Annotated in this window: 38 protein-coding genes and 1 pseudogene; 11 read left to right on the top strand and 28 right to left on the bottom strand. The window is 46.6% G+C overall.

Annotated features, from left to right (window positions below):
• The first annotated feature begins 113 nt into the window (after nt 1-113).
• The 6 genes from QMD03_03800 (at nt 114) to ybeY (ending at nt 4,875) form a co-directional block, all read left to right on the top strand.
• Nucleotides 114-302, top strand: coding sequence for a hypothetical protein (locus QMD03_03800; protein MDI6776355.1), 189 nt, complete (start codon nt 114-116; stop codon nt 300-302).
• Nucleotides 287-517, top strand: a complete 231-nt coding sequence (locus QMD03_03795) for a type II toxin-antitoxin system RelE/ParE family toxin (GenBank protein MDI6776354.1) — start codon at nt 287-289, stop codon at nt 515-517. The genes QMD03_03800 and QMD03_03795 overlap by 16 nt, the downstream gene beginning before the upstream one ends.
• A gap of 276 nt (nt 518-793) precedes the next feature.
• Nucleotides 794-928 carry a hypothetical protein gene (locus QMD03_03790; GenBank protein ID MDI6776353.1) on the top strand — a complete coding sequence of 45 codons (135 nt, stop codon included), beginning with the start codon at nt 794-796 and terminating at the stop codon, nt 926-928.
• Nucleotides 929-990: 62 nt separating this feature from the next.
• Complete coding sequence (locus QMD03_03785; GenBank protein ID MDI6776352.1) at nt 991-2,004, top strand: PhoH family protein; 1,014 nt, start codon at nt 991-993, stop codon at nt 2,002-2,004.
• Nucleotides 2,004-4,469 (top strand): HDIG domain-containing protein, encoded by a 2,466-nt coding sequence (locus QMD03_03780; protein MDI6776351.1) that lies wholly within the window; start codon nt 2,004-2,006, stop codon nt 4,467-4,469. The genes QMD03_03785 and QMD03_03780 overlap by 1 nt, the downstream gene beginning before the upstream one ends.
• Nucleotides 4,396-4,875, top strand: coding sequence for an rRNA maturation RNase YbeY (gene ybeY, locus QMD03_03775; GenBank protein ID MDI6776350.1), 480 nt, complete (start codon nt 4,396-4,398; stop codon nt 4,873-4,875). Before QMD03_03780 ends, ybeY begins: the two co-directional genes overlap by 74 nt.
• Nucleotides 4,876-4,905: 30 nt before the next feature.
• Here ybeY and QMD03_03770 read toward each other — a convergent pair whose 3' ends face one another.
• From QMD03_03770 to QMD03_03740, 7 genes are all read right to left on the bottom strand, one after another.
• Complete coding sequence (locus QMD03_03770; protein ID MDI6776349.1) at nt 4,906-5,973, bottom strand: mechanosensitive ion channel family protein; 1,068 nt, start codon at nt 5,971-5,973, stop codon at nt 4,906-4,908.
• Between the two features lie 26 nt (nt 5,974-5,999).
• The gene (locus tag QMD03_03765) at nt 6,000-7,904 is read right to left on the bottom strand and encodes a LysM peptidoglycan-binding domain-containing protein (protein MDI6776348.1); all 1,905 of its coding nucleotides are present in this window, start codon (nt 7,902-7,904) and stop codon (nt 6,000-6,002) included.
• Nucleotides 7,905-7,969: 65 nt separating this feature from the next.
• Nucleotides 7,970-9,056 (bottom strand): peptide chain release factor 2 gene (prfB, locus tag QMD03_03760; protein MDI6776347.1). Its coding sequence is split into 2 segments (ribosomal slippage): nt 7,970-8,989 and nt 8,991-9,056, totalling 1,086 coding nucleotides; the frame shifts between segments, so codons are not numbered across the junction.
• Entirely contained in the window at nt 9,049-10,611 is a 1,563-nt protein-coding gene (gene lnt / locus QMD03_03755) for an apolipoprotein N-acyltransferase (protein ID MDI6776346.1), read from the bottom strand. The genes prfB and lnt overlap by 8 nt, the downstream gene beginning before the upstream one ends.
• Entirely contained in the window at nt 10,608-11,321 is a 714-nt protein-coding gene (locus tag QMD03_03750) for a hemolysin family protein (GenBank protein MDI6776345.1), read from the bottom strand. Before QMD03_03750 ends, lnt begins: the two co-directional genes overlap by 4 nt.
• A 178-nt stretch (nt 11,322-11,499) precedes the next feature.
• The gene (locus QMD03_03745) at nt 11,500-12,618 is read right to left on the bottom strand and encodes a radical SAM protein (protein ID MDI6776344.1); all 1,119 of its coding nucleotides are present in this window, start codon (nt 12,616-12,618) and stop codon (nt 11,500-11,502) included.
• 62 nt (nt 12,619-12,680) lie between these two features.
• Nucleotides 12,681-13,499 carry a Sir2 family NAD-dependent protein deacetylase gene (locus tag QMD03_03740; protein ID MDI6776343.1) on the bottom strand — a complete coding sequence of 273 codons (819 nt, stop codon included), beginning with the start codon at nt 13,497-13,499 and terminating at the stop codon, nt 12,681-12,683.
• A 706-nt stretch (nt 13,500-14,205) separates the two neighbouring features.
• Between QMD03_03740 and QMD03_03735 the strand changes: the two genes are divergently transcribed.
• Nucleotides 14,206-14,409: a hypothetical protein gene (locus QMD03_03735; protein ID MDI6776342.1), complete on the top strand. Its 204-nt coding sequence runs from the start codon at nt 14,206-14,208 to the stop codon at nt 14,407-14,409.
• 169 nt (nt 14,410-14,578) lie between these two features.
• On the opposite strand, the gene QMD03_03730 is transcribed toward QMD03_03735, so the two are convergent.
• From QMD03_03730 to glmM, 19 genes and pseudogenes are all read right to left on the bottom strand, one after another.
• Nucleotides 14,579-15,805: a pyridoxal phosphate-dependent aminotransferase gene (locus QMD03_03730; protein ID MDI6776341.1), complete on the bottom strand. Its 1,227-nt coding sequence runs from the start codon at nt 15,803-15,805 to the stop codon at nt 14,579-14,581.
• Between the two features lie 88 nt (nt 15,806-15,893).
• Nucleotides 15,894-17,153 carry a 2-hydroxyacyl-CoA dehydratase family protein gene (locus QMD03_03725; protein ID MDI6776340.1) on the bottom strand — a complete coding sequence of 420 codons (1,260 nt, stop codon included), beginning with the start codon at nt 17,151-17,153 and terminating at the stop codon, nt 15,894-15,896.
• Complete coding sequence (locus QMD03_03720) at nt 17,153-18,295, bottom strand: 2-hydroxyacyl-CoA dehydratase family protein (GenBank protein MDI6776339.1); 1,143 nt, start codon at nt 18,293-18,295, stop codon at nt 17,153-17,155. The genes QMD03_03725 and QMD03_03720 overlap by 1 nt, the downstream gene beginning before the upstream one ends.
• A gap of 57 nt (nt 18,296-18,352) precedes the next feature.
• Complete coding sequence (locus QMD03_03715) at nt 18,353-19,108, bottom strand: 3-oxoacyl-ACP reductase family protein (GenBank protein MDI6776338.1); 756 nt, start codon at nt 19,106-19,108, stop codon at nt 18,353-18,355.
• A 69-nt stretch (nt 19,109-19,177) separates the two neighbouring features.
• Entirely contained in the window at nt 19,178-21,298 is a 2,121-nt protein-coding gene (locus QMD03_03710; GenBank protein ID MDI6776337.1) for a thiamine pyrophosphate-dependent enzyme, read from the bottom strand.
• Entirely contained in the window at nt 21,295-21,564 is a 270-nt protein-coding gene (locus QMD03_03705; protein MDI6776336.1) for a 4Fe-4S dicluster domain-containing protein, read from the bottom strand. Before QMD03_03705 ends, QMD03_03710 begins: the two co-directional genes overlap by 4 nt.
• Nucleotides 21,552-22,103 carry a 2-oxoacid:acceptor oxidoreductase family protein gene (locus tag QMD03_03700; protein MDI6776335.1) on the bottom strand — a complete coding sequence of 184 codons (552 nt, stop codon included), beginning with the start codon at nt 22,101-22,103 and terminating at the stop codon, nt 21,552-21,554. Before QMD03_03700 ends, QMD03_03705 begins: the two co-directional genes overlap by 13 nt.
• Before the next feature lie 85 nt (nt 22,104-22,188).
• Nucleotides 22,189-23,331: an acyl-CoA dehydrogenase family protein gene (locus QMD03_03695; protein ID MDI6776334.1), complete on the bottom strand. Its 1,143-nt coding sequence runs from the start codon at nt 23,329-23,331 to the stop codon at nt 22,189-22,191.
• Nucleotides 23,271-24,557: a radical SAM family heme chaperone HemW gene (gene hemW, locus QMD03_03690; protein ID MDI6776333.1), complete on the bottom strand. Its 1,287-nt coding sequence runs from the start codon at nt 24,555-24,557 to the stop codon at nt 23,271-23,273. Before hemW ends, QMD03_03695 begins: the two co-directional genes overlap by 61 nt.
• A gap of 30 nt (nt 24,558-24,587) precedes the next feature.
• Nucleotides 24,588-24,713: pseudogene (locus QMD03_03685) on the bottom strand (transposase).
• A gap of 70 nt (nt 24,714-24,783) precedes the next feature.
• Nucleotides 24,784-25,095, bottom strand: coding sequence for a LapA family protein (locus QMD03_03680; protein MDI6776332.1), 312 nt, complete (start codon nt 25,093-25,095; stop codon nt 24,784-24,786).
• Between the two features lies 1 nt (nt 25,096).
• Nucleotides 25,097-25,582, bottom strand: coding sequence for an HIT domain-containing protein (locus QMD03_03675; protein ID MDI6776331.1), 486 nt, complete (start codon nt 25,580-25,582; stop codon nt 25,097-25,099).
• A gap of 159 nt (nt 25,583-25,741) precedes the next feature.
• Nucleotides 25,742-27,106: an MmgE/PrpD family protein gene (locus tag QMD03_03670; protein MDI6776330.1), complete on the bottom strand. Its 1,365-nt coding sequence runs from the start codon at nt 27,104-27,106 to the stop codon at nt 25,742-25,744.
• A 19-nt stretch (nt 27,107-27,125) separates the two neighbouring features.
• Nucleotides 27,126-28,874 carry a methylmalonyl-CoA mutase family protein gene (locus tag QMD03_03665; GenBank protein MDI6776329.1) on the bottom strand — a complete coding sequence of 583 codons (1,749 nt, stop codon included), beginning with the start codon at nt 28,872-28,874 and terminating at the stop codon, nt 27,126-27,128.
• Nucleotides 28,875-29,167: 293 nt separating this feature from the next.
• Complete coding sequence (locus QMD03_03660; GenBank protein ID MDI6776328.1) at nt 29,168-29,440, bottom strand: acylphosphatase; 273 nt, start codon at nt 29,438-29,440, stop codon at nt 29,168-29,170.
• Nucleotides 29,437-31,461, bottom strand: coding sequence for an NAD-dependent DNA ligase LigA (gene ligA / locus QMD03_03655; GenBank protein ID MDI6776327.1), 2,025 nt, complete (start codon nt 31,459-31,461; stop codon nt 29,437-29,439). The genes QMD03_03660 and ligA overlap by 4 nt, the downstream gene beginning before the upstream one ends.
• Complete coding sequence (locus QMD03_03650; GenBank protein MDI6776326.1) at nt 31,461-31,730, bottom strand: hypothetical protein; 270 nt, start codon at nt 31,728-31,730, stop codon at nt 31,461-31,463. The genes ligA and QMD03_03650 overlap by 1 nt, the downstream gene beginning before the upstream one ends.
• A 72-nt stretch (nt 31,731-31,802) precedes the next feature.
• Nucleotides 31,803-33,368, bottom strand: a complete 1,566-nt coding sequence (locus QMD03_03645; protein ID MDI6776325.1) for a DASS family sodium-coupled anion symporter — start codon at nt 33,366-33,368, stop codon at nt 31,803-31,805.
• A 91-nt stretch (nt 33,369-33,459) separates the two neighbouring features.
• Complete coding sequence (glmM, locus tag QMD03_03640) at nt 33,460-34,809, bottom strand: phosphoglucosamine mutase (protein ID MDI6776324.1); 1,350 nt, start codon at nt 34,807-34,809, stop codon at nt 33,460-33,462.
• A gap of 356 nt (nt 34,810-35,165) precedes the next feature.
• Between glmM and QMD03_03635 the strand changes: the two genes are divergently transcribed.
• Genes QMD03_03635 through QMD03_03620 form a run of 4 tightly spaced genes read left to right on the top strand, consistent with a single transcriptional unit; the run spans nt 35,166 to nt 42,473 of the window.
• Nucleotides 35,166-38,558, top strand: a complete 3,393-nt coding sequence (locus tag QMD03_03635; GenBank protein ID MDI6776323.1) for a helicase-related protein — start codon at nt 35,166-35,168, stop codon at nt 38,556-38,558.
• A 53-nt stretch (nt 38,559-38,611) separates the two neighbouring features.
• The gene (locus tag QMD03_03630) at nt 38,612-38,893 is read left to right on the top strand and encodes a type II toxin-antitoxin system RelE/ParE family toxin (GenBank protein MDI6776322.1); all 282 of its coding nucleotides are present in this window, start codon (nt 38,612-38,614) and stop codon (nt 38,891-38,893) included.
• Nucleotides 38,894-38,896: 3 nt separating this feature from the next.
• Entirely contained in the window at nt 38,897-39,226 is a 330-nt protein-coding gene (locus tag QMD03_03625) for a helix-turn-helix domain-containing protein (GenBank protein MDI6776321.1), read from the top strand.
• A 13-nt stretch (nt 39,227-39,239) separates the two neighbouring features.
• Entirely contained in the window at nt 39,240-42,473 is a 3,234-nt protein-coding gene (locus tag QMD03_03620; GenBank protein ID MDI6776320.1) for an Eco57I restriction-modification methylase domain-containing protein, read from the top strand.
• Nucleotides 42,474-42,789: 316 nt separating this feature from the next.
• On the opposite strand, the gene QMD03_03615 is transcribed toward QMD03_03620, so the two are convergent.
• Together QMD03_03615 and QMD03_03610 are read right to left on the bottom strand one after the other, a co-directional pair.
• Nucleotides 42,790-43,005: a hypothetical protein gene (locus QMD03_03615; protein ID MDI6776319.1), complete on the bottom strand. Its 216-nt coding sequence runs from the start codon at nt 43,003-43,005 to the stop codon at nt 42,790-42,792.
• 29 nt (nt 43,006-43,034) lie between these two features.
• A complete protein-coding gene (locus tag QMD03_03610) occupies nt 43,035-44,216 on the bottom strand; it encodes a hypothetical protein (protein ID MDI6776318.1) in 1,182 nt (393 codons plus the stop codon).
• Nucleotides 44,217-44,780: the final 564 nt, after the last annotated feature.

The following is a 44,780-nucleotide window of genomic DNA, read 5'->3' as shown; positions in this document are numbered from 1 at the left end:
ATGTCGGAAACTCTCTACCTAAGGTTGCGTGCGCCTGTGCTCTACTCGACCGAAATTCACGGTCAAAAAAAGGTGTAATTTCTTCATATTCATAAACCGAAGAGGGAATAACAATGCAGACAGTAAAACAGGAGGTCAATAACCTTCTTACCCGCTTACCGGATGATTGCTCTCTGGAGGATGTCCAGTATCACCTTTATGTCCTTCAAAAGATTGAACGTGGGCTGAAGGATGCGGAAGAGGAAAGAGTTTACACACAAGAAGAGGTTGAAAAGCGGATGGCAAAATGGCTCGGAAAGTAATCTGGTCTTATGAAGCCACTGATGACCTTGATGCCCTTGCCGAGTATATAGCAAGGGACTCCTCTTTTTACGCCGCAGCATTTACCCAGCAGATTTTGGACACAAGCCGTTCCCTCAATGAGTTTTCAGAAAGAGGACGCATTGTTCCAGAGCTTGGCAATCCTAATATTCGAGAACTCCTAATAAGAGATTATCGCCTCATTTACACAGTATAGAACAATCTCGTGTTGTAATGCTGGCTCTTGTTCATGGAGCCAGAGATTTAAAGACGTTATGGGAGAAAGAAAATAGAGCTTGACCGTGAACTGCGCCTAACGGGTACGTAAGCGCTATCGAAAAATCAACACCACAGTGGCGACATTGCCCTTTGTCACAAGATTTGAAAAAGCATCAAATCTTGCGCCAACCCTGACAGGGCGGGCAACGTCGTTTACGCTTGAACGTTAGCCAAAACCAGCCCTGAGGAGAGCAAAGGAAGATGGAGGTCGAAGATGGACGGACAACTGATCAAGGAGCTGCTTGCGTTTGAAGCCGATCACACATGGATCAATGAAAATGGCGAGCACATGGTGAAGGCTATTAGAATCATTTTCATGGGTGGTTTCTTCCTTGCAATTCTTGGTTAATCAGTGCTCACATCTGTCGGAGTAGTATTAAAAGGCCATTCATATAAAGGCTCGAGATATACTTGAAACAAATACCTGAACATATTACAGTTGAAAAGATTAGTTTTACGGACAACAGTATTCTCAAAAACCTGTTTGGTGAACATGACAGAAACATAAAGCTCATCGAAAGATTAGAACGGGTCAAGGTAGGTATACGGGGGAATGACATCTCTATCTCCGGCGATGTTCTCGCCGTTGCGCTGGTGAAAAACCTTCTTGTCCAGCTCTATGCCATCATGAAAAAAGGATATCCCGTCTACCCCGCCGACATTGATTACGCCCACAGGATACTCTCCGAAAACAGCAGGGCAGACCTGGAGAAGATATTTCTGGATACGGTCTTTATCTCATCAAAAAAACAGATTATCACACCGAAGAGCATTGCCCAGAAGCTCTATATTGATTCCATCAGGAAGTATGATATGGTTTTTGGCATCGGCCCGGCGGGGACAGGAAAGACTTATCTGGCCATGGCCATGGCTGTATCTACTCTCCTCGAAAAAAAGGTGAACAGGATTGTCCTGACAAGGCCCGCCGTTGAGGCCGGTGAAAAACTTGGTTTTCTGCCAGGTGACCTTTCCGAAAAGGTTAACCCCTATCTCAGGCCGCTGTATGATGCCCTTTTTGATATGATTGATTTTGACAGGTCATCCGCCCTCATCCAGAAGGGAGTCATCGAGGTTGCCCCCCTTGCCTTTATGCGGGGACGGACTTTGAATGATTCTTTCGTTATCCTTGATGAGGCCCAAAATACAACTTCAGAACAGATGAAGATGTTTCTGACGAGGCTTGGATTTGGTTCAAAGGCCGTCATCACGGGTGATGTTACCCAGATTGATCTCCCGTCTGATAGAATATCCGGCCTCATTGAAGTGGAAAAAATTCTGAAGAAAATAGAGGGAATCAGGTTTGTCTATTTCTCGGAGATTGATGTGGTAAGACATCACCTTGTCCAGGATGTGATAAGGGCTTATAATCATCTGGAGCGGGGAAAGGGAAAAAATATAAATCGGGAATCATATCGGGAATCATAATGAATTTTATTGTTATCATCACAAACAACATTTTAAATATCTTTAAAAGAACAGCGAATCGAATTAACATTGTTCCTGAATTTGCCAGAAACACTGTTTTTCAAAGGTGGGGCATCGGTATTTGTTTGAGCTTTATTTTATCCTTGCTACTCACACCCCATATTCACTTTATTCACCCCCATTATAAAGTCGGCTCAATTGTCTCTAAAGACATAAAGGCCGATCGTGATTTTCTCGTTGAAGACCGGGTCTCTACAGACCAGAAAAGGATGGAAACTCTCAAAGGTACCATGTCGCTCTATGACTACGACAGCGATACCGCTTCCCAGTTGACGGCAAACCTGAATAATGCTTTTTCACTGATAGGAAAAGCATACCATGGCAAGGATAAATTAATTGACGTCACATCTCAGGTCGGTGGACAGGAACTCTCAAGACAGACAAGGAAAGATTTTGAGAAGGCATTGGGAATAACGCTTACGGACGACGAATTTAATATTCTCCGAAAATACATGTTTTCCCCCGAGGTTGCAAGTAAAACCTCTAAACTGATTACCGCCGTTTATGACACTGGATTGATCACCGATGCAACCTTTCCAAGATATGATATAGACAGGGGGATCATCATCAGGGACGTGAGAACGCAAAATGAAATAAGTGTTTTGCTGGAAGAAGTACCGTTTCTCCACATAAGGAAGGAAAAGGGCGGAGAAGGTCTTTTAGAGACATGGGAGGGAAGAGGACCTGCAAAAATCTGGCATCTAGAGGACGTTGAGACTATCTTACGGAAAAGGGCAAAGACCATTCTCGGCCGTGATCAGGAGGAGATTAAGAAGGTTGCCGTTTCCCTGGCTAAAAGACTGATCCAGCCAAACCTTACTTTTAATAGAGACGCTACCGAAAAAAGAAAACAGATCACCATGGCAGGTGTAAAACCTGTTTACTTTCAGGTACAAAAGAATGAAATGATTGTGCGCGAGGGAGAGAAGATCAGCCGTACCGACCTGGACAAGCTCGAGGCATTTTATAAGATAGAAGGAGAAAGGAGACTTTCGAGTCTCTCTATTTTTTTGGGTATCTTCCTTACGATCATCTTTCTGACCATCATTTTCTTCCATTTAGCCAGAAACTGGCTAAAAAAAATAAAAGTAGATATATTATTTTTAAGCGCTACCGCTCTTCTTCAGGTTCTCCTGGTAAGAGCTGGAATTTTCATTTCAGAAGCCATTAACCGGGCGTTTCCCTTTTTACCTACAGAGGCATGTTTCTTTGTCATTCCTTTTGCCGTCGGCGCCATGCTGGTTGGTATTTTTATGAACAGGAACATTGCTTTTATTTTTTCGGTCTTTTTGTCTTTTCTTATTACCTTCCTCTTTGATGGTAAGATGACTATGTTCCTCTTCTCCTTCTTTGGAAGCGTTGCGGTATCTTATCATGTTGTAGCTTACAGGCAACGCTCGGCTTTTTTCCGGACAGGTCTTTTTTTAGGCGCCATAAATGGTATGACTATTGTCTTCCTCTCTCTCCTTTCCGGTAGTATTGCCTCCATGGATACGATAATCAAGCTCTTCATGGGTATCCCAGGAGGAATCGTTGCCGGAATTATCGTCGCTGGCATCACCCCCCTTTTTGAAGCCCTTTTTCCCTACACGACAGATATCAAGCTCCTGGAACTTGCCAATCTTAATCGTCCTGTATTCCAGCGGATGATTATGGAGGCTCCGGGTACCTATCACCACAGTATTATTGTAGCATCCATGGTGGAGGCAGCAGCCGATGCCATCGGAGCTAACTCCCTTATGGCTAAGGTCAGCGCTTTCTATCACGACATTGGAAAAATGAAAAAACCTCAGTATTTTATTGAAAATCAGCAGAGCGGGGAGAATAAACATGACAAACTGTCACCCAAAATGAGCAGTCTCGTGATTATTTCCCATGTCAAAGACGGCTGCGAACTGGCAAATAAGATCAAGCTGGGACCGGAAATTATAAACATTATTAAACAACATCATGGAACCAGTCTCGTCAATTACTTTTACGATAAGGCCAAAAAGGACAGGGACCCCTCTATCAGGTCGCTGTCAGAAAGCGATTTTCAATACCCGGGGCCGAAGCCTCAAACCAAGGAAGCGGGACTTGTTTTGCTGGGTGATGTTGTGGAAGCCTCGTCACGAACTCTGTCAAATCCTGCTCCTTCGCGAATCAATCATCTCGTCAGGGAAAGAATAGAAAGAATCTTTATGGATGGTCAGCTTGATGAGTGTGAATTGACCCTGCGTGACTTAAACAAAATCGCCGAAACCTTCGCGAGAATCCTCAACGGTATTTTCCATCACCGTATCGATTATCCTGACTCGATCATCCGTGACAATGGCAGCAGGAAATTAAACAATGGCAATATTGATCGAAAATCGGCAGAGAAGAATAAAGATAGACCTCCGGCGGGTGCGGCGGGTACTAAATAAAATCCTGAAAACGCTCAATTGTGAAGATAAAGAGATCAGTTTACTGTTTGTCGATGACGAGGGCATCAGGGATATAAACAGGCGTTTTCTGAACAGGGACTGCCCCACCAATGTGATCTCGTTCTCCATGTCGGAGGGTGAATTTGGTGACATTAATCCCCATATCCTTGGTGACATTGTTATTTCAGTAGAGACAGCCCTTAGAGATGCCCGGGAAGCTGCTGCCGAATTGGATGATGAACTGGATTTTCTCATGATTCATGGTATACTTCATCTTTTAGGGTACAATCATGAAGATACCGGGGAAGACGAGGCAAAGTGCGTGGAAAACAAAGAAAGAGAACTACTTTTTATATTGAAAGACAGTAAACTGGGGAAAAAGTTAGGCTCCCTCCCCCGCCGGTGATGCGGGGCCTGTACCAAAGTGCCCCCCTCCTCATTCAGTTGATTCTTCCTTATTCAAATACAGAGTCTGTGTGGGATAGGCAAAGACGATCCCTTCCTCTTCAAAACGGCGAAAGATTTCCATGTTGATGGCCTGATGGAGATCCATGTAAACATTGTAATCCGGGTTCTTAACCCAGTAGACGATCTCGAAATTTAATGATGAGTTTCCGAACTCCTTGAAATGAGCCCGATCGAATCGTGTCTGCTCCTGGGCTTCGATAATCTCCCGGATTATACCAAGGATGATTTTGAGTTTGTCATAAGATGTCTGGTAGATGACCCCGATAGAGAAAATTACACGACGTTCATACATCCGTTTGTAGTTTCTGATGCGACTCTTGAGAAGATCGGCATTGGAAAAGATGAGCTGCTCACCGGAAAGACTACGGATGCGTGTGGTTTTAAGACCTATCTGTTCGATGCTTCCCATATATTCATCTACAATGATAAAATCCCCGATTGCAAACGGTTTATCCAACATAATTGACAGGGAGGCGAAGAGGTCTCCGAGGATATTCTGGGCAGCCAGTGCCAGAGCAATACCACCGATGCCGAGACCAGCAATCAGGGTGGTAATGTCCACTCCGAGATTATCGAGGATAAGGAGAAGGACAACCGTCCAGAGGAACAGTCTACCCATGAAACCAAATGCCGCGATTGTCGCTACACTAGCGGCACCCTGTTCCAATGCTAACTTTTGACTTTTATAGCGATTGAGAAAAAAAGAGAGGTAATGATTTCCCCAAATTGCCGCCTGGAGAAAGAAAGCAATGAGGGTCGCATTTCTAAGAAGAGAACTTGCCCTTTCCGGCAGTGACAGGGTGAGTGAACCTGCATAAAGAGACAGAAAAAGGAAAAAGAAGAATTTCGTACTCTTAAGGAGGTCTATGGCAAGGTTGTCAAAAAAAGTCTCTGTCTTTTCAGCAAAAGGGGCCAGGTGCTTTATGATAACTTTTTGCAAGACCTTCAGGGTCGCAAAAATAACAATGGTAACGATAAGGGCGAAAAGCCATGCATTCAGCGTGTTGCCATAGTATGTCATCTTTAGAAAGGGCATCTTATTTTACCTTCTATTGGTACGAGTTACTTCACGATGATGATCTGGCCAGGGGTAATGGTATCTTTACGGGCAAGGTTATTAAGGTCAAGAAGTTCATCAAGGGCGACATTATTTTCCCTGGCGATTTTAATCAGGCAATCCCCCTTTTTGACGGTATATGTTCTCTCAACGGTCTTTACAGAGGCAGTCCTTCTGTTTCGTTTTTTCCTCGTTGCTTTTTTCCCCTCGTCACTGTTGTTACCCTCTCCTTTTTGATACGCGACCATTATGATCTGACCAGATTTGAGCATATTCCCTTTGAGCCGGTTTATCTTTTTTATTTTGGAGACGGTGGTATCAAAGCGCTTAGCCAGGGATAAAAGTGTATCACCCTTTTTCACCCTATATCTCGTGAGCTCCTCAGTGACCTCAGGTTGTTGGTCTGCCTTTATCCTAGCATAGCGATAGCTACGAATGGGTATGTTTAAGTATTGACCTACCCTAATTCCTCGACATGATAGGTGATTATAGGCTCTGATTGCCCTGACAGAGGTTTTGTATCTTCGGGCAATAGAAGAAATCGTCTCTTTTCGTTTTACACGATGTTTGATCAGAACTGGTCGGATAGAAGCAGAGACAGGAGCGGGTTTCTCCCAGCGGGGAATTTCATCACCAACCAGAGCGAATTCTTCCGCTACCTCCAGGGGGACTTTCAGCTCATATTCCCGGTCGGGGGTAATTTTATGCCTCAGTTCAGCATTGAGGGTGTTTAATAACTCTTCTGAGATGTTAAGGTGAAGGGCGATATCCTGCAATCGCATCGGTTTATATGTCTTTACCCATTCGTATGGGGGAGGAACAGGCAATTCTTCGTCTTTTATCAGATCAATACCGTACTTCTGGGGATCTTTGATGATATGCAGAGTGGCGAGAAAACGGGGAACATACCGCGCCGTTTCATTTGGGAGCTGGTGGTAGAGATCCCAGAATCGGTCGAGATAATTCAGGTGTTGACTTGATATGACTCTAAGTACCCTACCCTCCCCGCAATTGTATGCCGCCAGAACGGTCAGCCAGTCACCAAACATGTTATGGAGTTCCTTAAGATAGGCGATAGCTGCTCTTGTTGAGCTTTCCACATCCATCCGTTCATCCACCCATTCGTCTCTGTTCAAGCCATATTTATAACCCGTTGACGAGATGAACTGCCACAGACCAAGGGCCCTTGCACGCGAGAAGGCAGAAATCTTGAAACCGCTCTCCACAAGAGGGAGCCAGGATAGTTCTTCGGGTAATCCCGCTTTTTTCAACTCTCTCAGAATAATTGGACGGTAGAGTCCTGAACGTTTATAGGATTGGATAAAAAAATCCCTTTCTATGGTCTGAAAATTTCGTATCTCTTTTTCCACATCTGCATTCATGACAAGAGGTATCTCTCCACGTTTTCCGTTGGTGAGTGTTTGTCTGGAGGTATAAATGACTAAAATCTGCTTTGCTATCAACAGGCGTAAATCATCTTTCTGCCGGGCTATCTCAGGATGCCCGTCAGTGTCCAGGAGGAGAGCATAGGCCTGATCCAGCAGATTAAGGGCACTTTCAAGATCACCTTTTGCCCAGTAATTCTGGGAGCCATTCAGTAATTCAAGAGCTTCTTCCATGATCGCTTCTTCGGTTTCCTCTTGCTGTTTATTGGCGTCTTCGGAAGAGGTAATATTTATTTGTTTCGGGCGTCTGTTAGCTTCGATTGCCTCCGTCTGTTTATGAATCTCCTCTCGTTCTTTTACGACTGCTTTTGTTTCAGATGTACATGGGGACTCCTCAACGGCAGGTTTTTTTCCTGCAGTACCCGCGAGAGATGACCGATCTTCAGCCTCACTTTGTGTATAGCTATAGAGAAAAACGCACATGGAAACCACGAAAAAGATAAAATAGATCCTTAGTTTCGGCATGGTTCTGATCTCTCCTTTCTGTGTTTTGAGGCTATTTTTTATCTTCCCCTATGATGAAAAATTATTTATTGCAGCAGATAGGCTTCGATAAAGTCATCTATATCGCCGTCCAATACCCTGCCTACATTCCCCACTTCTAAATTTGTCCTGTGATCCTTCACCTTTCTGTAGGGATGAAGAACATAAGAACGGATCTGGCTTCCCCAGGCGATCTCTTTTTTCGACTTGTTCAATTCGTGTAACTTTTCGCTTTGTTCCCGGAGCTTCAGCTCATAGAGCCGAGACCTTAAGAACTTCATTGCCATGGCCTTATTCTTATGCTGGGACCGTTCATTCTGGCATTGCACTACTATCCCTGTGGGTAAATGGGTAATTCTGACGGCAGAGTCGGTCTTGTTCACATGCTGACCTCCCGCCCCCGTAGAACGATAGGTATCAATGCGCAGGTCATTCTCATCTATCTCGATGACGATTTTATCATCCACTTCCGGATAGACAAAAACAGAGGCGAAGGAGGTATGTCTCCTGGCACCGGCATCAAAAGGAGATACCCGTACAAGACGATGGATACCGATTTCTGCCCTGGCATACCCGTATGCGTATGTTCCCTCCAGGGTCAAGGAGACACTCTTTACGCCGGCTTCCTCTCCTGGTTGATAATCAATGATAGTGGTAGAGAATCCCTTTTTCTCAGCCCATCTTAAGTACATGCGTAAAAGCATCGCCGCCCAGTCCTGGGCCTCTGTACCGCCGGCACCAGCATGAATCGTCATGATGGCATTCATGTGGTCCTGTTCGCTGCCCAGCATCATCCTGAGTTCTTCATCACTCACGAATAACCTCAGTTTATCCAGATCACGGCCAATATCATTTAGTGTCTCTTCGTCATTTTCTTCACGGGCCATCTCGAAAAGCATCTCCAGGTCATTCAGGGCGCTTTTCTGTCTCTTCCAGTTAGCGACGATCGTCGTCAACCTGTTTTTTTCCTTCAGTATTTCACTGGCTTTTTCAGGATCAGTCCAGAAGTCTTCCTTTAACGAACACTTTTCCATTTCTTTGATTTGCAATTCCTTGCCTGTAATGTCAAAGGCAGTTTCCGAGACGTTCGATTCTCTTCTTTAAATCTGCAATGGCCTCAGTTAATTCAAGCATATTGTCTTCTCCTCTTCAATGAAGTTAAAAAAATTACTGACAGAAATATCAGGCAAGTGTAAACAAAAACATCCCCGTATATCGTATAGAATGTCTGTTTGTCAATAAATTTAACCATTCCCCGCAGGGCTGATCTTTTAAACAATCCTGTTTGAGAGATAAACTCTCCTGTGGGATCAATAATGGCGCTGATTCCCGTATTTGCGGCTCTGACGACATAGAGGCGGTTTTCCACTGCCCTGAATGCCGTCATGGATAGATGTTGAAAGGGGGCTGATGTCCTGCCAAACCAGGCATCATTGGTTATATTCACAAGCAGGTCTGCTCCCCTTTTTTTATATGTCCGGCTTGCCTCAGGGAATATCCCTTCGTAACAGATCAGGACGCCCACTTTACGACTGTCCATTGACAAGGGGTAAAATCCCTTTCCTGCACCAAAGTCTCCTACACCCACCACCAATTTACCGATAAAGGGAAACAGTTTCTTTAAGGGTACATACTCGCCGAAGGGTACCAGATGAACCTTATCATATCGTCCGAGGATCTTTCCTTCAGGGGAAAGGAGAAAAGCACTGTTGAAAGAGGATAGTTTACCCTCCTCCCTCTGATAGCTGGGACTTCCGAACAGCAGCCAGTCAGCGGGTACCTTTGCAACATCCGTCACTTTTCTATGTAAATCGTCCATATCCTGAAAATAAAAGGGCACGGCGGTCTCCGGCCAGACGATTAATCCTGATCCTGATGGTGACATCTGAAGGGACAGTAATTTGTAGACGTTCAAAGTCTCATCCTGGTACCGGGGATTCCACTTGATACTCTGATCAATATTTCCCTGAATAAGGGCAACTTCCATTGCTTCTGCTTCCCGTAGATCCTTCCTGATTTCTTCGATGCGCAAGACGCCATAAAAATAGCAGATCAAGACCAGGGCACATCCTGCCGTAACTTCCACGAGCAGGCGCTTTCCCGACCCCTGACTGCCGATCGCTGACCGCCGATATGATAACAAGTCATAAAAAACAACATTAATCAAAACGATGAGAAAGGTAATCCCATAGATGCCGGTTATGTCAGCCACCTGGATCATGGGACCACATAAGTATTGCGAGTAAGCCAGGTTCTCCCAGGGAAAACCGGTAAGCAGATGAGACTTGCCATATTCGAGGCAGGTCCATAAAAGAGGCGCCACCAGGATCGGGGGAATACCCCTCTCTTTAAAATAAATGACGCCAGCGGCAAAGAGGGCTATATAGAGACTTAGGTAGGCTGCCAAGAGCACCATGGCGGAGATGCCCACATAATAGGGCAGGTAACCATAGTGCACCACAACAAACGTGACCCAGTAGATGATGCCGATATAGGACACAAGACCGGCAATAAAACCGATAGCCAGTCCCTCTGAGGGGTGCTTCCCTTTCAGGGCATATAAAAGGGGAACAAGGGCGACCCAGGCAAATATCCCCATCCCAAACTTGGGGAAAGAGAGGAAAAGGAGAATCCCGGAGGCAGCAGCTAAAACGAATGCATTTTTATTGATTCCCCGTTCACCGCTCACTGCTCACTCTTCCGATCTTGACCTTGTTCACTGTTCACTCTTCCGATCTTGACCTTTTTAATACTCCGTTCATCGGCCGATTCTATAATCATTTCAAAATTATCTATATAAATCATTTCTCCTGCCACCGGGATTTTTTTGATCATGGAAAGGATCAATCCCCCGAGGGTCTCAAACTTTCCCTCCAAAAACTCGACATCAAAATAATCTTCAATTTTTTCGATCTCCATTCTGCCGTCAACAAGGGTATAACCATCGGCAAGCTCCACAAAGCCCCCTTCTTCTAGATCATGCTCATCGTGAATCTCCCCGACAATTTCCTCTATTAAATCTTCGAGGGTGACAAGTCCCGACGTCCCCCCGTACTCGTCAATCACAATCGCCATGTGGTACTTTTTTTGTTTTAACTCATGGAGGAGAAGATGAATGTTCTTTGTTTCCGGGATATAATAGGGATTTCTGAGGCAGGAGATGATATCGCCCTCTGTTACCGGTTTTGACCAGAATTTAAGGAGGTCCTTCACGTTTAGGATGCCGACAATATTGTCCACATTGCCACTGTAGACGGGCATCCTCGTATGACCATACTTAATGATCAGATCAAGAATCTCTTCAATCGTTGCGTTGCTCCTGATGGCAACGATTTCTGTCCTCGGGATCATGACCTCTCTGACGATGGTATCCCTGAATTCAAGGATACTCTGGATCATCTCGCCTGAGTGGGGATCTATCAGCCCATTTTCCTCCCCCGCGTCAATAATAGACTGGATATCTCTTTCCAGACGGGACTGATCTTTGGCAGAAAATATTCTCCCGATTATTGATGTAATCCTTTTCTTTAAAATATCCTTTTCCCTTATTTAATCTATCTCAAATATGTTTAAAAGTTTAAAGGCTTCCCAGATGAATATAATCCTCAGTTTGTAAAAATTTCTCTTCACTGATCCTTAACCCCTTTTCTATGAGTTCAAGAAGAGCCCCTTTTTCTTCAGGAAGTTTATATCCATCGTAATCCTGTTTTAATAGGTGGGTGAGCTGTCCGGTGGCATTCAAATAGGCGGGATTCCTGAAGTGGTCGAAGCAAATCCTGCTGGTTACATCCAGTCCGGCGATCAGTATTTTCATTTCTTCCAAGCACTCATGAGGCGATAGAAGCTCCAGTTTATTATTCATGTATGCGTCAAACAGGGGTGTACCGGGTAAAGGGGTGAATGGCCTCGACCGTATAAAATCAGGGTTGATTGCGTTCAGTATCCTGGCCGTACTTTCGGCATGTTGCCTGGACATGGCCTTCCCCCCCAAACCGGGCATGATATATTCTGAAAGCTCAATGCCAGCTTCCATGACCTTCCTTCCGGCAACGATATGTTCCTCCGCTGTTACCCCTTTTTTCACCTTCGCTAACAACTCATCATCCCCTGTCTCCAGTCCTATATGTAATCTCGCAAGACCTGCATGAGACAGGTCTTTTAGATCTTTCCCTTTCTTTTTAAATATGGTCTTGGCCCTCGCATAGGAGGTTACCCGTTCCAGAGTAGGAAATCTTTCCCTTAAATATTTGATAATTTCAACCAATCGGGGGGTAGGAATGATAGGGGAATCAGCATCCTGTAAAAAGGCCGTTCTTGCCCCCGAAAGCAGCCAATTGAAGACATTGATAAAACTATGGCTGTTGCCGAGTTGGGGCATCCTTCTGAGGAGAGTGGTTCCCACCGGGGCGCTTATATCGCCAGCATAGCCCAGCTCCCAGGATACATTTTTTATTTCGTCGCAGATAAGCCCTGCCGTATCAATATCGGTCTTAACATCGTCCACAGATCGCATCTGGAATTTTTCGTGATCATACGGTCTGCCGTAGCAGAAGGCACATTGGTTCCACGGGCAGTTTCTGGTAACCCTTATCAGAAGGGAATAACTACCACCTTCACTGGGAGGACGTATGGGCCCTATCTCAAATGAAAGTCCGGCGAGTTTCCCATTTTCCCTATTTAAAGTATCCATATCCATACTATCTCTCTTTCAAAAATTCCCCTTCTCTATTTTCAGGAATTGCATGCCCTCCAGTAAGTTCAGGCGCCCCCCTCTTTTACCATGATTTCTTTTAGTGAAAGAACGATCAGGGGAAGGATTTCCCCCGTATTTCCTTCCAGAAAGAGATCAGATTGGTCGGTGAGGGCACTTCCCCTGGGATTAATCTCAATCAGTAAAGCCCCCGCTGATTTGGCCATTGAAGGGAGAGAGGCTGCCGGGTAAACTACGCCGGATGTACCCAAAATCAGCATGAGATCACAAGCCCTGGCCTCAACCATTGCTTCATTTAGGTCCTGAACTGGCTCTCCAAATGCCACAGCATCCATACGTGTATTCCCACCACAGGAGCAACGTGGAAAATGAGATGCCATCTCCTCGAAAGAAAATCGCTCCATCTTTGCGATATATTCCTCGAAGACCTCAAAAAACGCATTTCGTTCCAGTACCTTCTTTTTACCACATTCGAGACAGCGAAGCCGATAGACATTCCCATGCATTTCGAATACCCGGGAATTGCCCGCCTCCCGATGAAGGTTGTCAACATTCTGGGTGATGACAGCTCTCAGATAACCCATCCTTTCAAGGTCAACCAACGCCTGATGACCTGGATTCGGTCTGGCCGTCTTGATGCCATTTAAAAAGCCCATTAAAATCTGTGGCGCATCCTTGGGGTGTCTGGCCATTACCGCCACTATCCCCCCGGAACTCCCCTCCGGGTATCTGTCCCACAGACCGCCCGGGTCCCGATAGGTTGATATCCCGCTCTCGGCAGAGATACCAGCCCCCGTTAATGCCACGACCCGTCGACATCCAGAGACTAGTCGGGCTGATCTGTCTATCATTTCTTGGCTGATCATGATACCTCCTTCAAGAGAATCTAAATCCTTATTTTAAGGATAGCAAGTTCTTGTCAAATTGTCAAAAAAACACACGGCCAACTATCTCTTCTGGGTTGTCATACCGCGAACTTCATTTAAGTAAACCGCTTTCATGGGTTCCATGCCTTTTTTCATGTAACGATAGATATTCTCCTGGAGAAAAACATAATTATGATTAACAATAACAGCCTGATCCGAGATGGTTTGCCCTTAATCTAAAAAAAAGTTGCTAAAAAAGAAGATTTTTCCTATAATATTAAAAGAGATTTTATCTCAAAAGGAGGTTTAATTAGTTTCCTCTAAAAAATGCGGTTGTTAGGCCGCTGCCGTAGGCACAGAGAAGAAAAGCAGAGGAACAAGACTCTATCTTTGGCGGCATAGACGGGAACCCCACCCGGATTCCCTTTTTATCTTTCGTCTTCTTCAGTTTTCAAAGAGCAAAATCACAACAACGTTTGAAAAGTCCTATTTTTCAGGACGGACTAATTAGAGAAAAGAAGGAGGTAGTGAGATGATGAAGATGACTTGTGACAAGTGTGGCTTTACAGATGTATTTTACACATTCAGATACCTGAGTAAGGCTGGTTGACCAGCTACCGGATGTGCTGACTTCCGGCAGTGTCCCAGGTGTGGGACCACTGGTATATTTTCGAGGGCTGAGGCCTTAGAAGGGGAAGAAGAGGAAATGAAGGAACTCTCTATGAAACTGGCAAGCATCGGGAAAGATGCAGATGAGGCATTGCTGAGAGATGCTAAGGATATTATAGTCGAACTCAGAAGAGCCAATCAGCGGTGGAACATTCTGAAATTGGATGAGTTTCTCAATCAGCGACAAAAGGAACTAAATATAGGCTATGGACGTAGGCTGCCATCCAGTGTGGGTAGTTAATGATGGGGTGAGAAGGTAAAGTATGGGCAATACGAATGAACAAAAGGAACATCCCCCGGTTAAAGGTTGGAAAGGCTGAAAAGTTACCAAAGTACGAAGAATATACCTCGGAAAAGCAATAGAGAAGGAGATCCAGGAAGAACAAACCGTACATTCCCACCCGCCTCTATTAAAGATACTCTTTCAATGTCTGCCCGAATCCCTCCATCGCATTGATGATGGTAGCGTCATCCACACAGTAGGCGATGCGAAAATGTCCTGGTCCCCCGAATCCGCTACCAGGAACGGTAAGGATTTTTCTCTTCTGGAGGGCCCTGACAAATTCAATATCATCTTCGATAGGCGTGCGGGCAAAGAGATAGAATGCTCCCTCGGGTCTGGTAAACTGGTAACCGAGTGAGGAAAGGCCATCACAGAGCATATCTCTCTTTCTTTTGTATTCCTCCACATTGACCCGCTCACCCTGCATTCTGGCCACTATTCTCTGCATAAGGGCGGGTGCATTGACAAAACCAAGTATCCTGTTGCATAGGATCATCCCGTTGATGACCTCTTTGACATCTGCGATTTCCGGATTGACCGCGATGAAGCCGATCCTTTCTCCGGCAAGAGATAGACTCTTGGAATAGGAAGAGGTTATGACGCCGTTTTTACAGGCCGAAAGTATACTCGGCACCTTTACACCGTCATAGACTATATCAGAATAAGGCTCGTCGGAGACGAGGTAAATATTCCTTTCATACACTCTGCATTTTTCCTCAAGGAGGGCGGCCAGCCCCCTTATTGTTGCTTTGTCATACACTTTCCCCGTTGGATTATTGGGAGAATTGATTAAGACAATCTTTGTTTTTTCCGTGAAGGCGTCGCCTATTGCTCCGAGATCAAGGGAAAAATCTTCCCTCGTTTTTACGATCTTTGTGATACCGCCGCTATTGTCCACATAAAACCTGTACTCTACAAAGAACGGTGCGGGAATGATTACCTCCTCGCCTGGATCGAGAAGGGCCTTTAAGATCACGTTTAGCGCTCCCCCTGCCCCGCAGGTCATGATAATGTGTTCAGCGGATAAGGATACACCATGCTCTCTGCTGAGATAGGAAGCGACAGCATCCCTCGTTTCCGGGTATCCGGCATTGGGCATATACCCGTGCATGCCGGGGATATCTTCCCCGGCCACATGCCGGAGTAATTCCTTAAACCGAGTAGGGGGGTCGAGATTAGGATTCCCGAGACTGAAATCAAACACATTCTCCGCCCCATACTGCTTTTTGAGACTGACACCCTCCTCAAACATCTTCCTGATCCATGAAGAGTCGGTAATAAATCCTTGGATTTTCTTAGAAATGGCCACAACGAATTCCTTCTTTTTTTCATACCTTGACATGGTTTCTTTCATTTTTTACCTGAAGTTTTGTAGTCACTACTCAGGAGCCAGAATGAAAGGGAACCTATATCTACACCCACCACAGTGTAAGCCATTCTCTTTACCTTCTTCTTGAATCTATCATTTCGTATAACGCCTGAAGCCTTGTCTCTATCTGATTATCTGAAATCATAGCGGGATCAATCATGTCTCCTTCAACAATTACTCCAGGAATCCCGTACTTTTTATCCAACACATCTATTACATCCGGTTGGGCAAGGTTCATTATCCTGCATGTTTTGGAGGAAAACATGATCAATCCGTCAAGGGAGTAGTCCTCAATCAACTTGCCTATCAAGTCTATTGTTCCCTTAGGGGAGAAGGTATAAATCAGGTGACTTTCCATCCCATAATATAAATCTGCCCAGGTCTCAACCGGATGTTCAGGGTCAATCAGTTCCGGATGAGGGAAAAACTCCCAGGGATATCTTCCACAGAGGACAACGGCGCCATGAGGGATAAATTTGCGCATAAATTTGCCTAAAAACGCCCAGGGAAGCCACCCATCCCAATATAGCCGGTATTTCTCTCCATCCGGGGCTATTGCAGGGATACCCTGTTCTCTCCGCTCTTGTAATTCGTTAAGGAGTCTTTCGTAATAGGCGATACCTGCCGGATTTCCCATCAAATAGAAAACAGGTGCAATACTTACACCATAGTCCCAGAGTGTCCAACGAGAGGGTTTGTCCTTAAAAAATTCCCAACACTGATTTCTGAGGGTGGCTACCTTTTTGAGTATACTTAAGATCTCACTCATTCGATCATAATCGAAGGGCTTTTCGCATACATCTTCAAAAGTCGGTATAACAACCTCTTTAAATTGCCTGTAAACAAATTCTCTTATCCTGGGCATGTCTTCTACATTGAAAACAGCAGGAAGATCAATAGGCAAAACGCGAACTCCAAATCTTCGATGAAGCCCCTCAGCATAATGGGACATCTCCGGGCAGAGGCGACCCGCTATCATCAAATCTGGCATGGGAAGTATTGCCTGTGGATTTATGGGTATCCCTCTGGCTACCGCTTCGCCCATCCCCATGTGAAGGCGATGATATGAACACGTCTCAGGAAGGTCCCCCGCCATCTCTGCCACCCTTAACACCTCTTCTCCTGCCCCTATACCGCCGCAGTATGCGGCATAACCGGCCATAAAGTGGCATTTCATACCCATTGCATAGGCAAATATGAATGTGGGGCCCGATGCCCATGCCACCATCTCTCCTCTTTCCTTGGCTGTTCTCAGGTCAGCCCAGTGTTTATCTACCAACAGCCTGATCTCATTCGTTGTTTTAAGCCTGTTTACTTTATATTGCACATCCATTATACACCCCCTATCATCTCTGCAAATGACTGCAACCTGGTTTTTATCCCTTCCAGAGTCATAATCTCGTGTTCCATCTGTATCATTGTTTCATGTACCCCCTCTTTCTCCATCTTGCTTCTAAAGTCAGGATAATAACAGGCGTGAGGAGGACAGTATTTTACGAGGATACTGATGATACCCCTGGCATTGTTATCCTTCATCTTCTTTATGACCTCATCTCCCCAATGGATATCCCAGACTCCCTTGGTTGGACAGAGAGGGCTTTTGGTAAGATAACGATCCACAAGGGCCTCCATGGGATCACCATTCAGATTGACTTTATTTGCAAAGTATCTTGAACCGATGTAGAGGTCATCGTCAGGGATAATCATTCCCAGATCTTCTATCAGGTCAAGGATGTCAAATTGAAGGGTCTGGCAGAGACAGCCAACGAGGATAACCTTAATCTTTTCTTTTTTTGCTTCCATCGCCTTTTCTTCCATTCCTTTAATAAGCTCTGTCAGCAATTCATTGTGGTCTTCTTTGGGCATCAACATGCTCGACCATACTATCTGCATGACCTCTTTTGCCTTCAAGATCTCCGGTTTTTCCCGCCGCATTTCATAGACCCTTTCCATAAGGCTGCGGTTCTTATTATATATTTCAATACTCTTCTTGAGATTATCATCGCTTATCTTTTTGCCGGTGAAGTCTTCTAATGATGTCTTGAAAGATTCCAATTCTTTTAGTGCAAAATCCCTTGTGGCCTTGCCGGGATAGATGGCAGGAAGGTATAAAACCTTTTGGTAGGCAGGCTTAAAATGTCTCTCCATAATAAAGGGAAACTCTCCCGCCTGCAGGCATTGTCTTATATGGAAGACCAGCCCATCCATAAAATCCAGTTTTCCTCTCACTGCATCATCAACGAAGCTTCTTGTAATACCACAGTCATACGGTGGCACATGAGCATGTCCCCATGTTACCGGTTCGTTGCCTCTCCATATTACTACCGGTATCAGACCGGCGGCGTGGACTATCTCTTCCGGAATGTGCATGGGGAAACAACCAATAATCTTCTTATTCTTACGCTCCTTGAGCCCAGCGACATACCCATAGGGATCTGATGTGGTCTCTGCAATCTTACTCAATATCCTTTCCATACTGCACCCCTTTCTTCTACCTAAGACCCAATACTCTCTCGGCTTTGCCGTGGGTGTTTAATATGTGGTCCACCCGCCACTTACAGAAAGCGTCTGGCCGGTCATATAACTCCCCTCATCGGTAACGAAAAATAACACAGCACCGGCTATGTCCGAAGGCTTTCCACTTCTTCCGAGAGGAACGTTTTTTTCAAAATCATCGAAATATTCCTTGGGATAAATTTTGAGGAGAAACTCGTTCATGATCAGTCCTGGGGCGATACAGTTTACCGTAATATTATGTTCGCCTACCTCTCTACATAAAGCCCTCGTAAATCCGACAATACCTGCCTTCGCCGCCGTGTAATGGGCCTCGCCATCCTTAGAACCGACTAAAAATATGGAAGACGAAAGATTGACAATTCTTCCATACTTCTGTTTAATCATTGTGGGAAGGACTGCTTTACAGCACAGAAAGGTAGACTTAAGATTAACGTTTATAACAAAATCCCACACCTCCTCATCCATATCAACTACCTGCTGAAGTTTGTTTCCACCGGCATTGTTCACCAGGATGTCTATCCTTCCGAACTTATCCAGTGTTTCCTTAACCATATTGGTTATGTCTTCCCTCTTTGTTACATCACACACAATACCCAGGGCCTCTCGCCCCGTTTCAGACTTAATATCTTCTGCTATCTGAAATGGCCTCTTGGGATGGGCATCACTAACCACAACATTTGCCCCCTCCCTGGCCAAAGCCCAGGATACACCCTGACCGATACCTGCCCCTGCAGCGCCAGTGACAATAGCAACCTTTCCTTCAAGTCTCATCTCTTGCCTCCTTAAGATTGTTTTTTGTTTAACTTTATTACCCTTACGCGCAACTCGTAACCCGTAGCCTTAGATTGTTTTTTTGCTGTTAACTTTATTGCCTTCGACCAACTCCTGCCATCTCTTATCAATATACCTCTGTATCTCTTCCATCTGGGCATCGGTTATATGGGAAAACCTCCCCTGTAACTTGAGATACTCCTCTACAGATCTCTTTTTTTTCGGCACTTTGGTAATGGTCCTCTTTCCCCCCTCCCACTCATACAGTATCCAGGATCCTGTCTCTACGGCAAGTCTTCCTATTTCAATCGCCAGGGCGGGATCCATTTCCCAGCCAGTAGGGCATGGGCAAAGGATATGGATGAAGGCCGGACCATTAGCCTCTTTAGCCTTGAGGACCTTTTTCCTGAGATCAGGCAGATAACTGGGCGAAGCAGTAGCCACATAAACGGCACCGTTGGCCTCAATAATCCTGGCAAGGTCCTTCTTTTTCATCTCCTTGCCCCAGGGGGTGGTCTTGGTTTTGGCCAGATAAGAGGTGCTACCACTTCGTTGCACCCCTGTAGTCATATAGGCTTCATTATCATAGCAAACATAGACTATTCTGTGTCCCCTTTCCACGGCACCGGATAAAGCCCCGAAGCCAATATCACCGAGGCCACCATCTCCGCCAATGGCCAGAATGGTATAATCCTTACCCTGTCTCCTTCTTGCCGCCTCTACCCCGGAGGCAATAGAGGCCAGATTGGTAAAGCAGTAATGGCCTCCGGCAACCTTGAATGACGACAGAGGCCATACTCCCATAGCAGCCATAATACAGCCGGTGGCAACGGGGACTACACAGTTCTTTCCCACAGTCTCTATCACGTGTCTCACCGCCAGCATAGAGGCACACCCCTGACAGACATTGGTCCCCGGGACAACCAAAGGATCTTCCCTAACGTCTTCCCTGGTAAATTTTTCCCCTCTTCTTAATCTCTGATAATTATCATCTCCAGCCATCTTCAAACTGGCTTCAGGTATGCCACTAACATTATACCATTCCTCAAATTGATCCTCACGAGATATAGCTTCTTCGATCATCTTTCTGATATCAAGACGGCGGACATCTTCATGGCCTAAAACGAAATTGGATATCTTGGGCTTCTCTCCATAGAGGACATTCCTGATCTCCATGAAAAAGATTCCATGGCTACCTGGTGACCTAAATCTGTCCAGGACTAGAATCTTCTTCTTATCTGCTAAAGTACTCCTCAGTTCCTCTTCCGGGAAGGGCCTGAAAACCCTTATCCTTACCAAGCCTACCTTTTCACCCTCCCTTCGATATTCATCAACCACGTCCTTCACCACCCCGGCCGCTGTTCCATAAGTGACCACAACAAGATCGGCATCTTCCGCCATATACTCTTCGATCAAGCCATACTTTCTGCCAAATACCTTTTCAAATTCTTCACAAATATCCTTAATTACCTCTTTCGCTCTTAACATGGCCTCATGCTGCTGTCTCTTCATATTAGAATAGTCAAGTAAAGATCCATGCCCCTGTTGAATGGGATAGTCTGGATCCAAAAAGGCATGTTTTGGGGTATATGGGGGCAGGAACCTGTCAACAGATTCCTGATCTGGAACCATCACTGGTTCATAGGTATGGGTTAACCGAAAACCCTCATAGGATACGAGGCTGGGTAACAGTACCTCCTCATGCTCGCTCACTTTATAAGCCATGATTATTGAATCCAGGATTTCCTGGGCATCTTCGCAGTGGAACTGAAGCCAGCTTGAATCTCTCTCAGAAAGGACATCAGAGGTGTCCGGGCCGAAGGTCTGGGGAGAACCTATTCCCCTTGTGGTAACGGCCATCACAAAGGGCAGGGCCATCCCGGAGGCCATCCACATCACCTCATGCATGTAGGCGATACCCTGACCACAGCTCGCGGTAAAGGAACGAACTCCCGCTGATGAAGCTCCCGCGACGATACTACAGGCAGAATGTTCCCCTTCGGCGTTAATAAATTCTGCATCCATTGTACCCTCGTTTATCAATTCAGCCACCGCCGCTATCGTAGGCGTATTTGGTGTAATGGGATAAGCCGAGACAACTTCTACCCGGGCAAGCTTTGCCCCCCAGGCGGCAGCCTCGGAACCAGAAAGAAACATTCGTGTGTGTGTTTTGATCATTCCCCCGTTCATGGCATCTCCTCCCTTACCATTTCTACTGCATCTAAAGGACATTCATGGGCACAAACACCACACCCCTTGCAATAATCGTAATCTATGACAATCTTTTCTTCTTTTCCCTTCCGATATACTACCCCTTCGATACAGTAATCGCTACAGACAATACATCGGTTACACTTATCGTGATCAATCACAGGCTTGAAAGTCCTCCAGCTTCCGGTCTTCATGAATAGGGTATTACCAAGGTTATGTATTACACCTCCTCTTAATTCTGGCATTTTCTCTTCACCTCCTCATAAGTCTCTCTGAGAGCTGCAATATTACTTTCTGTGTGTTCCTCTCCTACCAGCTTTCTTCCCAATAGATCTGGTAAGACCTTCTCGATTGACGCCAAGGAAACGATGCCCGTGAGAGCGGAGAAGGCTCCAAGCAGGGAGGTGTTTACCACGGGTCTGCCCAGATGTTTCAAGGCGATGGAGGTAGCATCAACACAGATCGTTTTATGCTTCAGTTCCAGATTCTTTGGTGAGTTGAGGATTATTGTGCTGTTATCCTTAAGGCCGGCCTCAATATTCTCGGTATAAACTATTGTAGGATCGAGGACAATAAGATAATCAGGACTAACAATCGGCGCCCTGATCCTGATCTTTTTGTCATCTATCCTTACCCATCCCCACACCGGGGCGCCTCTTCTTTCCCCGACGGGAGATTGAGCCTGCTGGCCATATTTCCCCTCCACTACTGCAGCATAGGCAAGTACCCGAGACCCCACAACTGCACCTTGTCCACCTCTACCGTAAAGCGTTACCTCAATCATAAATTATACCTTATGCCTCCTTTCTTGTCTAAGTTCGTCTACCAGGAGAGCAATCTCCTTTCCGGCAATTTGAGCAGATACGAATTTATACCAGCAGTGACCTTGCTACCACAATCCTCTGGATCTGGTTGGTTCCTTCAAATATCTGAAAACACTTGGCATCTCTCATCATTCTTTCCACAGGATACTCCTGGGTATATCCATACCCACCGAGGATCTGAACTGCGTCCGTGGTTACCTTCATCGCCACATCGCTGGCAAAATATTTAGCCATGGAGGCAAGCATGATACTCTCTCTATTGCGATTTAAGGCAACAGTAGCAGCCCTGTAAACCAGATACCTGGCTGCCTCAATCTGAGTCGCCATATCTGACAGCATAAACTGTATTCCCTGAAATTCACAAATCGGCTTGCCAAACTGGACCCTTTGTTTTGCGTAGCTTATGGCATAATCGAGGGCACCTTGAGCCAATCCCACACCCATGGCAGCCACTATCGGGCGGCTCTCATCCAGAGTATACATTACGTCCTTAAATCCATCACCTTCCCTGCCGAGGAGGTTCTCCCTGGGGATACGGCAGTCCTCAAAGACCACCTCGCAGGAGGCAATGCCCTTTATACCCATCATCTTCTCCTTCTTAGAGATAATCCGACCAGGGGTTCCTTTCTCAACGACAAAGGTGCTAATCCCTTTTGCTCCTTTGCTTACATCGGTCTTGGCATAAACCGTGGTCACATCAGCTTGGTCACCCATTGAATGAAACCGTTTTGTTCCACTCAAGATGTAATGATCACCCCTGAGTACAGCGGTGGTTCTTATCGCGGAAACATCAGACCCTGCATCCGGCTCCGTAATGGCTATGGCATAGAGCCATTCACCACTTGCCAGCCTGGGTAGATATCTGGTCTTCTGTTCATGAGTACCAGCCAGTCTGAATGCAGCAGAAGCAAGGGATAAGGGGGGGCCTGTGAGAACAGCCATGGTTCCACTAACCCTGCTGATCTCTTCTGTAGCCAGACAGCAAGTTACGAGGTCCCCTTCCGATCCACCATACTCTTCCGGGAAAAATATCGCCTGAACACCGATTTCACTAAGGGTCCTGTATACGTCGCCTGGAAACTCATCCTTATCGTCAATTTCAGCCGCCCTCGGCGCTACCTTCTCTGCTAAAAAGCCCCGCAGAGAATTTCTGAATATTTCCTGTTCTTCTGTAAGTTGAAAAGGCATACATCTCCTCCCCTTCTATCGTTGATTGAGAGCTTTGAAAAAGGAGTATTTGTCAGGGAAGCTGCCACTATTTGGGACAGACTGTCAGCCACGGCAAGGCCGGTACGGGTGAGAGACAGATAACCGTTTTTAATGACGATTAATCCCGCCTCACCGAGTGCGGCCAGTATTTTGCCGTTTTCAGATAAGAGGTCGCATTGATACTGGACGGAAAAATTTCTCAGGTGGATCCCCTTTTTCGTGCGGAGGCCAAGGTAGAGGGCTTCCATTTGCAACTGCCCGCCTGTCAGGGTTTCCGCTCCCTCAACGGGTGGTTTCCCTTTTTCTATGTCTCTGATATACTGATCAACAGACCGGTGATTCCACCAGCGTCTATTGTCTATAAAGGAATGTTGTTTGTCTATAAAGGAGTGGGCGGCGGGACCAAGACCGAGGTAAGGTGTATGGTTCCAGTATTTCTGGTTGTGTCTTGATGCCACACTAAGATCTTTTGCAAAGTTCGATACCTCGTAATGGACATATCCCGCATCCTCGAGGGTTTCGGATGTTTCTATAAACAGGTCATGCTGTACCTCTTCATCGGGAAGGGTAAATTCTCCCCTCTGGTGCCTTATCCCGAGAGGTGTATGGGCTTCCACGGTTAACTGATAGCAGGAAAGGTGCGCCGCATCAAATGATACAGTTAGAGACAGGTCGTCAAGCCAGGATTGCCTGTCCTGCCCGGGGACACCGTAAATCAGGTCGAGTCCCATGTTGTTAAATCCGGCTCTTTGAGCAGATTCAATGGCCAGTACAGCCTGACTTCTGGTATGTCTGCGTTCGAGAAAGGACAGGACCTTCTCGTCAAACGACTGGACGCCTATATGGAGACGATTTACCCCTAATTGACGGAGAGATTCAAGAGACTTGAGATCAACATCTGCCGGATTGACCTCCACAGTAATCTCCGCATCGGAAGGAAGGAAAAAGGTTTTATCAACCTGTGACAGGATGCCTGCAAAATCTCTTATCGTAAGGACAGAAGGGGTACCCCCACCGAGGTAAAGGGTGTCAAACCGGCTGAATACCTGGCGGTAGATTTCCACTTCTCTGAAGAGCGCCTTCAGGAAATCGGGAATCTGGTGAAGAGAAGTTTCAGAATAAAAATCACAGTAATTGCATTTCCCCCGGCAGAAGGGAATATGGATGTAAAGACCGGCTGTCCTGGAGTTGTTCAGTTTCCCCATTGATCCCAAATTTCGCAGACATGCCTGGTTAATGGCAACCAGAAGATAAGCGCAGACGGCAATCCATATCTGGATTTTGACGGCATTGGTAGATGTGCCATAGAACGTTTTGATTCTCAAGCGTTGTTTGATCCATTTGAAGAAAAGTTCTATCCAAGGTAACTTGATAAAGGATTCAAGGGGTTCTTGAATCCTCGAACCCCTTGAAATAAAGCGCTATTAACATTTACCCTTGATCCGTAGGGACGGTCTCTTCGAGAGAGGGCGGCAATTCGCTTGCCTTAATCTCTCTCCTTAAGTCTCTGAGTGTTCTATTCAATTTGGCCATTGTCCTGTTTAGCCTGTATCTCTCCATGATCCCCATAAATCCCGTAAAGACGACACCAACAAGAAACACAATAAAAACCAACAGGTAAGTCGACAGGGTAACATTTATGAGATCGTAATATTTTAACTGGACAGGCACCGTATTTTCCAATGAAAACGTGATGATAAACAGTACAACTAATACGACGATAATGGTATATATAACCTTCATTTCAATCCTCCCGATGATATTTTTTAAAATATGGCATAAGGAGTTCCCATGTCCGGGAAACATCCTCAGGGATCACGCGTACTTCACCCAGAACACTCATAAAGTTGCTATCACCACGCCACCTTGGAACAATGTGTATATGAAAATGATCATCTACCCCGGCGCCTGCCACTGTTCCCAGATTCATGCCTATGTTAAAACCCTCCGGTTTCAAGGCCTCCTTTAAGACCCTCACGGAAATATCCACAAGGTCAAACATCTCCTGTTTCTCCGCTGGCAAAAGGTCTTCTACCTGGCTTACGTGCCGGAAGGGAATAATCAACAAGTGTCCACTGGTATAGGGATAGAGATTCATCATCACAAAAGAGGTTTCTCCGTCGAAAAGAACAAGTTCATCCACCCTGATGGAATTCTTGCAAAAAATGCAACCCTCCGGCTTTTCACCTCTTATGTATGCCATTCTCCAGGGCGCAAATATCGTTTTCATTGAACCTGCCTTTGTAATAAGAGGGATCGGCAGTCACGTCAGTTGTCGGTTACCAATTGTCAGCGATCAACTCTTCTTTCTCTACTCCAGACCTCTGACTTATGACTTATGACTTATGACTTACGACTTATGACTTACGACTTACGACTTATGTCCACTTTAAGTCAGCAATTTTGTCAGTTCATTAACATCCCGTAGTTCGTCAAAATGTAATACCAACTCGACAATCTCGTTTATTTTTTTTGCAGGAAGAACTATCTGGGCGCAGTCCCTGAACTTGTTACACTGCTCCTCCCAGGTAATCGGATTCCTGGGAGAACCCGGGACATCGGCGAAGGAAACCTTTCGGGAGAACTCTCTGCCATCCTTTAGTCTGACAACCACCTCCTGGGGAGAGATGATATCTTCACTCCAGTCTTCAGGATGGACAAATTTTGTCCGGGAAATAAGGTCTTGGATCTCAGATCGGTTGATGCTCTCATCCGTGAATTGTCCCACACCAATCTTACCGTCAGTGAGTGCCGCAGCCAGGCAAAACTCCATACTGAACTTACCCTCCAATCCCTGATGCGGACGATGATGGATCAATATATTGGGTAAAGCACGGCTGGCGCGACATTCTATTTCAGTAACCTCAGACGGGGAGAGATCATGTTCCTTTTTCAGGTTTAACATGGCATATATCATGGGATGGGTACCACCACAGGAAGGGTAAGGTTTTATAGTAAGGCCCGGAGAGACAATCTCAAACGGATTACCTAAAGACCCAGGCACCCCATCCAGAGGCTGTTCCTTACCACCGGCAAAGACCTTGGAGAACCCTAAAGGGGCTTCAATTATATTCTCGTCCGAGGTAAAACCAGCCTCTGCTAACTCCGCTGCCACGATACCATTCCTATTTGCACTCCCTGCATGGAGGGATTTGGTCATGCTGCCAAAGTTCTGTCTCAATCCACTGGCAAGGGAAGCGCCGATTCCCAGTGCAAATTTTATCTTTTTAACGTCCAGGTTCAATATCTTTACACTGGCTGTCGCTGCTCCGATGCTGCCCAGAGTTCCTGTATTGTGCCATCCCACGAGATAATGGGTGTTGCCGAACGCGGCACTTAGTTTCCCCCCTACTTCTACCCCTAAAATATAAGCCAGTAGACATTCCCTACCCGGGCGATGGCACTTTTCTGCCATGGCCAGTGCTGCGGGAAAGATTGCTACCGTGGGATGGGCAAGCCAGGTAAGGGAATAATCGTCATAATCCAAAACATGGGCCATGGTGCCATTGATAAGGACGGTCTGAGAAGCTGGGACCATAATCTTGCCCGTCCATACCGTAGCTTCAGGGCTACCTTCAGATCTCCTGCCATATTCAATCATGATCCTGCTTGCCTCCTCCCTTGATCCCAACAAAGACACGCCGAGGCAATCAAGGATGCATCCTTTGGCAGCACTTATAGCCTCTTGGGGAAGCTGGTTATAACTTGTTTTTGCCACAAAATCGGCTATTCCTTCTGTAATCTTCTGTTCCATTTTAACACCTCCCCCTTTACTATAAGGAAACTTCAGTATATTCTCCAAATACCCCCCTTAAAACATCGCATATCTCCCCGAGGGTAGCATAGGCTTCAACTGCTTCCATGATGGGGCAAATAAGATTTACCTTCTCATCATGAGCTGCCTCCTCCAACCGCTTCAGGGTAGCTTTTACCTTTTCGTTGTCTCTCTCTCGCTTCACCATGGTCAGAGCTGCTATCTGCTTCTCCTCTGCTTCAGTTCTCCTCTCAGGATCGTAGGGATGGGGGACAAGCCTGTTAGTGGTAACTTCCAGTTCGTTCTCCCCGAGAAATGCATTTACCCCTACCACTATCTTCTGCCTGGTTTCTATCTCCTTCTGGTGCTGATGGGCACTCCTGGCAAGTTCCTTCTGTACGAAACCTTTCTCAATAGCAGCCACGGCACCGCCCATAGCCTCTATCTTATTAAGGATATCCCACGCCTCCTCCTCAAGCTGATTCGTCATCGCTTCTATATAATAAGACCCTGCCAGAGGATCAAGTGCCTCGGTCAGCTTCCCTTCATACTGGATAATCCTTGCAGCATCAAGGGATAGTTGCATTGCCTCGAGACTCCATCCTAACCCCAATGCCTCATCATAAGGAGGTTCACAACTGGGAGGATATCCAGCAAGGGCAGCAGCAATACCGGCAAAGGTGGCGCGCACCAAGTTGTTAAGGGGACGCTGTTTGGTCATGCTACTATACCCGGACATACCAACCCCGGGCATCCGCATGCGGTAGGATCTGATATCCTTTGCTTTGAACTTATCTCTTACTATCCTGGCCCACATCCTCCGCCCTGCCCTCCAGAGAGCCACTTCTCTAAGCAACTCCATGCTTCCACCAAAACCGAGAAAGGTAAATCTGGGAAGAAAGTCATCTACGTTCAGCCCGGCATCAATTCCCAGTTGCACATAAGCAATGGCATTGGCAAAGTAGAAAGCCAGTCGTTGTGGATGAGTAGCGCCAGCCTCCTGAATGTGACCGCTGCAAATGCTGATTACATTCATTGAAGGCATATGCCTGGTACAGAAAGTAATGGTATCCCTTACCATCCTCATTGAGGGAGCGGGTGGAAAGATATAGGTACCGCGAGCCGCAAACTCCTTCAAAATGTCATTCTGTGGTGTCCCCTTAAGCTTATCAAGGGGGATACCCCTCTTCTTAGCCAGAACAGCGTACATGGCGATAATTATGTTAGCCGGGGCATTAATAGTCCAGTCAGAGGCTATCCTGTCCAGGTCTCTGTCATCGGTAAATGCCTCGTAAAGGACTTCAAAATCTCTCAATGTATCTATGGCTACCCCCGTCCTGCCCACCTCACCTCGAGCCATAGGGTGGTCAGAATCATAACCACATTGAGTGGGAAGGTCGAAAGCAATATTAGGTCCTCCTTCTCGCCCCAAGCCTTGCATCTTACAATAATAGTCTCTGGTATCTTCTGCCGTGCCATAACCAGAGTAACGTCCCGCTCTGGTTAGACCTCCGCCACTTTCCAGGAAACCACCGCCGATAACAGGACCGGCACCGGGTATCTGGGTGGGATAAGTCCCCGCAGTAAACGGGTACTCCCCGGGAAATCCAACCTTTTCCAGGAAATCAAAATCTTTAACATCCTCTGGACTATAGAACTTGTTGGGATTTTCCCCAATGCCAAACCGTTTCATAGAGGCTTTTATTGTTTTCTCTTCCCACTCCTTCTTCCGTTTTTCTATTTCTCGCAGCGCCTCCTCCTTAAACATAACAGCCATCTCCTCATTATTGTAAGCATTCAGTTGCCAGCCTTCAGTTTTCAGCGAAAACAGGGGGATACGAGGGGAAGTTCACAACTTTCAGGACGAGTTTTCATGCTTGTCTTGACTTGTTTTACTGATTACTAATCGCTGACGGCTGAACGCTTGCCTTATAGATTATATCGCCAAGTTATAAAAAAACAAGTATTATCTGGCAGCCAGTAATTAAGCGGGCGATAGAATGATCGAAAAAATGTTTTGCCCTGCGAAGAGCCGCGTTTTTTATAGGTCTCGAAATATTTTCAATAGCGAATGCTGAACTGCCGGAATTCTCCTGAAAAGGGCTCCTCAATGACCTTAACATCCATAACACGGGCGAAGGGAGGACCTTTTTTGCACCACTCTAACATGGCATCCACATCTCCATCATTCCCTTCGAATACCGCCTCAACCCTGCCATCCGGAAGGTTTCTCACCCATCCCGCCAAGTTAAAAGACAGGGCGGCCTTCTGGGTGTTTGCCCGGAAGAAAACCCCCTGAACCCTCCCAGAGATAAAAACATGTATCCTCTTCATTTATCTCGCCTTCCGCCGGTAAGTCTTAAGAACTCCTCCTCATCAATGACGGCAATCCCTGATGATTGTGCCTTTTGAAGTTTTGAACCGGGCGCATTACCGGCAACAACGCAATCTGTATCTTTTGTTATCGCCCCCGACACCCGGCCACCCAATGATTCCACAATTTCCCTGGCTTCACTTCTGGTGAAATTGCTAAGCGTACCTGTAAAAACGAACGATTTGCCGGCGAGAGGGGCCGAGGGACGTGGCGCCGTCCCGACAGGTTTGACACCGGCTTCCCTTAGTTTCTCCATTACCCTGAGGTTGGACGGATGACGGAAGAATTTGGCAATACTGCCCGCAACCTCGGGACCAATTTCCCTGATTGCCATCAACTCTTCCTCTGTTGCCCCGATGAGGGCCTCGAGGGTGGCGAATTCCTTTGTCAGGATCCTGGCGATATGCTCGCCCACGTGACGAATGCCGAGGGCGAAGATGAACTTCTCGAGAGGGGGGGTTTTAGAACGCCCTATGGCATTAAGGAGATTGGTTGCCGATTTGTCTGCCATCCTCTCGAGGGTCAGCAATTTTTCCCTGTTCAGGAAGTAGATGTCGGCCGGGTCTTTTATGATTTTCGTCTCCACCAGTTGGGCGACGATTTTATCCCCCAGTCCTTCAATATCCATGCCGCCCCGCGCGGCAAAGTGCTTGATGCGTTCTTTAATCTGGGCGGGACATGCAAGACCGATGCACCGGCTGGCAACCTCCCCTTCGAGCCGAACAACCTCTGATCCACATTCAGGACAGAGGGAGGGCATGGTGAAGAGTTTCTCCGTACCGTATCTCTTTAATTCTATCACCTTTACAACCTCCGGGATTACGTCTCCCGCCCGCTGAACGATAACAGTATCGCCGATCCTGACATCCTTTTTCCTGATCTCGTCCTCATTGTGAAGTGTTGCACGGCTGATCGTGACACCACCCACCCTGACCGGTTTCATGACCGCGACAGGGGTCAGGACACCTGTCCGTCCAACCTGGACGATGATGTCTTCGATCACGGTTGTTTCCTGTGTCGCCTGAAATTTACAGGCAATGGCCCACCGGGGGCTCCTGGAGACAGCGCCGAGGCGTTCCTGGAGATCGAGGGCGTCAACCTTGATGACGATGCCGTCAATTTCGTAAGGAAGTTCATGTCTAATTTCGTTTATCTGATGATAGTATTGAATACATTCATGGATATCGTTGGCCTGCCTGATATGAGGATTGATCTTGAATCCCCACAGGGAAAGTGTCTGTAGGACCTTCTGGTGGCTTTTGCAGGTCTTTCCCGTAACCATGCCAATCCCGTAGCAAAATATATCAAGTGGCCTTCTGGCGGTGATCCTTGAGTCGAGCTGCCGCAGGGATCCGGCTGCAGCATTCCGGGGATTGGCAAAAGGAGGCTCGCCTTCCTGGACCCTCCTGCGATTTAATTTCTTGAATGCCTCAATCTCCATGTAAACCTCCCCCCTGATTTCAATCTTTTCCGGTACGGGTGTATCTTTGGTGACAAGCATTTTAAGGGGAATTGCAGGAATGGTCCTGAGGTTTACAGTAATGTCTTCCCCCACAGACCCGTCTCCCCTGGTTGCGCCAACCGCCAGTAACCCTTTTTCGTAGATGAGGTTTACCGCCACGCCATCAAGTTTTGGTTCCACCACAAACCGGATTTTCTCGTTTGCGTTCAGGAATCTCTTTATTCGCTCATGGAAATCAATAATCTCCTGTTCCGAGAAGGCATTGGAAAGGCTGAGCATCGGTGTGAGGTGCGCTACGGTGCTGAATTTTTCAAGGGGCGCCGCTCCGACACGCTGGGTGGGAGAAGAGGTAACATCAATTTCCGGAAATTGGTTTTCCAGCTCAAGGAGTTCCCTCATGAGATTATCATACTCAGCATCGGATATCTCCGGATCATCGAGCTGATAGTAACGCCGGTTATGATAATTGATCAGGGATCTGAGTTCCTCAATCCTCTTAATGGCCGGTTCTCTATCCATTATTTGATCAATCTTAAATGCGGTTTTCCTTTTGTAGATTTGGGGGGTGTAGTTTCCTTTCCCCGTATTTTGATAATCTGTTCATTGAAAATATGGTTCTTAACCCTTACGGAATTGATGATAAAGAAAATGATGACCGATTTCTCCCATTCCCTTGAGGTATCGAAATGTTCCATTTTATCCTTATATTTCCCCCACAAACTGACTAAGGATGCCTCATCCAGGTGGAGAATTTTTTCCGCAATCTCGTTCAAAGTGATTTCAAGCATTTCAAACTCCTGTTCCCCTTAATTTAATCGGTGCCATACCCCCCTGTGAGCGGAGGGCTTCACCAATCACTCCTAAGCAAGACCGACAAGTGGCAGGAGTATCCTGAGACCAACCCATAAAACTATACCACCTGCAATGTCGAAAAAGATGCCTGCCCGTATCATTTTCGTAATGGGGACCATGCCGGAACCATAGACAATGGCATTAGGCGGTGTGGATACAGGCATCATGAAGCCCCAGCTTGCCCCTAAAGTTGCCCCAATGGCAGGCGGTATAGGGTTGACTCCCGCAGCCATGGAAAGGGCTATCATGACTGGCACCACCATGTTGGCTGAAGCCGTGTTCGATGATGTTTCACTCACCAGGATGGCAATGAAAATGGAAGCGAACGTGATACCCCAGACGGATTTTGCACCACTGAGCTTAAGTAATCCCGTACCGATGACCTCTGCCAGTTTCGTGTCAAACATAAGGCTACCGAGTGTGATGCCTCCGCCGAACAACAGTAGCGTACCCCAGTCTATTTTGGTTGCCTGTTTCCATGATATGGTAAATTTCCTCTCTTTCCAGTTTACCGGAAGGAGGAAAAGGAGCCCCGCACCTATAAGGGCGGCTACGCCTTCCGGCATCATTTTGCTGTATGCTTTATATATCGGGTGGCCTGTCGAATATATAACTGCGAGGATGCCAGGTATAACCCATAATGCAACCGTTATCAAAAATGCAATTAACGCGTTTCTCTCTCCTGGTTTCCACTTTCCCAATTCCGCTCTTTCTCGTTGTAAATATTCAGCGCTGCCCTCTATATTTGCTAACTCAGGTTTATGCAGGCAGTACATCAGGAAATAGAGGACTATAAATAAAAATACGAGTAAGGGGATGCAGAAGAGCATCCATTGGAAAAAGGGTATCTTTACCTTGCAGTAGTTTTCGATCATGGCAATACCGATCAGGTTCGGCGGTGACCCGACAGGTGTGCCGATACCTCCTGTGGATGAGGCAAATGCAGCCATTAACATCATACCGGTGCCATAGCGCAGACGCGTAAGGTCAACTACTTTTCCGGTTTGTTGTTCAACGATGTCTCCCATGGCGTAAATAATACCGAGACCGATGGGGAACATCATCGCTGTCGTCGCAGTGTTGCTGATCCACATGGACAGAAATGCACAGATAAGTCCGTATGCGAAGAGGATACGCCCTGTGCTGTTACCTACCCATTTTAGAGACATGATTCCGAACCCAAAGCGTTTATCCAGTCCATGTATGGACATGGCCTCTGCCAGGATAAAACTCCCCAGAAACAGGTAGATGATGGGGTCTGCAAATGGAGCGAATGCCACTTTTGCACTTGCTACATCAAAAACCACGCAGAGCACAGCTCCAAGCAAGGCAGTTATCGGAATGGGAACAGGTTCTGTGATCCACCATACAACGATCCACGCAAGAATGGTTGCCAGTACATGTGCCTTTGGAGTTAATGCAGGCATTGGAATAAGGTATATGATTAAGCCTATTAATGGACCAAGAAACAACCCTATTGTATTACGCCATAGCTCAAAACGTTCTTCTGCAGGCGAGAGTGTCTCTTTTACCTCCGCAAAGCTTTTATAACTTCTGCGTTCACGCTCTACCATAATTATTACACCTCTACTTCCGCCAGCCAGAAGGAAGTTCTTATTAAATAAATATTAAATAAAAATGATTGCCCCTGTCGAGTCTATCGTTTTAGTTCAGCCTCTCTTTGACCACCCCTACAATTTGCCGGCAGTATCTCTCGGTTTCCTCATGATTCGGTCCCTCCACCATCACACGGCACATGTTCTGGGTCCCCGAGTACCGTACCAGGACCCTTCCTTTATCCCCCAATTTTTTTTCGACCTCTTTAATCACCTGGGCGATTGCCGGTACCGAGGATATTTCAGGTCTTATTTTCACCTCCACATTGATTAGAACCTGGGGAAATACCTTCATGATCTTTGCGAGTTCGGATAAGGGTTTTTCTCCCTTTTTTATCGCCGCCGCCAATTGTAAGGCCGTGATAATCCCGTCTCCCGTCGTGTGATGCTGCAAAAAGATCAGATGACCTGAATCCTCACCGCCAATGACTGCCCCCTTAGTTAGCATTGCTTCGAGGACGTACCTGTCTCCTACCCCGGTTATCACCGATTCTATACCCAATTCCTGCAAGGCAATGCTGAGTCCGATGTTGCTCATTACGGTTCTCACCACCAGATTATTGGTCAGTTTGCCTTCCTTTTTCAGTACGCTGGCACAGATAGCGAGAATCTGATCCCCTGTCAACACCGTCCCTCTTTCATCAACAGCAACAAGGCGGTCACCGTCTCCATCGAAGGCGAACCCAATATCAGCTTTTCTCTTTAAGACCTCTTCCGCCAGCACAAAAGGGTGCTGGGATCCACAATTGACGTTGATATTTTTGCCATCAGGCTGATCGAAGAGCGTGGTCACTTCGGCTCCTAATTCAGAGAAGGTCGCCGGCGCCACTTTGTAGGCAGCGCCATGGGCGCAGTCAAGGACAACTCTGGTACCCTCCAGCGTGAGTTCCCCGGGGAAGGCATGTTTCAAAAAGATAATGTACCGGCCCCCTGCATCGTCCATGCGGTAAGCCTTCCCCAGTTCCCGGGGTGAGGGATGGAGCGTGTGCATATTGTTTGCAAAAATCATCTCTTCTATGGCGAGTTCCTTCTCATCGGGAAGCTTGAATCCCTCACCGGAAAAGATCTTAATGCCATTGTCCTGAAGAGGATTGTGGGAGGCGGAAATGACAATGCCGGCATCAGCCTTGTTGCTGCTGGTTAAAAAGGCGATGCCCGGTGTGGGGAGGACTCCGACCATGATGGCATTCACTCCCATGGAACAGATCCCGGCAACAAGGGCATTTTCAAACATGTAACCGGAGATGCGGGTATCCTTCCCGACAATGATCCTGGGGGTATGACCCTTCCGTTTGAAGAGGTGTGCGGTAGCCCGACCAATATTCAAGGCCATCTCCGCCGTCATCGGATATTCATTGGCAATACCCCTTATACCATCGGTACCAAACAACTTTCCCATTAATTTTCTCCTATAACTGGAATTTCTTCGCCAAATTTCCCTTTAATTTTTGAAACGGTTCCCGCCCGACAGGTAAGAAATCTTACCAAAAAAACCATCTTTTACAAGGACTTTATTAACCCTTGCTCTTCTTTTTGCCCTACCACAAAATGATCCCCCCATGTCCCTTGTGATCCCTTCCTGTCCGTAAAAGCTCTTACATCCAAGATATGCCCAATAAGATCAGCCTTTTTAGTGTCCTGGATATTTTGCATTGATAAAAGACGTACTATCTGATAAGTTTTCTGTGTTATTTTCTTATAATTGACCTCGCAACCTAATTTCAGGCAGGATCATAATCTTACAAGGATGATTACATGCCACGCATCTTTGACAATATTGATCAACAACTGCTGACTGCTTTACAAGAAACCCTGAACCTTGCCGATCGCGCCGATTTCTGTGTCGGCTATTTCAATCTACGTGGTTGGAAACAGTTAGATTCCTATATCGAGCAGTGGTCAGGGGGAGAAGGACAGTGCTGCCGCCTGCTTGTGGGGATGCAGCGATTGCCGGAGGAAGAACTCCGGACAGCCATGAGCCTCCTCAAACGTGACGCAACCGATATAGATAATCAAACCGCTCAACTCCTGAAGAAAAAATTAGCTGATGAATTTCGAAACCAGTTAACAATCGGTATCCCGACGAATGATGATGAAGTCGGATTACGCCGTCTCGCTACTCAGATAAAAGCAAAGAAGGTCATCGTCAAACTCTTCCTCCGCCACCCTCTTCATGCAAAACTCTACCTTCTTTTCCGCCCCGATCCCATCAACCCAACGATAGGCTATTTAGGCAGCAGCAATTTGACGTTCGCAGGTCTGTCACAGCAGGGTGAACTTAACGTGGATGTTCTTGATCACGACGCCTGTCAGAAGTTGTCAAAATGGTTTGAAGACAGGTGGAATGACCGCTGGTGCCTGGACATATCGGATGAACTGGTTAGAATTATAGAGGAAAGCTGGGCACGGGAAGAATTGCTCCCTCCTTATCACATCTATGTAAAAATGGCCTATCACCTCTCACAGGAGGCCCGTTCAGGGCTGTCTGAATTTCGCATCCCCCGGGATTTTGGCAACAAGCTCTTCGAGTTTCAAACGGCGGCGGTCAAGATTGCGGCACACCACCTCAACAAACGGGGCGGCGTGCTTATCGGTGACGTAGTCGGACTGGGCAAGACCTTGATGGCTACAGCTCTGGCCCGCATCTTCGAGGACGATCACGGCCTGGAAACCCTCATCATCTGCCCGAAAAATCTTGTCGCCATGTGGGAAGACTATCGTGACCAGTACAGATTGAGAGCAAGAGTGCTTTCCATTTCGCGCGCGATTAATGAACTCCCCGATTTACGTCGTTACCGCCTTGTCCTTATTGATGAGAGTCATAACCTCCGCAACCGTGAAGGGAAACGTTACCGGGCAATTCATGAATACATCCAGGAAAATGAGAGCAAATGTATTCTTCTGTCCGCCACACCGTACAACAAGACCTATCTCGATCTTGCCAACCAGTTGCGTCTCTTTGTTGAGGAAGACAGGGACATAGGTATCCGCCCGGAAAGATTGCTGCGCGAACTCGGTGAGATTGAATTTACCAGACATTTTCAATGCCCCCACCGCTCTCTCGCCGCCTTTGAAAAGAGTGAATATCCTGACGATTGGCGAGAGCTTATGCGACTGTATCTGGTCAGGCGGACGCGAAGTTTTATCCAGGAGAATTACGCCGATACGGATGTTTCCACGGGACGGCAATATCTAACTTTTGAAGACGGTACACGGTCGTATTTCCCTGAACGTCGGCCAAAAACAATCAAGTTTGAAATAAACGACGCGGACCCCAACGATCAATACGCACGGCTTTATTCACCGGATGTAGTAGAGACCATCAATGGCCTTAGTCTGCCCCGTTATGGTTTAGGCAATTATTTAACTGCATCACCCCACAGTCCTCCGACGCAAGCCGAAGCCAGGGTCATACAAGATCTCTCTCGTGCCGGTAAAAGGCTCATGGGCTTTTGTAGAACTAACCTTTTCAAGCGTCTTGAAAGCGGCGGGCAGGCTTTTCTTCAATCCATCGAAAGGCATATTTTGCGTAATTACATCTACCTCCTCGCCATTGAACAGGGACATCCCCTTCCCATCGGCACACAGGACGCAGGGTTGCTGGATGCCCGTATATTTGACGAGGATGCGGACGCAACAGACGTTATCACTGATATGTTCGACGATGAAAATACAGATGATGAGAAGAAACCCTCTGTGACAGATGCCCTGCGGACAGAAGAGGACTTTAAGCTACGCGCATCTGAGGTTTACACGGAGTATTCGGAACAATTCAAAACGCGTTTCAGGTGGCTGCGGCCTGATCTGTTTGTAAAATCGCTCGGCAAAGACCTGCACAACGATGCCCAGTCACTATTGAAAGTCCTGCAGAAATGCGGGGAATGGAATGCTTACAAGGATGCAAAGCTGGCCACGCTCGAAAAGCTGCTGACAGAAAAGCATCCGTCAGAAAAGGTCATCGTCTTTACGCAGTTTGCCGATACCGTCCGCTACCTGGAATCGCGACTCCGTGCACGTGGCATTCAAAAACTCGCAGGCGTTACGGGCGATTCACCGAACCCCACAGCACTTGCTTGGCAGTTCAGTCCTGAAAGCAATAACAAGCGCGAGCGGATCAGTGCTGAAGATGAACTGCGTGTGCTGATCGCGACCGATGTCCTCAGCGAAGGGCAAAATTTGCAGGATTGCGCCGTCGTGGTCAATTACGATCTCCCGTGGGCAATCATTCGCCTGGTCCAGCGAGCCGGCCGCGTCGACCGCATCGGACAGAAGTCAGAAAATATTCTGTGCTATTCCTTTCTCCCTGCCGACGGTGTCGAACGTATCATAGGCCTGCGGGCACGGGTGCGCAGACGGTTGCAGGAAAATGCCGAGGTCGTGGGAACTGATGAAGCATTTTTTGAAGACGACCGGAACGATCAGGTCATCGTCGATCTTTACAATGAAAAGGCGGGGATTCTTGACGGAGATATTGATTCTGAAGTAGACCTGGCATCCTATGCTTACCAGATCTGGAAAAATGCCGTCACCCGCGATCCCCGACTGCAAAAGATTATCCCTGAACTCCCGAATGTTTGCTATTCCACGAAGGCACACCGACAGACAGACAAGGAACCCGATGGCATTCTTGTCTATTTACGCACCGCCGAAGGCAATGACGCCCTGGTGTGGGTGGATAAAGAAGGTAAAAGTGTCACCGAATCCCAGCTTGCCATACTGAAAGCTGCGGAATGTAAGCCTGAGACCCCGGCGCTGAATCGGCATCAAAGACACCACGAACTTGTCAAAAAGGGCGTTGAGTTGATTATTGAAGAAGAAAAATCTGTCGGTGGTGAACTTGGGCGGCCTTCGGGGGCGCGCTATCGCGCCTACGAACGCCTGAAACGCTATGCAGAAGAAATCAGAGGAACCCTTTTTGAGTCTCAGGAACTTCTCAAAGCCATAGACGATATTTACCGCTACCCGTTACGCTCATCAGCGACGGATACCCTGAACCGCCAATTCCGGAGCGGCATTTCTGATGAAATCCTGGCCCAACTGGTCGTCGCCCTCCGTGACGAAGGCCGCCTCTGCCTCGTCCATGAAGAAGAACAGGCACAGGAGCCAAGAATCATCTGTTCGATGGGATTACTCGGCAAGAGCGAATGAATAATTTTACAATGTTGACTTTAATGATTAAATATGTTATCAAATAAGTAGTCATGGATATTCTGTTCACCCCGCTATTCAGGAGATTTGTCAAAAAACAGGCCTTACCGTTCCAGGTTGTGATACGGGACGAAGTGGATAGAATATGCGATAATCCGGAGATTGGCGAAAGCAAAAAGAGCGATCTGACAGGTTTTCGGGTGCACAAATTCAAGTTCAAAAAACAAGAATATCTCATGGCATATGAAAAAAAAGAAAGAAGTCTCATCTTTTACATGGTAGGCACACACGAAAATTTCTATAGGGATCTAAAAAATTATCTGAGTGAGGTTTAAAACATGAACACGGCAGAAAAAATATACAATGAAATCGTAGCCATACCTGTGAGTGAAAGGGAAAAGCTGTTTGCGATCATCGCCCGCAAGGGTTTTGAAAAAGATTATTACAAATACGAAGAGGTATTTGACGATGTTCCACAAACCTTCACGGTAAAGGAAGCGGCACAGTACCTCGAAGTTGCTGAAATCACAGTGCGGCGATGGACGAAAGAAGGAAAGCTTCCATTTAGTGTTGTAGGTAAAAATTATGTTTATAGTGTCGAAGACTTAAGAAGACGAAAGCATAACAATAAACCTAAAACGGGGGGAACCCTGCCGCAAGAACGATGAGGATTTTGAATCATTGACCACGTTAAATTTCACAAGAACCCGCGAACTTCTGCAACAATTCGATTTTCAAACACTCTTCATTGAGGAACTTGGGTGGGATCATCACCAGTCCCGATTAGATATTTCCATCGACGGTCAGAACTTTACCCTGACCGCAATAGCCCAGAAAAGGGGCATGGTTGCTTTTAACTGCTCACCCAGCAGTGGTCTTCCCGATTACCCGACCCGCAGGAAAATCGAGCAACAGACCTCCAGGGCAGTCCACGAGCACCTCATCATCTACACGGACACAAACAAGACAACGCAGATCTGGCAGTGGGTCAAGCGGGAGGCAGGCAAGCCGACAGCGTGCCGTGAACACACCTATCGCCGCCATCAGCCCGGTGACGCCCTGATCCAGAAACTGCAAAGCATTGTTTTCAGCCTTGAAGAAGAGAACATCCTCACTCTCCCCGATGTGACCGGCCGCGCCCGCGCTGCCTTTGACGTTGACCGTATTACCAAGCGTTTCTATGACCGCTTCAAGGCCGAGCACGCCGCATTCCTAAAATTCCTCAAAGGCATTCCCGATGAAGAGATGCAGCGCTGGTATGCCTCCGTTATGCTCAATCGCCTGATGTTCATCTACTTTATCCAGAAAAAGAATTTTATGGACGGCAATGCCGATTACCTGCGCAACAAACTCAAGGCACACCAGAAAAACGGCAAAGACCTCTTCTACAGCGAATTCCTCTGCCCTCTCTTTTTTGAAGGTTTCGCGAAAAATGAAGCCGAGCGGTCCGAGACCGTAAACAGGCTCTTAGGCAAGGTACCCTATCTCAACGGCGGCCTGTTTCTGAAACACCAGATCGAGGAACTCCACGGGGAAAAGATTCAGATTGCCGATACTGCCTTTGAAAACCTCTTTACGTTCTTCGAACAGTATCAGTGGCACCTGGATGAGCGTCCCCTTCGGGCAGATAACGAAATCAATCCCGATGTATTGGGCTACATCTTTGAAAAGTATATCAACCAGAAGCAGATGGGCGCCTACTACACCAAGGAGGACATCACCGGGTACATTGGCAAGAACACGATCATCCCCTTTCTCTTTGACAGGGCGCGGCAAAAATGCAGGATTGCCTTTGAAGGTGATCATTCCCTCTGGCGGTTACTCCAGGCCGATCCCGACCGCTACATCTATGACGCGGTAAAAAAGGGCGTTGAGCTACCGTTGCCGGAAGATATTGCGGTGGGACTGAACGACGTTTCCAAGCGGACGGAATGGAACAAACCTGCCCCTGTTGAATATGCACTCCCCACGGAAATCTGGCGGGAGGTGGTCGCACGGCGCAAGCGCTATGAAGAAGTAAGAGGCAAACTCTCAGGCGGTAAAATCCGCGACATCAATGATCTTATTACCTATAACCTCAATATCCGCCAGTTCGCCCAGGATGTCATCGAAAACAGCGAAGGGCCGGAACTCCTGCGCGCCTTCTGGCACGCCATCGAGAGCGTGACCATCCTCGATCCGACCTGTGGATCAGGGGCCTTTCTTTTTGCCGCCCTAAATATCCTCGAACCCCTCTATGAGGCTTGCCTAAACAGGATGGAGGTTTTTATAGACGACCTGGAACGCTCCGGTGAAAAACACCGCCCGGAAAAATTCAGCGACTTTCGCACAATCCTGAAGCGCGTTGAACAGCACCCCAATCCCCGTTACTTCATCATGAAGTCCATCATCCTGAACAATCTCTATGGTGTGGACATCATGGACGAGGCCGTAGAAATCTGCAAGCTTCGCCTCTTCCTCAAGCTCGTTGCCCAGATAGAGCGGATGGAGGACATCGAACCCCTTCCTGATATTGACTTCAACATACAGGCGGGAAATACCCTGGTGGGTTTTGCGACTTACGCCGATGTTGAGAAGGCTGTTACCAGCAAGCTGGATTTTGAAAACAGTATGGAGCGCATTGCCGTCAAAGTGGCGGATATTCAACAGTACTTTGACGCCTTCCGACAACGCCAGCTTGAAGGTGACGGTTCAGTCCCGACCGCCCATAAAGAGGCGCTCTGCGTTCGCCTGAAAAACTTAGAACACGAACTCAATCGTTACTTGGCTAACGAATATGGAATCAATCAAAGGGGAAAAGGCGCCTATGACAAATGGTTGTCCGTCCACAAGCCCTTCCACTGGTTCGTCGAGTTCCACGGTATCCTTAACGGAGGCGGTTTCGATGTGATTATCGGCAATCCGCCGTATCTCGAAATGCGAGAAGCCGATTATCTCCCGAAGAACTTAACATGTATTGAAAACGGTACTATTCATGCGTTGTGTATTGAACGCAGCCTACAACTGTTACAACAGCATGGATGCATGAGCATGATCGTTCCCTTAGCCTTGGTGTCCACACAACGGATGCAAATGGTGCAAGTCCTTCTGGAGGAAGGCCGGAATGCCTGGTATGCCAATTATTCCTGGCGACCGGGCAAGCTTTTCGACACGGTCAACCGTGCCCTGACTATCTTTGCAGCTACCCCTGCAAAACAGGGGCAGACATTTTCCACAAACTATCAGAAATGGTCATCAGACAACCGGGACCTACTCATGGCAGGTTTATATTACATGCCTGTCCCCCGCCAGCGCCCTGCCTTTTGGGTGCCGAAACTGGGGCAAACAATAGAGCAATCACTTCTCGAAAAGGTCTTCCAGGTAAAAACCCTTCTGAATCACTTCATGAGAGATACAGAACATCGGGTGTATTACCGCACAGATGGTGGTTTATATTGGAAGGTGTTCACCGATTTTCCGCCGGCATTTAGCGTTAACGGAGTAGAAGGACATTCGACGCGGGAAACCTGGTTTGCCCTTGCCCAGAAGGACATGGTAAAGGCGGCCATCGCTGCCTTGAGCAGTGATATCTTCTGGTGGTGGTACACCATAACGTCAAATTGCCGGCATCTTAATCCCTATGACATTCAAAACTTCCCCATTCCAGATACAGCCCTTGGTGATCCACAACTGGACCAGCTCGGTGGAATCTATCTGGAAGACTTGAAAAATAACAGCACAATGTTAGTCCGCCAACAACGTCAAACCGGACGCACCGAAACTCAGTCATTTAAGATTCAAAAATCCAAACCCATCATTGACGAAATCGACCGCGTCCTCGCCCAGCACTACGGCTTCACCGAGGAAGAACTGGACTTCATCATCAACTACGACATCAAATACCGCATGGGACGTGAGAACCATGACGACCTGTGATTTTTTTGGGCTCATCCGGTTTAAGCGTACTTGTCTAAAATGTCTTTCTTCCTGTTATCCACAAATCGTCAACCTCGGCAAAGATGCAGAATTTCAAACCGTAATTAATGATGGGATTGCCTTAGCGATTATGATATGCATATAGATATTTGATGTTCAGCTCTGTGAAGGGCTGGAGCCAACGGATACATGGTTGAAATAATGTGGCACCGCCAGGAAACCAAGCGGTAAACGGAGAAAACAAACTTCAACTTACTGTATCGGGAGAAATCGGACTACTCGACTCAAAACAAAATTGATTTTATGGAAAATGACCCTAACTTTCTATGCAAGAAGATTCGGAAAGGTAGTCATCTGGTAAAACTGCGCTTATGGGAGATGATAAGGATTTAACTATTGAATCCCCATATATTTCGAAAGGGATATTTGGATCATATTTTTCAGGAGAAACACTGATAGAATCATATTGACGAAATTCCAGGTCAACAATATCCTTATCTTCTGTTTTTCCAGTTAATGACATATTATTCATAACGGTTCTCCTTAGATTAGCTTTTTTCATTAAAGCGAAGGCGGTTGCTGAGGAACAGGTTGTTCAGGAATAGCAAGGAAATAGTTGGGAGAATCAACTGGTAATTCCGTCTCTGAAGGCTTTAGCCATCTAACAAAAATGGATTCTTCTTTTATATCATCGCCCTCTTTTTTTATGGTTCGTAACTGTAACAATGCCCTTCTTTCAGTTTCGGAATCCAAAAAACCTAATATTCTTATAAGGATCGGTATAGTTGATGTTCCTATTGTAACACCCTTTTGGTCTTTTTGTTCAAAATTTAATTGAAGATCTTGTTGGACGGAAAATGCTCCTCGGTAATACTCGTAAAGTGCCCATATTTTGTCAAATAAATCGGCACTCGGCTTCTCGACCTTTAGCTTTAATTCCTGTTCCACATCTCTTCTCGTAATCGGGAAAGAATGAGAAAAATATTCCCCCCCGATTTTATTTACAATAGTGTCAATTTTGTCTTTATCCTTACTGGCGTCTAAATGTGTCTCCAAAACTTTACGGGTCACTAATCGCGATAAACCATAGGCTCGTTCCACCGCCCCAATTGCCAGTGGTTCTATATGTTCGAAGAGCTTACTCACTATATTGGTCATATCCGTAGGCGTATATTTTAGCTCTTCATCCTGGTCTTTCAATTGTTGAGATATAAATTTGATACAGTTTTTTAGGTCCTCCACAGAAACAGGGATTGGTTGGTCATTTTTATCTCTTGGCAAAAGTGCATGTCTTGTAGTAGGGTCTACCGGTCCGAGGGTCGAAATTTCACTCATTAATAACTGGTCAGCTCCCAAAGCAATATGTGTGCCTGCGCTTAAGGCGATGAACGGGATTATGGCTGTAAACTCATCACAAAATTCTCTAATTAAACTTACAATTCTCCACGGAACTTCTGTTGCACCACCAGTGGTGTAGAGAAAGACATCCAAGTGTTTAGTTTTCCCAATTTTTTGTAACACCTCGAAAAGAGGAAGAATCATTTCGGGTAAAAGCTGGACGCCATCCATAAGAACCAGTGAAATAAATTGATTATTGTTTCGTGATGACCTTATCTGCGATATTAAATCCTTATTTGTTTTGACCCTTAAATTCTTAATAATTGGGTCAAGGTTCATTTTCAGCAGACCTTCTTTTTCTTTCGGAAGTAAGGGAGCAGATGATCTCTTCGTTGGGTCTTTCATTTTATTAGGCCTCTTTTTGGGGGACATTCTATTATAGCTCCATGGATTGTAAATGTATTTCATGCTATGCTAATAATGTCAAGGAATATTATGCAGCAGAAAAGCCTCGGGCATTCAATCGATGCCTGTTCAGTATATTTGAAGTGAAGTCCATGCAGTTCCACCCATCGCATGGAGAAGAATGTTTCTGCCGGTAATCATTAGAATCCGAGTGCTATCAATTATGTTGATAAGTAGGTGAAGACAGCGTTTGTTTACTTACTCCTAACCCGCATAAAGCGGAAAAGTGCCTAAAGTTGGAAGTGCCTAAAGTTGGATCAGAAAATAATCTCTGCAAACGCTTTACTGTAAAGACTTACCGGAGGCAATGGAAAATATTCTGCCAAAATTATCGATAATCTTACGACTTAGTGACTAATATTCAAATGTCATTTTGTGAAAGAGTGAGTCAACCTGAAGGTATTTAATAACTTTTCAAGTTAAAAGTATGCATCAACCAGATGAACCATAAAAAGATCGGTAAAGGTGGATGGAATCTTCCACATCTGTCAATTGATTATTAAC

This window comes from Syntrophales bacterium (genome assembly GCA_030018935.1).
Taxonomy (GTDB): Bacteria; Desulfobacterota; Syntrophia; order Syntrophales; family CG2-30-49-12; genus CG2-30-49-12.
The sequence above is the reverse complement of the archived record's forward strand: the minus strand, read 5'-3'. Positions and strand labels throughout refer to the sequence as shown.

Excerpts from the sequence above, each read along its gene's own strand:
- QMD03_03800 (MDI6776355.1), top strand. The coding sequence starts at position 114 with ATGCAGACAGTAAAACAGGAGGTCAATAACCTTCTTACCCGCTTACCG.
- QMD03_03795 (MDI6776354.1), top strand. The coding sequence starts at position 287 with ATGGCTCGGAAAGTAATCTGGTCTTATGAAGCCACTGATGACCTTGAT.
- QMD03_03790 (MDI6776353.1), top strand. The coding sequence starts at position 794 with ATGGACGGACAACTGATCAAGGAGCTGCTTGCGTTTGAAGCCGATCAC.
- QMD03_03780 (MDI6776351.1), top strand. The coding sequence starts at position 2,004 with ATGAATTTTATTGTTATCATCACAAACAACATTTTAAATATCTTTAAA.
- ybeY (MDI6776350.1), top strand. The coding sequence starts at position 4,396 with ATGGCAATATTGATCGAAAATCGGCAGAGAAGAATAAAGATAGACCTC.
- QMD03_03770 (MDI6776349.1), bottom strand. The coding sequence starts at position 5,973 with ATGCCCTTTCTAAAGATGACATACTATGGCAACACGCTGAATGCATGG.
- QMD03_03765 (MDI6776348.1), bottom strand. The coding sequence starts at position 7,904 with ATGCCGAAACTAAGGATCTATTTTATCTTTTTCGTGGTTTCCATGTGC.
- QMD03_03750 (MDI6776345.1), bottom strand. The coding sequence starts at position 11,321 with ATGATCCAGAGTATCCTTGAATTCAGGGATACCATCGTCAGAGAGGTC.
- QMD03_03745 (MDI6776344.1), bottom strand. The coding sequence starts at position 12,618 with ATGGATATGGATACTTTAAATAGGGAAAATGGGAAACTCGCCGGACTT.
- QMD03_03740 (MDI6776343.1), bottom strand. The coding sequence starts at position 13,499 with ATGATCAGCCAAGAAATGATAGACAGATCAGCCCGACTAGTCTCTGGA.
- QMD03_03735 (MDI6776342.1), top strand. The coding sequence starts at position 14,206 with ATGAAGGAACTCTCTATGAAACTGGCAAGCATCGGGAAAGATGCAGAT.
- QMD03_03730 (MDI6776341.1), bottom strand. The coding sequence starts at position 15,805 with ATGAAAGAAACCATGTCAAGGTATGAAAAAAAGAAGGAATTCGTTGTG.
- QMD03_03725 (MDI6776340.1), bottom strand. The coding sequence starts at position 17,153 with ATGGATGTGCAATATAAAGTAAACAGGCTTAAAACAACGAATGAGATC.
- QMD03_03720 (MDI6776339.1), bottom strand. The coding sequence starts at position 18,295 with ATGGAAAGGATATTGAGTAAGATTGCAGAGACCACATCAGATCCCTAT.
- QMD03_03715 (MDI6776338.1), bottom strand. The coding sequence starts at position 19,108 with ATGAGACTTGAAGGAAAGGTTGCTATTGTCACTGGCGCTGCAGGGGCA.
- QMD03_03710 (MDI6776337.1), bottom strand. The coding sequence starts at position 21,298 with ATGAACGGGGGAATGATCAAAACACACACACGAATGTTTCTTTCTGGT.
- QMD03_03705 (MDI6776336.1), bottom strand. The coding sequence starts at position 21,564 with ATGCCAGAATTAAGAGGAGGTGTAATACATAACCTTGGTAATACCCTA.
- QMD03_03700 (MDI6776335.1), bottom strand. The coding sequence starts at position 22,103 with ATGATTGAGGTAACGCTTTACGGTAGAGGTGGACAAGGTGCAGTTGTG.
- QMD03_03695 (MDI6776334.1), bottom strand. The coding sequence starts at position 23,331 with ATGCCTTTTCAACTTACAGAAGAACAGGAAATATTCAGAAATTCTCTG.
- hemW (MDI6776333.1), bottom strand. The coding sequence starts at position 24,557 with ATGGGGAAACTGAACAACTCCAGGACAGCCGGTCTTTACATCCATATT.
- QMD03_03680 (MDI6776332.1), bottom strand. The coding sequence starts at position 25,095 with ATGAAGGTTATATATACCATTATCGTCGTATTAGTTGTACTGTTTATC.
- QMD03_03675 (MDI6776331.1), bottom strand. The coding sequence starts at position 25,582 with ATGAAAACGATATTTGCGCCCTGGAGAATGGCATACATAAGAGGTGAA.
- QMD03_03670 (MDI6776330.1), bottom strand. The coding sequence starts at position 27,106 with ATGGAACAGAAGATTACAGAAGGAATAGCCGATTTTGTGGCAAAAACA.
- QMD03_03665 (MDI6776329.1), bottom strand. The coding sequence starts at position 28,874 with ATGTTTAAGGAGGAGGCGCTGCGAGAAATAGAAAAACGGAAGAAGGAG.
- QMD03_03660 (MDI6776328.1), bottom strand. The coding sequence starts at position 29,440 with ATGAAGAGGATACATGTTTTTATCTCTGGGAGGGTTCAGGGGGTTTTC.
- ligA (MDI6776327.1), bottom strand. The coding sequence starts at position 31,461 with ATGGATAGAGAACCGGCCATTAAGAGGATTGAGGAACTCAGATCCCTG.
- QMD03_03650 (MDI6776326.1), bottom strand. The coding sequence starts at position 31,730 with ATGCTTGAAATCACTTTGAACGAGATTGCGGAAAAAATTCTCCACCTG.
- QMD03_03645 (MDI6776325.1), bottom strand. The coding sequence starts at position 33,368 with ATGGTAGAGCGTGAACGCAGAAGTTATAAAAGCTTTGCGGAGGTAAAA.
- glmM (MDI6776324.1), bottom strand. The coding sequence starts at position 34,809 with ATGGGAAAGTTGTTTGGTACCGATGGTATAAGGGGTATTGCCAATGAA.
- QMD03_03635 (MDI6776323.1), top strand. The coding sequence starts at position 35,166 with ATGCCACGCATCTTTGACAATATTGATCAACAACTGCTGACTGCTTTA.
- QMD03_03630 (MDI6776322.1), top strand. The coding sequence starts at position 38,612 with ATGGATATTCTGTTCACCCCGCTATTCAGGAGATTTGTCAAAAAACAG.
- QMD03_03625 (MDI6776321.1), top strand. The coding sequence starts at position 38,897 with ATGAACACGGCAGAAAAAATATACAATGAAATCGTAGCCATACCTGTG.
- QMD03_03615 (MDI6776319.1), bottom strand. The coding sequence starts at position 43,005 with ATGAATAATATGTCATTAACTGGAAAAACAGAAGATAAGGATATTGTT.
- QMD03_03610 (MDI6776318.1), bottom strand. The coding sequence starts at position 44,216 with ATGAAAGACCCAACGAAGAGATCATCTGCTCCCTTACTTCCGAAAGAA.